Source organism: Pseudomonas fluorescens, from assembly GCF_902497775.2.
Lineage (GTDB): Bacteria > Pseudomonadota > Gammaproteobacteria > Pseudomonadales > Pseudomonadaceae > Aquipseudomonas > Aquipseudomonas putida_F.
The window spans coordinates 4,801,853-4,858,783 of the sequence record NZ_OZ024668.1 but is presented as its reverse complement, the minus strand read 5'-3'; the positions used below and the strand labels follow the sequence as shown (position 1 = coordinate 4,858,783).

Sequence of the window (56,931 nt, the reverse complement as noted above, 5' to 3'; positions counted from 1 at the left end):
GCGCCAACAGCCTGAAGACCGATGAGCTGAAAGTCGGCCAGCACCTGAACATCCCGACCACGGCATTGGCGGCCCAGCAATGAGTAGCAGTGCCCGGATCGAACTGCTCAGCCCGCGGCTGGCCAACCAGATTGCTGCGGGTGAGGTCGTCGAGCGCCCGGCCTCGGTGATCAAGGAACTGCTGGAAAACAGCCTGGACTCCGGCGCCAAACGCATTGACGTCGAAGTCGAGCAGGGCGGCGTCAAGTTGCTGCGCGTGCGCGACGACGGCGGTGGCATTGCCGCCGACGATCTGCCGCTGGCCTTGGCCCGCCACGCCACCAGCAAGATTCGCGACCTTGAAGACCTGGAGCGGGTCATGAGCCTGGGCTTTCGTGGTGAGGCCCTGGCCTCGATCAGCTCGGTTGCCCGCCTGACCCTGACCTCGCGCACCCGTGACGCCGAACAGGCTTGGCAGGTGGAAACCGAAGGCCGCGACATGGCCCCGCGAGTGCAGCCGGCGGCGCATCCGGTCGGCACTTCGGTGGAAGTGCGCGACCTGTTCTTCAATACCCCGGCCCGGCGCAAGTTCCTCAAGACCGAGAAAACCGAATTCGATCACCTGCAGGAAGTGATCCGCCGCCTGGCGCTGGCGCGCTTTGACGTGGGCTTTCACCTGCGTCACAACGGCAAAAGCATCCTCAGCCTGCACGAAGCCCATGACGATACCGCCCGTGCCCGCCGTGTCGCGTCGATCTGCGGCCCGGGCTTCCTCGAGCAGGCGCTGCCGATCGAGATCGAGCGCAACGGCCTGCACCTGTGGGGCTGGGTCGGTTTACCGACCTTCTCGCGCAGCCAGGCCGACCTGCAGTATTTCTTCGTCAACGGCCGCGCAGTGCGCGACAAGCTGGTCGCACATGCCGTGCGCCAGGCCTACCGTGACGTGCTGTTCAACGGTCGGCACCCGACCTTTGTGCTGTTTCTCGAGGTCGACCCGACGGGCGTCGACGTCAACGTGCACCCGACCAAGCACGAAGTGCGCTTTCGTGACGGGCGCATGGTCCATGACTTTTTGTACGGCACCCTGCACCGTGCCCTGGCCGATGTGCGCCCGGAAGACCAGTTGGCCGCGCCCGCCGCCACCAGCGAAATCATCCGCCCCAGCGGCATCCAGGCCGGTGAATTCGGCCCCCAGGGCGAGATGCGCCTGGCTGCCAACCTGCTTGAGCAGCCCTCCGCCGAGCCGGGTTTGCGTGCGTCCGTGGGCAGTAATGGCAGCGGCGCCGGCTATCAATACCAGTACACGCCAAGGCCGACCCAGGCATTGCCTGCGGCCGAGGCCCAGGGCGTGTACCGGGAGTTTTTTGCGCCGCTGGCCGAGACAGCACCGGTTGCCTTGCCCGAAGGCCAGGGCGATATCCCGCCGCTGGGCTACGCCCTGGCCCAGCTCAAGGGCATCTATATCCTGGCCGAAAACGCCGTCGGCCTGGTGCTGGTGGACATGCACGCCGCCCATGAGCGGATCATGTACGAGCGACTCAAGGTGGCCATGGCCAGCGAAGGTCTCAGCGGTCAGCCGCTGCTGGTACCGGAATCCCTGGCCTTGAGCCAGCGCGAAGCCGATTGCGCCGAAGAGCACGCCGAGTGGTTCCAGCGCCTGGGCTTCGAGTTGCAGCGTCTTGGCCCGGAAAGCCTGGCGATTCGGCAGATTCCGGCACTGCTCAAGCAGGCCGAGGCCAACCGCCTGGTCCAGGACGTACTGGCCGACCTGATGGAGTACGGCACCAGCGACCGCATTCAGGCGCACCTGAACGAACTGCTCGGAACCATGGCCTGCCACGGCGCCATCCGCGCCAACCGGCGCCTGGCCATCGCTGAAATGAACGGCCTGCTGCGCGACATGGAAAACACCGAGCGCAGCGGTCAATGCAACCATGGCCGACCGACCTGGACCCAGATGGGCCTGGACGATCTGGACAAACTGTTCTTGCGCGGTCGATGACATGAGCGGCAAACCTCCCGCGATATTCCTGATGGGCCCGACTGCGGCGGGCAAGACCGACCTTGCCATCGAGCTGACCAAGGTGTTGCCGTGCGAGCTGATCAGCGTCGACTCGGCGTTGGTCTACCGTGGCATGGACATCGGCACCGCCAAGCCGTCGAAAGACATCCTCGCAGCCCACCCGCACCGACTGATCGACATCCTCGATCCGGCCGAAAGTTATTCGGCCGCCGATTTTCGTCGCGACGCCCTGGAAGCCATGGCCGATATCACCGCGCGCGGCAAGATTCCGCTGCTGGTGGGTGGCACCATGCTTTATTACAAGGCTTTGCTTGAAGGCCTGGCGGACATGCCGGCGGCTGACCCGCAGGTGCGTGCCGAGCTTGAAGACGAGGTCCAGCGCCTGGGCTTGCACGCCTTGCACCAGCAGCTGGCGGCGGTTGACCCGGAATCGGCGGCGCGCATTCACCCCAATGACCCGCAGCGGCTGATCCGTGCGCTGGAGGTCTACCGGGTCAGCGGCCTGACGATGACCGAACATCGTCAGCGTCAATCCGCTGAAAGTAGCGCCGCAGGCGCGTCCGCAACAGGACAATTGCCCTATACTGTCGCCAGCCTGGCCATTGCGCCAACCGATCGGCACATACTGCATGAACGGATTGCGCTACGATTCGGGCAAATGCTGGAACAGGGCTTCGTTGACGAGGTCCGATTGCTGCGAGCCAGAAGTGACTTGCACGCGGGGCTGCCGTCTATACGGGCGGTTGGTTATCGCCAGGTCTGGGATCACCTTGATGGCAAGTTGACTTCAGTTGAAATGCAGGAGCGCGGCATTATTGCCACTCGCCAATTGGCGAAGCGGCAGTTCACCTGGTTGCGTAGTTGGGCTGACCTGCACTGGTTGGACAGCCTGGCCTGCGACAATCTGTCTCGCACCTTGAAATACCTTGGATCGGTCTCCATATTGAGCTGAGTCCTTGCAATTGCCGTCTATCCTTGGGGTGGGGCGGCTTGAGCCATCAGTTTTTCTTTGATTTTTTTACTATTGATCCTTACAGGAGTGCGGTATATGTCAAAAGGGCATTCGCTACAAGACCCTTACTTGAATACTTTGAGAAAAGAAAAAGTTGGGGTTTCGATCTATCTGGTTAACGGCATCAAGCTGCAAGGCACGATCGAATCCTTCGACCAGTTCGTGATTCTGCTGAAGAACACCGTCAGCCAGATGGTTTACAAACACGCCATCTCGACAGTTGTCCCTGTGCGTCCGATCCGTCTGCCTAGCGCAACCGAATCCGAGCAAGGCGACGCTGAGCCAGGTAACGCCTGATAGGAGTCTGCTTTGTTCTTTGAGCGCCACGGTGGTGGTGAACGGGCGGTCCTCGTTCACTTGGAAGGTCAGAACCCTGAGGCGCGCGAAGATCCGCAGGAGTTTCAGGAGCTGGCACTGTCGGCTGGGGCCGATATTGTCGCGTTCGCCAATGTGGCGCGACATCAGCCCACCGCCAAATACCTGATTGGCAGCGGCAAGGTCGAAGAGTTACGCGACCTGGTCAACGCCGAACAGGTAGATTTGGTGATTTTCAATCACACCCTCACTCCCAGTCAGGAACGTAACCTCGAACGAGTCTTCGAGTGTCGCGTGCTTGACCGCACCGGTCTGATCCTCGACATCTTCGCCCAGCGGGCGCGTACCCATGAAGGCAAGCTGCAGGTCGAATTGGCCCAGCTCGAGCACATGAGCACGCGGCTGGTGCGTGGCTGGACTCACCTTGAGCGGCAAAAAGGCGGTATCGGCCTGCGCGGCCCAGGTGAAACCCAGCTGGAAACCGACCGCCGCCTGCTGCGGGTACGCCTGCGCCAGATCAAGGCGCGTCTGGAGAAGGTCCGCAGCCAGCGTGAGCAGGCTCGCCGTGGCCGTAAACGGGCGGATATCCCCTCGGTTTCCCTGGTCGGCTACACCAACGCCGGCAAATCGACCCTGTTCAACGCCCTGACCCAGTCAGAGGTCTATGCCGCCGACCAGTTGTTCGCGACCCTCGACCCGACCCTGCGCCGGCTCGAGCTCGACGACATCGGGCCGATCGTGCTGGCCGACACCGTGGGCTTCATTCGTCACTTGCCGCACAAGCTGGTCGAGGCATTTCGGGCTACGCTCGAAGAGTCGAGCAACTCCGACCTGCTGCTGCACGTGATCGACGCCCATGAGCCTGAGCGCATGGCGCAGATCGAGCAGGTCATGGCGGTACTGGGAGAGATCGGTGCAGAAGGCTTGCCGATCCTTGAGGTCTATAACAAACTCGACCTGCTTGAAGGCGTCGAGCCGCAGATTCAGCGCGATGCCGATGGCAAGCCGCAACGGGTCTGGGTTTCGGCCCGCGATGGTCGGGGGCTGGAGCTGGTGGGGCAGGCGGTCGCCGAATTGCTGGGGGATGACCTGTTTGTCGGTACCTTGCGCCTTGAACAGCGTTTTGCCCGGTTGCGCGCGCAGTTCTTTGAACTGGGCGCGGTACAGAGCGAAGAGCATGACGATGAAGGCAGCAGCCTGCTGGCTGTGCGACTGCCGCGGGTGGAGTTGAATCGCCTGGTCAGCCGCGAAGGTTTGCAGCCGTTGGAATTCATCGAGCAACATACTTTGCAATAAATGCCCGGCGACGCGGTCGGGCAGCCGTGACAGGCATTCTGTAGCATTGGACGGCGCGCCGTGGGCGCGTCTTTGCTTTATCAGATGGAGAGCGCTATGGCTTGGAATGAGCCGGGTGGCAACTCGAACAATCAGGATCCGTGGGGCGGGCGCCGTGGTGGCGACAAGAAAGGGCCACCGGATCTCGACGAGGCCTTCCGCAAGCTGCAGGACAGCCTGAACGGCATGTTCGGCAGTGGCAAAAAACGCGGTGGTGATGGCGGCATCGGCAAGGGCGGTGGCTTCGGCCTGCTCGGCATCGGTCTCGCCGTGCTTGCAGCTATCTGGCTGTACAGCGCCGTGTACGTGGTCGACGAACAGGAGCAGGCAGTCGTGCTGCGCTTCGGCAAATACTACGAAACCGTAGGGCCGGGCCTGAACATCTACTTCCCGCCGATCGATCGCAAGTACATGGAGAACGTTACCCGCGAACGTGCCTATACCAAGCAGGGGCAGATGCTGACCGAAGACGAGAACATCGTCGAGGTGCCGCTGACCGTGCAGTACAAGATCACCAACCTGCAGGATTTCGTGCTGAACGTCGATCAGCCTGAAGTCAGCCTGCAGCACGCGACCGACAGTGCTTTGCGTCACGTGGTGGGTTCCACCGCGATGGACAAGGTGCTGACCGAAGGTCGTGAGCAGATGGCCGTGGAAATCAAGGAGCGCCTGCAGCGTTTCCTCGATACCTACCGTACCGGTATCACCGTCACCCAGGTCAACGTACAGAGCGCGGCAGCCCCGCGTGAAGTGCAGGAAGCCTTCGACGACGTGATCCGTGCCCGTGAAGACGAGCAGCGCGCCCGCAACCAGGCCGAGTCCTACGCCAATGGCGTGGTGCCGGAAGCCCGTGGTCAGGCCCAGCGGATCATCGAGGACGCCAACGGTTACCGCGACGAAGTCGTCTCGCGTGCCAAGGGTGAGGCCGACCGCTTCACCAAGCTGGTCACCGAGTACCGCAAGGCTCCCGAGGTGACCCGTCAGCGCCTGTACCTGGACACCATGCAGGAAGTCTACAGCAACACCAGCAAGGTCCTGGTTACCGGCAAGGACGGCCAGAACAACCTGCTGTACTTGCCGCTCGACAAGATGATCCAGAGCAGCGGTTCGCGTAACACTCCGGTCACCAGCACTGCGCCTTCGGCCAACGCTGATGCGGCTACCCGTGCGGCGGAACTGCAACAGCAGCAAACACAGTTGCGTACTAGGGAGAGCCGCTGATGAGCAATAAATCGCTGATCGCCCTGATCGTGGCCGTGGTGCTGGCGATCGTGGCCTGGAACAGCTTCTACATCGTGGCCCAGACCGAGCGTGCGGTACTCCTGCAATTTGGTCGTGTGGTCCAGGCTGATGTCCAGCCCGGCCTGCATGTGAAGGTTCCTTACGTCAACCAGGTGCGCAAGTTCGACGCCCGCCTGATGACCCTGGACGCCCCGACCCAGCGCTTCCTGACCCTGGAAAAGAAAGCGGTGATGGTCGATGCCTACGCCAAGTGGCGGGTCAAGGATGCCGAGCGCTTCTATACCGCGACCTCGGGCCTCAAGCAGATTGCCGACGAACGTTTGTCGCGCCGTCTGGAAAGCGGCCTGCGTGACCAGTTCGGTAAACGCACCCTGCACGAAGTGGTCTCCGGTGAACGTGACGCGCTGATGGCTGACATCACTGCCTCGCTGAACCGCATGGCCAGCAAGGAACTGGGTATCGAAGTGGTCGACGTTCGCGTCAAGGCCATCGACCTGCCCAAGGAAGTCAACCGCAGCGTGTTCGAGCGCATGAGCACCGAGCGTGAGCGTGAAGCCCGCGAGCACCGCGCCAAGGGTAACGAGCTGGCCGAAGGCATCCGTGCCGACGCCGATCGTCAGCGCCGGGTACTGCTGGCCGAAGCCTACCGGGAATCGGAAGAAACCCGCGGTGATGGCGATGCCCAGGCGGCGGCGATCTACGCCAAGGCCTACGGTCAGGACCAGGATTTCTACGCGTTCTATCGCAGCCTCAAGGCTTACCGCGAGAGCTTCTCCGACAAGAGCGACGTACTGGTACTTGATCCGAAGAGCGACTTCTTCAAGTTCATGGACAAGTCCAAGCCATAAGCATCTACCCCGCCGGGCGGCTAAAACGCCTGGCGGGGTGATCCCGCGAGAAAACGGGTGTATGATGCGGCAGCCGGGAAATTCCCGGCTTTTTTGCGTCTGCAAGATCGAACGGTTCAAACCCGGCTCGGGTCTACAGAGCAGCCCAAGGTATTCGAGGGTATAGGCACGGCGGTAGCGCTGGAATCGGTGCTGCGCGCCATTGTTTGCCGATACCTGCTTCACTCAAGGCTCGCCCGCGGGCAAGCCGCCCGGACCATAGGGGAAATGGCGTAATGGCAACGGTAGACCGCTGGCTGCTGCCAGATGGCATCGAAGAAGTACTGCCACCTGAGGCGGCGCGCATCGAGATCGCGCGTCGGCAGGTGTTGGATCTGTTCCAGAGCTGGGGTTATGACTTCGTCGTGACCCCGCATATCGAGTACCTGGAATCGCTGCTCACCGGTGCCGGCCAGGACCTGGACCTGCGGACCTTCAAGGTCATCGACCCGCAATCGGGCCGGCAGATGGGTTTCCGTGCCGACATCACCCCGCAGGTTGCGCGCATCGATGCGCACACCCTGCGTCGTGAAGGCCCGAGCCGCCTGTGCTACGCCGGTAGCGTGCTGCACGCCTTGCCACGGGCGCTGTCGACTTCGCGCAGCCCGATCCAGCTCGGTGCCGAGCTGTATGGCGACGCCAGCCCGGTCAGCGACGTCGAGGTGATCAGCCTGATGCTGGCCATGCTGCAACTGGCCGATGTGCCGGACGTGCACATGGACCTCGGCCATGTCGGTATCTACCGTGGCCTGGCCCGCGCTGCCGGCCTGTCCGGGGCGATCGAGCAACAGCTGTTCGATGCCCTGCAGCGCAAGGCCGTCGACGAAGTGATCGAGCTGACCGCCAAGCTGCCAGCGGACCTCGCCGGCATGCTGCGCTCGCTCACCGAGCTGTGCGGCGGCCGTGAAGTGCTGGCCGAGGCGCGTGTGCGTCTGGGCCGTGCACCGGCTGCGGTGCTGGCGGCACTGGATGACCTGATGGCGATCGCCGAGCGGCTGGCCACGCGTTATCCCGAGCTGCCGCTGTATTTTGACCTGGGCGAGTTGCGTGGCTACCACTACCACACCGGTGTGGTGTTTGCCGCGTTCGTCCCGGGTGTCGGTCAGTCGATCGCCCAAGGCGGTCGTTACGACGACATCGGAGCAGACTTTGGTCGGGCACGCCCGGCTACCGGTTTCTCCACGGATTTGAAGACCCTGGTCACACTGGGGCGAGCCGAGGTGGTATTGCCGTCTGGCGGGATCTGGATGCCCGACAGCAGCGATGCGGCACTCTGGCAGTTGGTCTGCCAATTGCGCAGTGAAGGTCAGCGGGTGGTTCAGGCCTTGCCTGGGCAGCCTTTGACTGCCGCCGTCGAGGCGGATTGCGATCGGCAATTGATTCAGCAAAACGGGCTTTGGCAGGTTCTGCCGCTGGCCATTTGAGATTCCCCGCCGGTACGAGCCGGCGCCAAGTTTGCGCGAATGAGGACAAGTGTTATGGGTAAGAATGTCGTAGTCCTGGGCACCCAGTGGGGTGATGAGGGCAAAGGCAAGATCGTTGATCTGCTGACCGAACATGCTGCCGCCGTAGTGCGCTACCAGGGTGGCCACAACGCAGGTCACACCCTGGTGATCGACGGTGAGAAGACCGTGCTGCACCTGATCCCGTCGGGCGTACTGCGCGAAGGCGTGCAGTGCCTGATCGGCAATGGCGTGGTGGTTGCACCTGACGCCCTGCTGCGTGAAATCAACAAGCTGGAAGAGAAAGGCGTACCGGTGCGCGAGCGCCTGCGCATCAGCCCTTCCTGCCCGCTGATCCTGTCTTATCACGTGGCCCTCGACCAGGCTCGCGAAAAAGCCCGTGGCGAGCAGAAGATCGGCACCACCGGTCGCGGCATCGGCCCAGCCTACGAAGACAAGGTTGCCCGTCGCGGCCTGCGCATCGGTGACCTGTTCCACCGCGAGCGTTTCGCGGCCAAGCTCGGCGAGCTGCTGGACTACCACAACTTCGTGCTGGTCAATTACTACAAAGAGCCTGCCATCGACTTCCAGAAGACCCTGGACGAGTGCATGGAATACGCTGAGCTGCTCAAGCCGATGATGCTCGACGTCACCGCCGAGCTGCACAACCTGCGTCGCGCAGGCAAGGACATCATGTTCGAAGGCGCCCAGGGCTCGCTGCTGGACATCGACCACGGTACCTACCCGTTCGTGACCAGTTCCAACACCACCGCTGGCGGTATCGCTACCGGTTCGGGCGTTGGCCCTATGTACCTGGACTACATTCTGGGTATCACCAAGGCCTACACCACCCGCGTTGGCTCGGGCCCGTTCCCGACCGAACTGTTCGATGACGTCGGTGCCTTCCTGGCCAAGCGTGGTCACGAGTTCGGCGCGACTACCGGGCGTGCCCGTCGTTGCGGCTGGTTCGATGCCGTGATCCTGCGTCGCGCCATCGACGTCAACAGCATCTCCGGCCTGTGCCTGACCAAGCTGGACGTGCTCGACGGCCTGGAAACCATCCGTATCTGCGTTGGCTACAAGAACGAGAACGGTGCCGTTATCGATGCCCCGACCGACGCCGACAGCTACATCGGCCTGGAGCCGGTGTACGAAGAAATGCCGGGCTGGAGCGAGTCGACCCTGGGTGCCAAGACCCTGGAAGAACTGCCGGCTAACGCCCGTGCCTACATCAAGCGTGTGGAAGAGCTGGTCGGCGCGCCGATCGACATCATCTCCACCGGCCCGGACCGCAACGAGACCATCGTGCTGCGTCATCCGTTCGCCTGATCCGCGAGTGATGTAAAAGCAAAGGCCCCTTTTTAGGGGCCTTTGTCGTTTCTGTCGGCTGATCGGCACAACCTTTGCTGTAAGAATCGCTCCAGCGGTGCCATCACTGTAATGGCACCAGAAGTAGAGGGTTCTTTCGTGTCCGCCGTTCTCTCACTGTTACGAAGCCGCCTGTTGCGGCCTGTCTTTGTTGCCCTCGGTATCGCTCTTTTGGTGCAGGTGCTGGTCGCGGTGGCGCTGACCCGGAGCACAGTCACTGCCCTGGAGGCCGATCTGGGCAAGCGTCTGGCCGCCGACAGCCAGAAACTCTCCAGCGAGCTTGAACAGGCCGGTCGGGAGGTCAGCTCCGGGCTCGACAGCCTCTCCGCCAGTACCCGTCAGCGCCTGACCGCAGGCCTGTCCGCGCGTTTGCAGGATGAGCAGGCGCAGTTGCGTGCGACCCTGGAGAAGAATCTCAAGGATTCGGCCAACGACATGGCCGAGCTGCTGGCCTCGGTAGCGCCACGGGCCATGTGGGATAACGACGTGCCGACCCTGTCGGAGTTCTCCCGTCGCGCCCAGCGCAATCCCAACGTACTGTTCGTGGTCTACGACGATGCCCAGGGCCAGCATCTGACCCGCTACCTGAACCGGCAGAACCCGATCAACCAGGCATTGCTCGAGAAAGGCCAGGGCGAAAGGGCGCTGGACAAGGTGCTGGACGCCGCGCGCAACGACCCGTCGGTGTACTTTGTCGAAGCCTCGATCAACCCCAACGGTGTCCAGATCGGCAAAGTACTGATGGGCGTTTCCACCGCCGTGGTCGACCACGAGCTGGTGGCGCTGGACAAGCGCTTCTCGGCGTTGATCGCCAGTGGTGATCAACTGGTCGGCGACAGCCTGGTGGGCGCCGCTGCAGACAGCAACAAGGCCCTGCGTGCGCGTCTGCAGGCAGCTCAGGCCAGTGCTGCCGGCATGCAGGCCAATACCTCGCAAAGCGTCCAGGGTGCCGCAGCAACACTGCGCTGGAACATTGGCCTGGGCCTGGCCTTGGTTGGCCTGGGCGTGCTGCTGGTGGTGGCCGTGGTGCTTGGCCGGCGCGTGGTCAACAAGCTGCGCCTGCTGATCGCGGCGTTGAACGACCTGGCGGCGGGTGAGGGTGACCTGACCAAGCGCGTCTCCATCGACAGTCGCGACGAGATCGGTGACATGGCGGCGGCGGTCAACCAGTTCGTAGCCAAGCTGCAGCCCATCGTGCGCGAAGCCGGAGAAGTGGCCCAGCGTACCGGCATCGAGATTGGTGTCATGGCCCAGCGCAACGCCGGTGCCGATGCCGCTGCCGAGCTGCAGCGTGACGAAGTCGCCGCCAGCTTGCGTGACCTGTCGAGCATGGCCGATGAGGCCCAGGCTGAAAGCCAGGCGATGCAGTCGGCCTTGCAGCAGGTGGTGGACATTCGCCAGGCCACCGACGAGAACAGCCGGACGTCCACCCAGGTGGCCAAGCTTATCGAGGACCTGGCCAGGCAGGTCGAGACCGGCTCCAAGGTCATCGAGCGCCTGGCCCAGCAAAGCGAGCAGATCGAGGTGGTGCTGACGGTGATCCACGGCATTGCCGAGCAGACCAACCTGTTGGCGCTCAATGCGGCTATCGAGGCGGCGCGCGCCGGAGAAACCGGCCGTGGCTTTGCCGTGGTGGCTGACGAGGTCAGGGCGCTGGCGAGCAAGACCCAGAGTTCGACGGGGGATATCCAGGCGCACATCGGCGCGTTGCAGCAGGGCGCCAAAGAGGCGGTGGCGGCGATCAGCCAGGCCGGGCGTCAGGCCAGCGAGGGCTTGCTGGTGCTGCGCGACAACGCGCGCTTGCAGCAGTCGGTGCAGGCTTCGGTGGAGCAGGTGCATGCGGCCATCGGCTTGGCTACGCGTGCCGCTGAGCAGCAGGCGCATGGGGCGCAGGCGGTACGAGGCCGAGTGCAGACCATTCACGCCCAGGCCGAGCGGGCTGCCGAGGTGGTGATGCAGACCACCGCCAGCAGCAAGGTGCTCGATGACCTGGCGGCCCAGCTCAAGGCGAGCCTGGGGCAGTTCCGCGCTTGAGAGTAATCGCGGGGCAAGCCCGCTCCTACAGTGGGGGCGGGCTTGCCCCGCGATGCTCAGGCGCGGTTCAGGTACATCCGCGTAGTCAGCAAATACACCGGTAACCCCGACACCAGAATCAGCAGCGCCGCATAAGGCGCCGCCGCTGCGAACTCGACGTTGGCGGTATGCGCCCACACCTCGGTGGCCAGGGTGGTCATGCCGGTCGGGCTGAGCAGCAGGGTTGCCGTCAGTTCCTTCATGGCATCCAGGAACACCAGTGCGAACGCCGCCGCCAAGGCCGGGAAGATGATCGGCAGGGTGACTCGGCAAAACGCCGTGAACTGCGTAGCACCCAGGGTGCGGGCGGCTTCTTCAAGCTGCGGCGCGGCCTTGTTCAAGGCCGTGCGCACCGGCGCCTGGGCCAGTGGCAGGAACAACAGCGCATAGGCCAGCAGCAACAGCCCGGTGGTCTGGTACAGCGCCGGCACATAGTGCAGGGCGAAGTACACCAGGGTCAGGGCAATCACCAGGCCGGGCAGGGCGTGCAGCAGGTACGGCAGGCGCTCGGCCCAGATCGCCAGGCGGCCTTTGTAGCGCACCACCAGAAAGCTGACCGGCAGCGCCAGCAGCAGGCTCAAGCCGGCGCCCCCCAACGACAGCGACAACGACGAGAACAACGCGCGGCTGATATCGGCGACCGGAAAGGCTGCCGATGAACCAACGCTCAGCCAGTAGCCGAGCATACCCAGCGGAATCCCGCTGCCGAGCAGGGCCAGGACCAGGCAGTACAACTGCCCCAGCGGCATCCATCCGCGCAGGCGAATCGGCGCGCCACGCCGGGCTACGCCCTGGCCGATCCGCACATGCCGGGCCTTGCCGCGCACGCGCAGTTCCAGCCAGAGCATCAGCAGGCACATGAACAACAGCACCGCCGAGAGCATGGCAGCGTTGGCATTGCTGAACTCCAGCTCGAACTGCTGGTAGATCGCCGTGGTGAACGTCTGCAGGCCGAGGATCGACAAGGCGCCGAACTCCACCAGCATGTGCAGGGCAATCAACAGGCTGCCGCCGATGATCGACGGCCACAGCAGCGGCAGGGTGATGCGAAAGAACACGCCCCAGCGCGTCTGCCCCAGGGTGCGCGCCGATTCTTCCAGCGAGGTATCGAGGTTGCGCAGGGTTGCCGCCACCGGCAGGAACACCAGCGGATACTTGGACAAGCTCATCACCAGAATGGCGCCGCCCAGGCCTTCGAAGCGCGGGCTCAGCGACACCCAGGTAAAGCCGCTGACAAAGGCCGGCACGGCAAACGGCAGGCACAGGATCACGCCCCACAAGCGCCGCCCGGGCAGGTCACTGCGCTCCAGCAGCCAGGCCAGGGACACGCCCAGCGCCATGCAGGCCAGGGTGACCCCGGCCATCAGCATCAGGGTGTTGCGCATCAGTCCCCAGACGAAAGGGCGCCAGAGCAGGTGCAAGGCTTCACGCCAGCCGGCTTCCCAGGTTTTCAGGGCCACATACAGCAGTGGTAACAGGCTCAGCCCGACCAGCAGCAACACCGGCAGCACCACCCAGATCGAAGGGCGCTTGCGCTTGGGGACATAACGGCTGGCCAGTGCGGCCGCGGGCAGGACTGCGCTCATTACAGCAGGCCAACTTCGCGTTCGAGCTCCAGGGCTTCTTCGGCATTACCCAGGTCGGCCGGGGTGATTTTCGGCGGGCGCAGGTCTTCGAAGGGTTTCAGGCCCTGATCCGAGACCATGCCTTTATGCAGCGGATACTCGGCAGTGGTCTGGGTGATCACCCGCTGGCCTTCTTCGCTGGCCATCCAGGCCAGCAGGGCCTGGGCTTCTTTCGGGTGCTTGCTGGCTTTTACCGCGGCGGCGCTAGAGATGGTCACCAGGCCACCGACGTCGCCGTTGGCCAGGTAGTAGAGTTTCGAATCCAGCTGGCCGCGCTCTTTCTTCAGGGCGTACCAGTAGTAGTTGTTCACCAGTACGGCAGCCACCTCGCCATTTTCGACGGCTTTGAGGGCAACCATGTTGTTGGTGTAGGTCTTGCCAAACGCCTTGAGGCCGGTCAGCCATTCTTCGGCGGCGTCACGGCCGTGCAGTTTGAGGATGGCCACGGCCTGTTCCTGGAACGCACCGCTGGTCGGCACAAAGCCGATCTTGCCGTCCCACTCGGGGTCGGCGAAATCCATGACCGAGGGCGGCAGGTCTTTCTCGTCGATCACCTTGGGGTTGTAGGCGACCACGCGGGTGCGCGCGGTGACGCCCATCCAGCTGCCGTTGGCGGCGATGTATTCCTTGGGCAGGACCTGCAGGGTCGAGTCATCGATCTTGGCCAGCAGGCCCAGTTCGCCGAGGTTGTTCAGTGGTGGCGATTCTTCTGTGTAGATGACATCGGCGGGGGAGCGATCACCTTCTTCGATGATCTGGCTAGCCAGCTGGTTGCTGCTACCCTTGCGGATATTGATGTGGATGCCGGTCTTGGCCTCGTAGGCCTTGGCGATAGCTTCACCGATTTCCTTGTGCTGACCGTTGTACAGGGTCAGCGACAGCGGGTCGGCGGCCATGGCGGCTGGCGTGCCCAGCACCATGGCAAAAACAGAAACGGCCAGGCCGCGCAACAGGGGGTTATTGCGGAACGTCATGCGGGTACTTCCTCGCTTGCGGCTACATATCTGGAAACAATGATAATCGATATCGCTTCTCAAATGCCCTTGTGAGGGAAAATTCATGAGCAGGCTATCGGTCGTTTCGGGATTGCAGGCGAGGAAAAGGGTGGGGCAGAAACGAAAAAACCCGCTTTCGCGGGTTTGATCTGAATTGGTGCCCAGAAGAAGACTCGAACTTCCACGACCGTAAGGTCACCAGCACCTGAAGCTGGCGTGTCTACCAATTTCACCATCTGGGCAAAATGAAGCGGTGTAGCTTGTAACGAAAACAGTGTAGCGTGTTGCAGTAAATCTCAGAAGCCAGAGGCAGTTCTAAGATCTGAAATTGGTGCCCAGAAGAAGACTCGAACTTCCACGACCGTAAGGTCACCAGCACCTGAAGCTGGCGTGTCTACCAATTTCACCATCTGGGCATTTCGCTGAGGAACATGATGCTTCACATCGTGTTGCATCTCAACTATAACGACGGTGTCCGTCGTTGTGGTGCGCACTATACGGATGCGTCTGAGAGCTGTAAAGCCCCGTTCAGAAAAAATCTTAAAAAATTCAAGTCGTTGTTCCTTATGATGGTTTTGGCAGCATCCAGGGGGCTCTGACAGGGCTGTCCAAGCCTGAAATTTCCGGTTTCAATACGCCTATGCCAAACTAACCCTTATATAGACAAGGTGAACCCCTCCTAATGGCCGATTGGCAGACCCTCGATCCCGAGGCCGCTCGTGAAGCGGAAAAATACGAAAACCCTATTCCTAGCCGTGAGCTGATCCTCCAGCGTCTGGACGAGCGCGGCTCGCCGGCAGCCCGTGAGCAGCTGGTCGAAGAGTTCGGCCTTACCACCGAAGACCAGATCGAAGCCCTGCGCCGCCGCCTGCGCGCGATGGAGCGTGACGGCCAGCTGATCTATACCCGGCGCGGCACTTATGCCCCGGTAGACAAGCTCGACCTGATCCTCGGCCGCATCGCCGGCCACCGCGACGGCTTCGGCTTCCTGATCCCGGATGACGGCAGCGACGACCTGTTCCTGAGCCCCGCGCAAATGCGCCTGGTGTTCGATGGCGACCGCGCCCTGGCCCGGGTTTCCGGCCTGGATCGTCGTGGCCGCCGCGAAGGCGTGGTGGTCGAAGTGATCTCCCGCGCCCACGAAAGCATCGTTGGCCGCTACTTCGAAGAAGGCGGTATCGGTTTTGTCACCCCAGACAACCCCAAGGTCCAGCAAGAAGTGCTGATTACCCCGGGGCGTAATGGCGGTGCCAAGGTCGGTCAGTTCGTCGAGGTCAAGATCACCCACTGGCCAACCCCGCGCTTCCAGCCTCAGGGCGATGTCACCGAAGTGATCGGCAACTACATGGCCCCGGGCATGGAAATCGACGTTGCCTTGCGCAGCTACGATATTCCGCACGTCTGGCCAGAAGCCGTGATCAAGGAAGCACGCAAGCTCAAGCCGGAAGTCGAAGATAAAGACAAAGAGCACCGCGTCGACCTGCGCCATCTGCCGTTCGTCACCATCGACGGCGAAGATGCCCGCGACTTCGACGATGCGGTGTACTGCGAGAGCCTGGGCAAATTGCGTCTGTTCTCCGGTGGCTGGCGCCTGTACGTGGCCATTGCCGACGTGTCCAGCTACGTGCGCCTGGGCTCTGCCCTGGATGCCGAAGCCCAGGTGCGCGGCAACTCGGTGTACTTCCCCGAGCGCGTGGTGCCGATGCTGCCTGAAGAGCTGTCCAACGGCCTGTGCTCGCTGAACCCGCATGTCGACCGCTTGGCGATGGTCTGTGAAATGACCATCAACAAGTCCGGGCAGATGGTCGATTACCAGTTCTACGAAGCGGTGATCCACTCTCACGCACGCCTGACCTACAATAAGGTCAGCAGCATGCTCGAACACGCCCGTACCCGCGAAGGCAAGGCCCTGCGCGAGCAGTACAGCGACGTGGTGCCGGACCTCAAGCAGCTCTATGCGCTGTACAAGGTGCTGCTGGCGGCCCGTCATACCCGTGGTGCGATCGACTTCGAAACCCAGGAAACCCGGATCATCTTCGGCTCTGAGCGCAAGATCGCCGAAATCCGGCCGACCGTGCGCAACGACGCCCACAAGCTGATCGAGGAATGCATGCTGGCGGCCAACGTGGCCACCGCCGAGTTCCTCAAGAAGCACGAGATCCCGGCCCTGTATCGTGTTCACGACGGACCGCCACCAGAGCGTCTGGAAAAACTGCGCGCCTTCCTCGGCGAGCTGGGCCTGTCCCTGCACAAAGGCAAGGATGGTCCGTCGCCGAAGGATTACCAGGCACTGCTGGCGAGTATCGCCGACCGTCCGGATTTCCACCTGATCCAGACCGTGATGCTGCGCTCCCTGAGCCAGGCGGTGTACAGCGCCGACAACAACGGCCACTTCGGCCTGAACTACGAGGCGTACACCCACTTCACCTCGCCGATCCGTCGTTACCCGGACCTGCTGACCCACCGGGCCATCCGCAGCGTGATCCGTTCGCGTCAGGAAACCCCGCACGTCAAGCGTGCCGGTGCCATGAGCATCCCCAAGGCACGCATCTATCCGTACGACGAGGCGACCCTGGAGCAGCTCGGCGAGCAGTGCTCGATGAGCGAGCGGCGTGCCGACGAGGCCACCCGCGACGTGGTCAACTGGCTCAAGTGCGAGTACATGAAAGATCGCGTCGGCGAGAGCTTCCCGGGTGTGATCACCGCGGTGACCGGTTTTGGTCTGTTCGTCGAGCTGACCGACATCTACGTCGAAGGCATGGTTCACGTCAGCGCCTTGCCGGGTGACTACTACCACTTCGACCCTGTGCACCACCGCCTGGCCGGTGAGCGTACCGGGCGCAGCTTCCGCCTGGGCGATACCGTCGAAGTGCGGGTTATGCGTGTTGATCTCGAGCAGCGCAAGATCGACTTCGAGATGGCCGAAAACACCCTCAAGGCGCCGATTGGCCGCAAGCAGCGTGGTGAAGGCGTGCGTCCGCAAGACGGCAAGCCGGTGCCGGTGCTGGACAAGGCTGAAGCGACCAAGGCCGCTGAGCCTGCACGCCGCAGCAAGAAGAACGAAACCGCCGAAGCCTATTTCCCCTCCCATGCCGCGGCGAAAAACGCCGAAGTGCGCAAGAGCCGGGAGATGAAGAAGGCCCTGATGTCCGATGCCAAGCACGCAGGCAGCAAGCCGGCGGCCAAGTCGGGCAAGTCGGAGAAACCGAGCAAGCACCGTAAAGGGCCGCCGAAAGCCGGCTCCGCGTCACGTAAACCCAAGGCCAAGTCATGAGTCAGTTGGAAAAGATCTACGGCGTCCATGCCGTGGAAGCCCTGTTGCGTCATCACCCCAAGCGGGTCAAGCAGATCTGGCTGTCCGAAGGGCGCAGCGAGCCGCGTTTGCAGCCGCTGCTCGAACTTGCCGCGCAGAACCGCGTGGCGGTCGGCCAGGCCGAGCGCCGCGAGATGGATGCCTGGGTTGAAGGCGTGCACCAGGGCGTGGTGGCTGAAGTCAGCCCGAGCCAGGTCTGGGGTGAAGCAATGCTCGAAGAGCTGCTTGACCGCACCGAAGGCGCGCCGCTGATCCTGGTGCTTGACGGCGTCACCGACCCGCACAACCTCGGCGCCTGCCTGCGCACCGCCGATGCTGCGGGTGCCCTGGCGGTGGTGGTGCCCAAGGACAAGTCGGCGACCCTGACCCCTGCGGTGCGTAAAGTGGCCTGCGGTGCAGCCGAGGTCATCCCGCTGGTGGCGGTCACCAACCTGGCGCGGACCCTGGAGAAACTCCAGCAACGCGGCCTGTGGGTGGTCGGTACCGCAGGCGAGGCCGAGCAGGAGCTGTATCAGCAGGACCTGACGGGTCCGACCATCCTGATCATGGGCGCCGAGGGCAAGGGCATGCGCCGCTTGACCCGCGAGCACTGTGATTTCCTGGTCAAGCTGCCGATGGCCGGTAGCGTCAGCAGCCTCAACGTGTCGGTGGCGACAGGCGTGTGCCTGTTCGAGGCCGTTCGTCAGCGCCAGGCCAAAGCCAAGTCTTGATGTCTTCGCGGGTCAAGCCCGCTCCCACAGGGATTGTGTTCACTGTGGGAGCGGGCTTGACCCGCGATGCTTTTCTAGCTGCTCAATAATTCACCAATTACCTTGCTTGTCCCCCGGGGCTTCTCTACAATTGCGCCCCTTGCCATGTTGGCAGGCGTTCACGCGCCTTTTCCCAGGGCAAGACATACAAGTGTCCTTCACTCCTTGTCTGACCACTCTGGTGGCAGACTACAACCCGTAAGGAGCATTCATGCGTCATTACGAAATCATCTTTCTGGTCCACCCTGACCAGAGCGAGCAAGTCGGCGGCATGGTTGAGCGTTACACCAAGCTGATCGAAGAAGACGGCGGCAAAATCCACCGTCTGGAAGACTGGGGCCGTCGTCAACTGGCCTACGCAATCAACAATGTTCACAAGGCTCACTACGTGATGCTGAACGTTGAGTGCACTGGCAAGGCCCTGGCCGAGCTGGAAGACAACTTCCGCTACAACGATGCCGTGATCCGTAACCTGGTCATCCGTCGCGACGAAGCCGTTACCGGCCAGTCCGAGATGCTCAAGGCTGAAGAGAACCGCAGTGAGCGCCGTGAGCGTCGCGACCGTCCTGAGCATGCTGACAGCGCCGATGGCGACGACAGCAATGACAGCGACAACAGCGATAACGCTGACGAGTAATCCACGGACCTTTTGAGGAGCCTATTACATGGCACGTTTCTTCCGTCGTCGTAAATTCTGCCGCTTCACTGCTGAAGACGTGAAAGAGATCGATTACAAAGATCTCAACACCCTGAAAGCTTACGTATCCGAAACCGGCAAAATCGTTCCAAGCCGTATCACCGGTACCAAAGCTCGTTATCAGCGTCAGCTGGCTACCGCTATCAAGCGCGCCCGCTTCCTGGCCCTGCTGCCCTACACCGACAGCCACGGCCGCTGAGACCGGGTCGTCGACAAGTAGCAAAGGATTAAGTGCATGCGAGCGCTAGCTGATTACATCATGCGCGGACGTGTGCAGGCCACGCTGGTCGTGGCCGGATCGGCGGCATTGCCGCTGTTGTTCTGGTTGAGTGCCGCTGCGGGATGCCTTGTGCTCCTGCGGCGCGGTTCGGACGCATTGAGCGTCCTTGGACTGGGATTGCTGGCGACGTTGTTGAGCTGGCACTTCCTGAAGGACCCGACAGCGTTGCTGGTGCTGGTGGGATCTTGCAGCCTTGCGTTGGTTTTGCGCGCAGGCCATTCCTGGAACCGCGTGCTGCTGGTCAGCGTGGTAGTGGGGTTGTTGTTTGCGGTGAGCCTGGGGACCTTGCTGGGTCCTTACATCGATTCACTCGCCAAAGCGTCGCAAGATGCCTTGCCGTTAGTGATGGGTGAAGCCTACGAGAAACTCTCGGCGGACCAGAAGGCAATGCTCGTCTCATCGATGCCCCCGATCTTGATCGCTTCAATAGCGATAACGCTGCAGGTCTTTAGCGTGTCATGTCTGATTCTTGGGCGTTATTGGCAGGCGTTGTTGTACAACCCAGGTGGTTTCGGTCGCGAATTTCGCGCGATCCGTTTCCCCAAGGGCGTGATGCTGGCATTGCTGGCCGTCATGTTTGTAGCACCGTTCATGGGGCTGCACGCATTGATTTTGTTGCCGCTGTGCAGTGTTGCGTTCATGTTCGCCGGGCTGGCCTTGATTCACGGGCTGGTCGCGCAGAAACGCCTGGCCAATTTCTGGCTGGTGGGGTTATACGTCACGCTGCTGCCTTTCATGCACTTGATCGGTCCATTGCTCGTGGTTCTGGCCATTGTCGACAGCCTGATTGATTTTCGTGGTCGTTCAGCATCCAAGAATGCCGATGACGCGAACGGTGAAGGTTAAAAGTTAAGAGGTTAATACCAAATGGAACTGATCCTGCTGGAAAAAGTCGCCAACCTGGGCAACCTGGGCGACAAGGTAAATGTTAAGGCCGGTTACGGTCGTAACTTCCTGCTGCCATTCGGCAAAGCCACCGCTGCGACCGCTGCCAACCTGGCTGCGTTCGAAGAGCGTCGTGCTGAGCTGGAAAAAATCGCTGCAGAGAAAAAAGCTTCGGCCGAAACTCGCGCTGCCCAACTGGCTGAGCTGGAAGTGACCATCACTGCCACCGCTGGTGACGAAGGCAAGCTGTTCGGTTCGATCGGCACCCACGACATCGCTGATGCCCTGACCGCCTCCGGCGTTGAAGTGGCTAAAGCTGAAGTTCGTCTGCCGAACGGCACCATCCGTAACGTCGGCGAATACGACGTTGCCGTGCACCTGCACAGCGACGTTGAAGCCACCGTTCGCGTGGTTGTTGTCGCAGCCTAAGCTGTACCGATCGGCTGGCACCTTGGGTGTCAGCCGGTTAACATCGGGCACGATCCTGCTTTGCAGGTCGTGCCCTTTGTCTTTTTCATCACCCTGATTCCTGCGTGGCCATGAACGAGATAACCGCCCCCGAGCAATATGATCTGCAAACCGCTGCCCTGAAGGTGCCGCCACATTCCATCGAGGCCGAACAGGCCGTGCTCGGTGGCTTGATGCTGGACAACAACGCCTGGGAGCGGGTGCTCGATCAAGTCTCCGATGGCGACTTCTATCGGCATGACCACCGCCTGATCTTTCGCGCCATCCACAAGCTCGCCGACCAGAACGCCCCGTTCGACGTGGTGACCCTGCACGAGCAGTTGGACAAGGAAGGTCTCAGTTCGCAAGTCGGCGGCCTGGGTTATCTGGGCGAGCTGGCCAAGAACACCCCGTCGGTAGCCAACATCAAGGCCTATGCGGGGATCATCCGCGAGCGGGCGACCCTGCGCCAGCTGATCAGCATCAGCAACGAGATCGCCGACAGCGCGTTCAACCCGCAAGGGCGCAACGCTGCCGAGATCCTCGACGAAGCCGAGCGGCAAATCTTCCAGATCGCCGAAGCGCGGCCGAAGACCGGTGGCCCGGTAGGCGTCAACGACCTGTTGACCAAAGCCATCGACCGCATCGACACGCTGTTCAACACCGACAGCGCGATCACCGGCCTGTCCACCGGCTACACCGACCTCGACGAGAAGACCAGCGGCCTGCAGCCAGCCGACCTGATCATCGTCGCCGGCCGTCCGTCGATGGGTAAGACCACCTTCGCCATGAACCTGGTGGAGAACGCCGTACTGCGCAGCGACAAGGCGGTGCTGGTGTACTCCCTGGAGATGCCAGGCGAATCGCTGATCATGCGTATGCTCTCCTCGCTCGGTCGTATCGACCAGACCAAGGTGCGTTCCGGTCAGCTCGAAGACGACGACTGGCCGCGCCTGACCTCGGCGGTCAACCTGCTCAACGACCGCAAGCTGTTCATCGACGATACCGCCGGCATCAGCCCGTCGGAAATGCGCGCGCGTACCCGCCGCCTGGTGCGTGAGCACGGCGACATCGGTCTGATCATGATCGACTACCTGCAGCTGATGCAGATCCCGGGCTCCAGCGGCGACAACCGTACCAACGAGATTTCCGAGATCTCCCGCTCGCTCAAGGCCCTGGCCAAAGAGTTCAACTGCCCGGTAGTTGCCCTGTCGCAGCTCAACCGCTCCCTCGAGCAACGCCCGAACAAGCGCCCGGTGAACTCCGACTTGCGTGAATCCGGTGCAATCGAGCAGGACGCCGACGTGATCATGTTCGTTTACCGGGACGAGGTGTACCACCCGGAGACCGAGCACAAGGGCATCGCCGAGATCATCATCGGCAAGCAGCGGAACGGCCCGATCGGCTTTATCCGCCTGGCCTTCATCGGCAAGTACACACGCTTCGAAAACCTCGCGCCGGGCAGTTACAACTTCGACGACGACGAGTAAGGCCAATTTGGACAATTCCGACCTTGAGCGTCGGAATTGGTCAATTTTTGTGCTATATTCCGCGCCCGCGATTTTTCATCGATTAGCCACCGGTCACTGACATGCAAGCAGCCAAACCACTTTTCGACTATCCCAAGTACTGGGCCGAATGCTTCGGGCCAGCACCGTTCCTGCCGATGAGCAGGGAGGAGATGGATCAGCTCGGCTGGGATTCCTGCGACATCATCATCGTGACCGGTGACGCCTACGTCGACCACCCGTCGTTCGGCATGGCCATTATCGGCCGCCTGCTGGAAGCCCAGGGTTTTCGCGTGGGCATCATTGCCCAGCCGAACTGGCAGTCCAAAGACGACTTCATGAAGCTCGGCGAGCCGAACCTGTTCTTCGGCGTCGCGGCCGGCAACATGGACTCGATGATCAACCGCTACACCGCCGACAAAAAGATCCGCTCCGACGACGCCTATACCCCGGGCGGTATGGCCGGCAAGCGTCCGGACCGCGCCAGCCTGGTCTACAGCCAGCGCTGCAAGGAAGCCTACAAGCACGTGCCGATCGTCCTTGGCGGCATTGAAGCCTCCCTGCGCCGCATCGCCCACTACGATTACTGGCAGGACAAGGTCCGTCATTCGATCCTGATCGATGCCTGCGCTGATATCCTGCTGTACGGCAACGCCGAGAGGGCCATTGTCGAGGTGGCCCAGCGCCTGTCTTTTGGCCAGAAGATTGAAGACATTACCGACATCCGCGGTACTGCTTTTATTCGCCGTGACACGCCGCAAGGCTGGTACGAGGTCGATTCGACCCGTATCGACCGTCCGGGCAAGATCGACAAGATCATCAACCCGTACGTCAACACCCAGGACACCCAGGCCTGCGCTATCGAGCAGGAAAAGGGCGAGGTCGAAGACCCGAACGAAGCCAAGGTTGTGCAGATTCTCGCCAGCCCGCGCATGACCCGTGACAAGACGGTCATCCGCCTACCATCGTTCGAGAAGGTCCGTGGTGATGCCGTGCTCTATGCCCACGCCAACCGCGTGCTTCACCTGGAGACCAACCCGGGCAACGCCCGTGCCCTGGTGCAGAGGCATGGCGAAGTGGACGTGTGGTTCAACCCACCACCCATTCCGATGACCACCGAAGAAATGGACTACGTGTTCGGTATGCCCTACGCGCGCATTCCGCACCCGGCGTATGGCAAGGAAAAAATTCCCGCCTACGACATGATCCGTTTCTCGGTGAACATCATGCGCGGCTGCTTCGGCGGCTGCACCTTCTGCTCGATCACCGAGCACGAAGGGCGCATCATCCAGAACCGCTCGCACGAGTCGATCATTCGCGAGATCGAAGAGATTCGCGACAAGGTGCCCGGTTTTACCGGGGTCATCTCCGACCTCGGCGGCCCGACCGCGAACATGTACCGCATCGCCTGCAAGAGCCCCGAGATCGAATCGGCGTGCCGCAAGCCATCGTGCGTGTTCCCCGGCATCTGTCCGAACCTCAATACCGACCACTCGGCGCTGATCAAGCTGTACCGCAGCGCCCGTGACCTGCCGGGGGTGAAGAAGATCCTCATCGCCTCGGGCCTGCGTTACGACCTGGCGGTGGAATCGCCGGAGTACGTCAAGGAACTGGTGACCCACCACGTCGGCGGCTACCTGAAGATTGCCCCGGAGCACACCGAGGAAGGCCCGCTGAATCAGATGATGAAGCCGGGCATCGGTAGCTACGACCGCTTCAAGCGCATGTTCGAGAAGTACTCGAAAGAGGCGGGTAAAGAGCAGTACCTGATCCCGTACTTCATCGCCGCGCACCCGGGCACCACCGACGAAGACATGATGAACCTGGCCTTGTGGCTCAAGGGCAACGGCTTCCGTGCCGACCAGGTGCAGGCGTTCTATCCGTCGCCAATGGCCTCGGCCACGGCCATGTACCACTCGGGCAAGAACCCGCTGCGCAAGGTCACCTACAAGAGCGACCCGGTGACCATCGTCAAGAGCGAGCAGCAGCGCCGCCTGCACAAGGCCTTCTTGCGCTACCACGATCCGAAGGGCTGGCCGATGCTGCGCGAAGCCCTGGAGCGTATGGGCCGCGCCGACCTGATCGGCCCGGGCAAGCACCAGCTGATCCCGCTGCACCAGCCGGCAACCGACAGCTACCAGAGTGCCCGGCGCAAGAACTCGACCCCTGCCGGCAGCCACAAGGTGGCCAAAGAGCAGAAGATCCTGACCCAGCACAACGGCTTGCCGCCGCGTGCCAGCGATGGCTCCAAGCCCTGGGACAAGCGCGAACAGGCCAAGGCTGCGGCGTTTGCCCGCAACCAGGAAGCGGCCAAGGCGCGCAAGGATGCCGCCAAGGGCGGCAAGGGCAAGAAAAAGCCCGCCCGCCAGCCGGCGCTGCCGCGCTAACTGAAACGCCAGCCTTCGGGCTGGCGTTTTTGTTTGCATCGCTGGCAAAGCCTCAAATCTGTGCAAGGCTTGCACGGCGGCCTCGCTACGGTGCGCTTTTGCTGCGAGCGTAGCGGCTGCATGCAGGGAATCGCAGGCCTGAGCCCATGGCACAAGTCTTGCGCGGTTCCACTACCGCCCAGGCTCGCAGGAGGCCCGCCGTGTCGATTCATGTCGCCTTGCACCATGTCACCGAGTATCGCTACGACCGTGCAGTTGAACTGGGCCCGCAAATCGTTCGCCTGCGCCCGGCCGCCCACAGCCGTACCCGGATCCTCTCCTACGCGCTGAAGGTGCAGCCGGGTGGGCATTTCATCAATTGGCAGCAGGACCCGCAGGGCAACTACCTGGCACGCCTGGTGTTCCCGGAGAAAACCGACAGCCTGCGCGTGGAAGTCGACCTGGTCGCCGAGATGGCGGTGTTCAACCCGTTCGACTTCTTCCTCGAACCCTACGCCGAACAGATCCCCTTCAGTTATGGTCGTGACGAACGCCACGAACTGCTGCCCTACCTGGAACAGCTGCCGCTGACGCCGAAGTTCGCCGCCTACCTGCACAGCATCGAGCGAACGCCGCAGGCCAGCGTCGATTTCCTGGTCGCGCTCAACCAGCGCCTGAGCGAAGACATCAGCTACCTGATCCGACTCGAACCCGGTGTGCAAGCCCCGGAGCAAACCCTGGAGCTGGGCTCCGGCTCCTGTCGCGATTCGGCCTGGCTGCTGGTGCAGCTGCTGCGTCACCTGGGCCTGGCGGCGCGGTTTGTTTCTGGCTATCTGATCCAGCTGACCGCCGACATCAAGTCGCTGGACGGCCCGTCCGGCACTGAAGAAGACTTCACGGACCTGCATGCCTGGTGCGAGGTGTACCTGCCCGGCGCTGGCTGGATCGGCCTGGACGCCACCTCCGGGCTGTTTGCCGGTGAAGGGCATATCCCATTGGCCTGTAGTCCCGATCCAACTTCAGCTGCGCCGATCAGCGGCTTGGTCGAGCCCTGCGAGTGCACCTTTGCCCATGAAATGAGCGTTGAGCGCCTGTGGGAGTCGCCACGGGTGACACTGCCCTACAGTGATGAGCAATGGCAGGCTATCGTCGCGCTCGGGCGCCAGGTGGACAGCGACCTGAAGGCGGCGGATGTGCGCCTGACCATGGGCGGCGAACCGACCTTCGTGGCCATCGACGACCCTGACGGCGCCGAATGGAATACCGCAGCGTTGGGCGCCAACAAGCGCCGCCTGGCCGGCGAGCTGTTCCAGCGCCTGTACAAGCATTACGCGCCCAGCGCCCTGGTGCATTTCGGTCAGGGCAAGTGGTACCCGGGCGAGCAACTGCCGCGCTGGTCGCTCAACTGCTTCTGGCGGCGCGATGGCGTACCGCTGTGGAACAACCCGGCGTTGATTGCCGACGAACACGAGGACCTCGGCGCCGACAGCGACCTGGCCGGGCGCTTCCTGGCCAGTGTTGCCGAACGGCTGAAGCTGCCCCCGCGCTATGTCTTCGCCGCTTGTGAAGACCCGCTCTATTACCTGTGGCGTGAAGGCGGCCTGCCGTCCAATGTGCGCGTCGACGATGCACGGCTGAAGGATGAGATGGAGCGTGCGCGGCTGCGCAAGGTGTTCAGCCAGGGCCTGGACAAGGTCATCGGCCAGGTGCTGCCGCTGGCCCGCAGCGCCGACCAACAGCGCTGGCAGAGCGGGCGCTGGTACCTGCGTGACGAGCATTGCCGTCTGGTACCTGGCGACTCGCCGCTGGGCTATCGCTTGCCGCTGGCGGCGCAGCCCTGGGTCAAGGCCGCCGAATACCCCTACGTGCATCCGACCGATCCCAATCAGGCCCTTGGCGACTTGCCGGGTCGTGACCAGTTGCTCAAGGCCAGCAGCGGGCACGCGGTCGATGAGCAGGAGCGCGCCGCCCCCGAGGTCGATGCCTCGGCCGACTGGCTGACCCGTACTGCGCTGTGCGCCGAGCCGCGTGAGGGGCGCTTGTACCTGTTCATGCCGCCACTGTCGCGTCTGGAGGACTACCTTGAACTGGTCGCGGTGATCGAAGCCACTGCGGCCGAGCTGCATTGCCCGGTCATCTTCGAAGGCTACGAGCCGCCGGCCGACCCGCGCCTGGCCAACTTCAAGGTCACGCCCGACCCCGGCGTCATCGAGGTCAACGTGCAGCCTTCGGCCAGTTGGGACGAGCTGGTGGAGCGCACCGAGTTCCTCTACGAGCAGGCGCGCCTGACGCGCTTGAGCAGCGAAAAATTCATGATCGACGGCCGTCACACCGGCACTGGAGGCGGCAACCATTTCGTTCTCGGTGGCGCCACTGCGGCCGACTCGCCGTTCCTGCGCCGCCCGGACCTGCTGCGCAGCCTGATCAGCTACTGGCACAACCATCCGTCGTTGTCCTACCTGTTTTCCGGCCTGTTCATCGGCCCGACGTCTCAAGCGCCACGGGTGGATGAAGCACGTAACGATGCGTTGTATGAACTGGAGATCGCCTTCGCCCAGATGCCCACCCCTGACGAGGAGTGCCCGCCGTGGCTGGTCGACCGGCTGCTGCGTAACCTGTTGATCGACGTCACCGGCAATACCCACCGCGCCGAGTTCTGCATCGATAAGCTGTATTCCCCGGACGGTCCGGCCGGGCGCCTGGGGTTGCTGGAGCTGCGTGCTTTCGAGATGCCGCCGCATGCGCGCATGAGCCTGGTCCAGCAGCTGTTGCTGCGTGCCCTGATCGCGCGTTTCTGGCGGGAACCCTACGCACCCAAGCGTCTGGCGCGCTGGGGGACCGAGCTGCATGACCGTTTCATGCTGCCGCACTTTATCGAGCAGGATTTTGCCGATGTGCTAGTCGAGCTCAACGCCGCAGGTTACCCGCTGCGCGCCGAGTGGTTCGCCGCGCACCTGGAGTTTCGTTTTCCCAAAGTCGGCGACTATGCCGTCAATGGCATCGAGTTGGAGCTGCGCCAGGCCCTGGAACCCTGGCATGTACTGGGCGAGGAGGGCGGTGGCGGTGCCACCGTGCGTTATGTCGACTCATCGCTTGAACGTCTGCAGGTCAAGGTCAGCGGCCTGCCACCGGAACGCTATCAACTGACCTGTAATGGTCGGGCGCTACCCTTGCAACCCACCGGGCGGGTCGGTGAGTTCGTCGCCGCCGTGCGCTATCGCGCCTGGCAGCCGGCCAATTGTTTGCAGCCGACCATCGCGGTGCATGCGCCGTTGGTGTTCGACCTGCTCGATACCTGGATGGGCCGCTCGCTGGGCGGCTGCCAGTACCATGTCGCGCATCCGGGCGGGCGCAATTACGAAACCCTGCCGGTCAATGCCAATGAGGCCCAGAGCCGGCGCCAGGCGCGCTTCTTCCGCCTCGGGCATAGCCCGGGTGTACAGGAACTGCCGGTGCTGCAGGGGAACCCGGAACTACCCTTTACCCTGGATTTGCGCCGCAGCTGAGCGCTACTCTGAACTGACCTGTGGCCTTCGAGCATTGCCATGCCTGACCTGTTTGATGCCTACCCGCTAAGTGCGGGGACCTATCACGAGATGCTCGAAGGCCAGGGCGCGGTGCGCCCGCACTGGCAGCCGCTGTGCGCCTACCTGCAGCGCAGCGGGCCGGCGCAACTGGCCCAGCGCCAGGCCTCGTTGACCCGCCAGTTGCGCGAGAACGGCGTTACCTACAACGTCTACGCCGACCCCAAGGGCGCCGACCGTCCCTGGGAGCTGGACCTGTTGCCGCACCTGCTGCCCGCCGCCGAATGGCAGCAACTGGCGGCCGGTGTTGAACAGCGCGCGCGTTTGCTCAATGCGGTACTGGCCGATATCTACGGGCCGCAGCAGTTGATCAGTGAGGGCCTGCTGCCGGCCGAGCTGGTCTATGGCCATAACAATTTTCTCTGGCCTTGCCAGGGTATCGCCGCGCCTGAAGGGACCTATCTGCATGTCTACGCGGTGGACCTCGCCCGCGCCCCGGACGGTCGCTGGTGGGTCACGGCCGACCGGACCCAGGCGCCGTCGGGCGCAGGTTACGCGCTGGAGAACCGCACCATTGTCTCGCGGGCGCTGCCTGAGCTGTACCGTGACCTGCAGGTGCAGCACCTGGCCGGTTTCTTCCGTACCCTGCAACAGACCCTGGCGCGGCTGGCGCCCAGTGACAAGGAGGCACCGCTGGTGGTGCTGCTGACCCCTGGGCGCTTCAACGAGAGTTATTTCGAGCACCTGTACCTGGCCCGGCAGCTGGGTTATCCGCTGGTCGAGGGCAGCGACCTGACCGTGCGCGATGCCACTGTGTACCTCAAGACCTTGAGCGGTCTGCGTCGGGTCCACGCGATCATGCGGCGTCTGGACGATGATTTCTGCGACCCGCTGGAGCTGCGCACCGATTCGGCACTGGGCGTGCCAGGCTTGCTCGATGCGGTGCGCCAGGGACGGGTGCTGGTGGCCAATGCGCTGGGCAGCGGGGTGCTCGAGTCGCCGGGCCTGCTCGGGTTTTTACCGGCGATCAGCCAGCGCCTGTTCGCGCAAGAACTGAGCCTGCCGTCCATTGCCACTTGGTGGTGCGGTGAGCCACCGGTGATGGCGCAGGCGCTGGAGCAGTTGTCCACGCTGCTGGTCAAGCCGGCATTCCCTTCCCAGAGCTTCAGCCCGGTATTCGGTCGTGATCTCGACCCGGCCCAACGCCAGGCCCTGGCCGAACGCATCCAGGCCCGGCCTTACGCCTACGTGGCCCAGGAGCTGGCGCAACTGTCCCAGGCGCCGGTGTGGCAGGCTGACAAGGGCCAGTTGCAGCCGCGGGCCATCGGCATGCGTGTGTACGCCGTGGCCTCGGCCGAAGGCTATCGGGTGCTGCCCGGTGGCCTGACCCGGGTGGCGGCCCAGGCCGATGCCGAGGTGGTGTCGATGCAGCGTGGTGGCGCCAGCAAGGACACCTGGGTGCTCGGCGAGGCGGCGCCAGCGGGTGAGCAATGGCGGGCCCAGCGCAGCATCGGTGTCGCCGAGCTGATCCGCCAGGACCCTTACCTGCCCTCGCGGGTGGTGGAGAACCTGTTCTGGTTCGGGCGCTATTGCGAGCGCTGCGATGCCAGCGCGCGCTTGCTGCGGATCATCCTCACCCGTTACCTGGACGGCGACGATCCGCTGGCCTTGCAGGCGGCGGTGGAACTGGCCGATGAATTGTCGTTGTTGCCGGAGGAGGGCGACTTGCCCGAGCGCCTGCGCGCAGCGCTGGACGATGCCGACTGGGCCTTCAGCCTGCGCGCCAATTTGCAGCGTTTGCACTGGGCGGCGTCGCAGGTGCGCGGCAAGCTCTCGCGGGAGAACTGGCAGGCGCTGGTCGAGTTGCAACGGGAAGCGCAATGCCTGGAGGATGCCGAGGCGGATTTCGGCGAGCGGGTGGATTTTCTCAACCGCCTGGTGATGTCGCTGGCGGCACTGTCGGGTTTTGCCCTCGACGACATGACCCGCGACGAGGGCTGGCGGTTCTTGATGATTGGCCGGCGCATCGAGCGTTTGCAGTCGCTGTGCAGCAGCCTGGCGGCGTTTCTGCGCGGGCCGGCGGTGTACGATCAGGCCGGGCTTGAGTGGTTGCTGGAGCTGGGCAACAGCAGCATCACCTACCGCTCGCGCTATCTGGCCGTCGCGCAGTTGATCCCGGTGCTCGATTTGCTTCTGCTCGATGAACAGAACCCCCATGCCGTGCTGTTCCAGCTCAAGCTGCTGGTGCGCGCCAACCAGCGCTTGAGCGAGGAGTTCGACAGCCCTCGGGAACCGAGCCTGGCGCTGCTGGCCGAGCAGTTGCGGCACTTCAACCTGCGCAGCCTGGAAGACCCTCTGTTCGGCAGCGCCAGCGTACAAGCGGTGCTGTCCGGGCTGGCTGATCTGCTCCAAGGGGTTGCCCTGGCCAGTGGCGAGATTTCCGAGCGCCTGGCCCTGCGCCATTTCGCTCACGTCGACGATGTCAGCCAACAGACGGTGTCGCTGTGATGAGTGCGCGCTATCAGATCATTCACGACACCCATTACCGCTACGACAGCCCGGTGTCCCTGGCCCAGCAGCTGGCGCATCTGTGGCCACGGCCTTGCGCCTGGCAACGCTGCACGGCCCAGGCCCTGCAGGTCAGCCCGCCACCGACCCAGCGCCGCGATGAGTGGGATGTGTTCGGCAACCCGCTGACCCGCCTGGCGTTCGAGCGCCAGCATGAGCAGTTGCGGGTAGTGGCGCGCTTGCAGGTTGAAGTGTTCGAGCGGGCAGCGCCGGACTTTGCCGCCTCGCCCGCCTGGGAGCAGGTGCGTGAGGCCCTGACCTATGCCAGCCAGCCACTGGCGGCAGCGTTTTTGGACGCGTGTCGGTATCGTTTCGAGTCGCCTTATGTGCGCCTCAAGCAGCGCTTCGTGGCCTTCAGCGAATCCGCTTTCGAGCCTGGGCGGGCACTGCTCGAGGGCGTCCAGGCGCTGATGGAGAAAATCTTCAGCGAGTTCACCTTCGACGCCGACGCCACCCAGGTCGCCACGCCGCTGGTGGAAGTGCTCGAGCGCCGCCGTGGCGTGTGCCAGGACTTTGCCCACCTGATGCTCGCCTGCCTGCGTTCGCGGGGGCTGGCGGCGCGTTATGTCAGTGGCTACCTGCTGACCCGGCCGCCGCCCGGCCAGCCACGGCTGATCGGTGCCGATGCCTCGCATGCGTGGGTTTCGGTGTTTTGCCCCGGGCAAGGCTGGATCGATTTCGACCCCACCAACAACCTGCGCCCGGCGCTGGAACACATCACCCTGGCCTGGGGCCGGGACTTTTCCGATGTGTCGCCGTTGCGCGGGGTGATCCTTGGTGGCGGCAGCCATGACCCAGAGGTGCAGGTCACGGTGATGCCGCGGGATGAGGCTACTGCCTTGTAGGCGCGGGCTTGCCCCACGATGAGGCGGGTTAATCAGGCTTCTTGTCGACCCACTTGGGCAGCACCGGGGCTTCGAAGTTGTCCATGGCGTCGAGCAACTCGGCCGGCGAGTCGGCCAGTTGCAGCATGGCGCGGTGTTGCGGGCGTACGAAGCCTTCTTCCACTACATGGTCAAGGAAGCTGCCCAGCTTGCTGTAGAAACCGTTGACGTCGAGCAGGCCCAGGGGCTTTGCGTGGTAGCCCAGCTGACCCCAGGTCCAGACTTCAAACAACTCTTCCAGGGTACCCAGGCCACCCGGCAGGGCGACGAAGGCGTCGCTCAGTTCGGCCATGCGGGCTTTGCGCGCGTGCATGCCGTCCACCACTTCCAGGCGGGTCAGGCCGGTGTGACCAATTTCGGCGTTTTTCAGCGCCTCAGGGATGATGCCGATCACTTCGCCACCGGCGGCCATGGCCGCATCGGCAACGATCCCCATCAGGCCCACGGCGCCACCGCCGTATACCAGGGTCAGGCCGCGCGCAGCGATGGTCTGGCCGAGGGCGATGGCCGCCTCGCGGTAGGCCGGGTTGACGCCGGTGCTGGCGCCACAGAACACACAAACGGAACGTACGGGCATTGCTTCTCTCCGGTTACAGGCGCACACAGAGTAAGGCGCTGGCCGCTCGCTTCCAAGCCCGACGGGTTCATTCCGGGCGGGCAAACTCGCACGAGGCGCCCGCGGCACCGCAGGCATAGGCGGCCAGGAGGCCGTTGAGGAAAGTACCAAAGGACATGATCGTTTACTCCTAAATGAGAGGTTGTCTCATCCTCTCTCAAAGGTGCATGATGGGCACTTAGATTTCCTGTATACAATCCATAGAACAAATTCACTGCCTGGCTCATCGGCCAGCGCTTGACCCACATCATGGGCCGGCCTTGCGGTTTCAGGCAGTCTGCAAACTGATAAAAAACCCCTGCCATGGAGATTCACGATGTTTGCCAAAGTTGTCGCAGTATCCTTGCTGACCCTCGCCAGCACTCAGGTATTTGCCGCTGAATGCAAGACGACGATCGACTCCACCGACCAGATGTCCTTCAACACCAAGGCCATCGAAATCGACAAGAGCTGCAAGACCTTCACCGTCGAACTGACCCACTCCGGTTCGTTGCCGAAGAACGTCATGGGCCACAACCTGGTCATCAGCAAAGAAGCTGACATGCAGCCGATCGCCACCGACGGCCTGGCTGCCGGCATCGACAAAAACTATCTGAAAGACGGTGACGACCGCGTGATCGCCCACACCAAGATCATTGGCGCTAAGGAAACTGATTCGGTGACCTTCGACGTGTCCAAGCTGAAAGCTGACGAGAAGTACGGCTTCTTCTGCTCGTTCCCTGGCCACATCTCGATGATGAAAGGCACTGTTACTCTGAAGTAATTGCCTTGGGGCTGCTTTGCAGCCCATCGCCGGCAACGCCGGCTCCCACACCGATTACCGCGGGAGCCGGTGATTCATGCAGCACTTCAAGGCGCGAACGGCATCTCGCGTTTGTGCTGGGTCTTGCGGTAGGTGGCGCTGATGATGTCGAACGCTTCCTGGCTGACCGGCTCGCCATGCAAGAACGCATCGATCTGCGCGTAGGTCACGCCGTGGGACGCTTCGTCCGGCTTGCCTGGCGCCAGGTCCTCCAGGTCCGCAGTCGGGACCTTCTCCACCAGTGATTCCGGCGCGCCAAAGCTGCGCGCGATGGCCCGTACCTGGTTTTTCACCAAGCCACTGAGCGGCGCCAGGTCGCAGGAACCATCACCAAATTTGGTAAAGAAGCCCATCACCGCTTCAGCGGCATGGTCGGTGCCGATCACCAGACCCTGGCGGGCGCCGGCGATGGTGTATTGGGCGACCATGCGCATGCGCGCCTTGGTGTTGCCGACGACAAAGTCGATCAGCGCCGGCGAGCCGTTCTCCAGAGCCTTGACCTCGGTCGCCAGGGCGCGCACGGCCGGGGCGATGTCGACGGTGTGCACCTCGTCGGCCTTGATCACCTCCAGGCAGGCCTGGGCGTCGTGTTCGTCGTGCTGCACCTGGTAAGGCAGGCGCACGGCAATGAAGCGGTAGTGCGCGTCGTCGGTTTCACTGCGCAGTTCGTTGATCGCCCGTTGCGCCATCAGCGCGGCGGTCAGCGAGTCGACGCCGCCACTGATGCCCAGCACCAGGGTCTTGAGCCGTGCATTGTTCAGGCAGGTCTTGATGAAGGTCACGCGCCGGGCCACTTCGGCTTCGAGCGCGGCGTTGTCGGCGAACGGCGGCTGGACCTTGAGCGCTTGCGCAATCTCTTGCTGGACGGCTTGCATGAATTACTCCTTGGACACTTTGAAGACGTGGCGCAGGTAGGCGACGAAGTTCTCGTCGCGGCATTGGGTCTTGGCCGCCTCATCGGAAATCTTGGCGACGGGCTGGCCGTTACAGTCGGTCATTTTAAGCACGATGCTCATCGGCGCCACCCCGGGCAGGTCGCAGGTGAGGTTGGTGCCGATGCCGAAGCTGACGTTGATCCGCCCGCGCAGGGCACGGAAGATCTCCAGTGACTTGGTCAGGTTCAGGCCGTCGGAGAACACCAGGGTCTTGGTCATCGGATCGATCCCCAGCTTGCGGTAGTGGGCGATGGCCTTCTCCGCCCACTGCACCGGGTCGCCCGAGTCGTGGCGCAGGCCGTCGAACAGTTTGGCGAAGTACAGGTCGAAATCGGTCAGGAAGGCGTCCATGGTGATGCAATCGGTCAGGGCGATGCCGAGCAGCCCGCGGTATTCGCGCACCCAGCAATCGAGTGCGGCAATCTGGCTGTCGATCAGCCGCGGCCCCAGTTGCTGGTGGGCCATGATCCATTCATGGGCCATGGTTCCCAACGGCTTGATATCCAGTTTCCGTGCCAGGTGCACGTTGCTGGTGCCGACGAAACGCGCCGGGAAATCGTCCTTGAGCACCCGTACCACTTCTTCCTGGACTTTGTAGGAGAAGCGCCGGCGGGTGCCGAAGTCGGCGACCTGCAGCTCGGCCAGTTCCTCGCTGCTGGCATTGGCCTTGAGCCAGTCGAACTTGCGGTACAGCTGGTCGCGGGCATCGCTGAGTTTGGCCTGGGGATGGCGATGGCGGTTGCGCACTTCGCTGATGATCGCCAGCAAAGGTACTTCAAACAGGATCACATGCAGCCAGGGCCCGCGCAGGCGCAGGTACAGTTGATCGTTTTCGACCCCCAGTTGCAGGTAGCGCAGGTTGAAGCGGAACAGCCCGAGAAAGCGCAAGAAGTCCGGCTTCATGAAGCTGATCTGCTCAAGAAAGCCCAACTGGCCATTACCCAGGCTCAGTTCGCACAACTGCTCGATCTGCTCGCGAATCTGCGCCAGATAAGGGCGCAGGTCTTCTCCATTGCGGCAGCGGAACTCCCATTCAACGTCGACGTTGGGGTAGTTGTGCAGCACGGCCTGCATCATGGTCAGCTTGTAGAAATCGGTGTCGAGCAGGTTCTGCACGATGCGATCGGCAAATGCACTCTCGCTCATAGGGGGCTCCAAAGGGGGCGCGCGCCATCACCGCCAGCGACGGCGCACAGACCTGCGCATTGTGCCAGCCTTTGCCGCCATGCGGGCAGGCCGGGGCCGGGGTAATTCGGTAGCAGGCTACAGGTAGCGGCGCTTTTAGCGGTGAGCGGCTAGCCTGTAATGGTGCCCGCTGTAGCAGTCGCGCACCAAGGATGTGCAGTTCGGTTACGCATCCTGTTACAGCCTGGTTGCACGTAACCACAACCCAGGGTTGCAATGATGGCACTTCACGGTTGCTCTTTTTCGTTCGGTCGGGTGGCGCTTGTCGTGAGGCAGACGGTTGCACGACCAATAAAAAAAGGCTGTGAATCCGTGCTGCGCAACTTGTTCACGAGTTTTTCCAGAATAAAAAACCAATGGCACGGCCCTTGCTCAGAGCAATTGCTGAAAGTTGTAGTGCCAACCAAAAAAAACTCCAGGAGCACCACCTCATGTCGCAGACGTTTTACAAGAAAGGCTTTCTGGCCCTCGCCGTAGCTACGGCGCTGGGCGTTTCTTCGTATGTTCAGGCCGACATCAAGATCGGCGTAGCAGGCCCGATGACCGGTGCCAACGCAGCGTTTGGCGAGCAGTACATGAAAGGTGCACAGGCGGCAGCCGACAAGGTCAATGCCGCGGGCGGGGTCAACGGCGAGAAGATCGTGCTGGTCAAGGGTGACGATGCCTGCGAGCCGAAACAGGCCGTGGCCGTGGCCAACCGCCTGGTTGACCAGGACAAGGTCATCGGTGTGGTCGGGCACTTCTGCTCGTCCAACACCATTCCAGCCTCGGAGGTGTATGACGAGGCCGGTGTCATCGCAATCACCCCGGGCTCGACCAACCCGGCAGTTACCGAACGCGGCCTGACCGGCATGTTCCGTATGTGCGGGCGTGACGATCAGCAGGGCATCGTTGCCGGCGACTACATCGTCGACGTGCTCAAAGGCAAGAAGGTCGTGGTGCTGCACGACAAGGACACCTACGGCCAGGGCCTGGCGGATGCCACCAAGGCGCAGCTTGAAAAACGTGGGGTGAAGCCTGTTATGTATGAAGGCCTGACCCGTGGTGAGAAAGACTTCAGTGCCGTGGTCACCAAGATCCGCGGCGCTGGTGCCGACGTCGTCTACTTCGGTGGCCTGCATCCGGAAGCGGGTCCACTGGTGCGACAACTACGTGAGGCGGGTCTGAAAGACGTCAAGTTCATGTCCGATGACGGCATCGTAACCGACGAACTGGTCTCCACCGCTGGTGGCCCACAGTACGTCGATGGCGTGTACATGACCTTCGGCGCCGACCCGCGCCTGCTGCCAGACAGCAAGGCGGTGGTAGAGGACTTCCGCAAGGCCGGTACCGAACCTGAAGGCTACACCCTGTACGCCTACGCCTCGGTCCAGGCCCTGGCTGCAGCGTTCAACGGCGCCAAGTCGAACAAGGGCGAAGACGCTGCCAAGTGGCTCAAGGCCAACCCGGTGCAAACCGTGATGGGCGAGAAGAAGTGGGACAGCAAGGGCGACCTGACGGTCTCCGACTACGTGGTCTACCAGTGGGACAAGGACGGCAAGTATCACCAACTGGAAAAACAAAAATAACAACGCTACGAGACCCGGGCTTGTGCCCGGGTCGCTACCCGGTTTTGCGCCGTACCTGTCTTTTCTCGTAGATCTGCACAACCCTGCGCTGCGAGGGCCGCTTCATCCGGGGCTCACCGTAGTCGGCGCTTGTGCAATCTCAAATACGTGAGATTGCGTTATGGATGGTATTTTCCTGCAGCAACTGGTCAACGGGCTGACTCTCGGGTCTGTCTATGGCCTGATCGCCATCGGCTACACAATGGTCTATGGCATTATCGGCATGATCAACTTCGCGCACGGCGAGGTGTATATGATTTCCGCGTACCTCGCGGCAATCAGCCTGGCATTGCTGGCGTATTTCGGTATCGAATCCTTCCCCTTGCTGATGCTCGGGACGCTGATCTTCACGGTGGTGGTCACCGGTGTCTACGGCTGGACCATCGAACGCATCGCCTACAAACCCCTGCGTAACTCCACCCGCCTGGCGCCGCTGATCAGTGCCATCGGTATTTCACTGATCCTGCAGAACTACGCGCAGATCAGCCAGGGTGCACGCCAGCAGGGCGTACCGACCCTGCTCGAAGGCGCCTGGCGCCTGGAAGTGGGCACCGGTTTCGTCCAACTGACCTACACCAAGATCTTCATCCTGGTCGCCGCCTTCGTCGGCATGGCTGCGCTCACCTACATCATCAAGTTCACCAAGCTTGGGCGCATGTGCCGGGCCACCCAGCAGGATCGCAAGATGGCCTCGATCCTCGGTATCAACACCGACCGGGTGATCTCCTATGTGTTCGTTATCGGTGCCGTCATGGCGGCCCTGGCCGGCGTACTGATCACCATGAACTACGGCACCTTCGACTTCTATGCAGGCTTCATCATCGGCATCAAGGCCTTCACCGCCGCGGTCCTCGGTGGCATCGGCTCGCTGCCGGGCGCCATGCTCGGCGGGATCATCCTCGGGATTTCCGAGTCGCTGTTCTCCGGGCTGATCAACTCCGACTACAAAGACGTGTTCAGTTTCTCGCTGCTGGTGCTGATTCTGATCTTCCGTCCCCAAGGCCTGCTGGGTCGCCCACTCGTGGCGAAGGTGTAAGTATGTCTGCTGCCAAAACAACTACATTCGATATCAAGCGCAGCCTGATCGATGCGATTCTCGCCGGGCTGATTTCCCTGATCGTCTTCGGGCCCATCGTCGGCGTGGTGCTCGACGGCTACAGTTTCAACCTCGAACCCACTCGCGTCGCCTGGCTGGTGGCCGGGGTGATGGTCGGGCGTTTTTTCCTCAGCCTGTTCCTGCAGACACCCAAGGGCCAGTCGATCCTCCAGGGCTTCGAGGGCAGCGGCTCCGGCGTGCACGTGCTGGCGCCGAACTACAAATCGCGGCTGCGCTGGATCATCCCGGCTTTGATCGTGATTGCCATCGTTTTCCCGTTCTTCGCCAACAAGTACCTGCTGACCGTGGTCATTCTCGGCCTGATCTACGTGCTGCTGGGCCTGGGCCTGAACATCGTGGTGGGCCTGGCGGGGCTGCTCGACCTGGGTTACGTGGCCTTCTACGCCATCGGCGCCTACGGCCTGGCACTGGGTTACCAGTACCTGGGCCTGGGCTTCTGGACCGTGTTGCCACTGGCGGCGATCGCGGCGGCGCTGGCCGGGTGCATATTGGGTTTCCCGGTGTTGCGGATGCATGGCGACTACCTGGCCATCGTTACCCTGGGTTTTGGTGAAATCATCCGCCTGGTGCTCAACAACTGGTTGTCGTTCACCGGCGGGCCTAACGGTATGCCGGTGCCTTCGCCAACCTTCATGGGCCTGGAGTTCGGCCGCCGGGCCAAGGACGGCGGGGTACCGTTCCACGAGTTCTTCGGCATCGCCTACAACCCCAACGTGAAATTCCTGTTCATCTACATCGTGTTGTTCCTGGTGGTGCTGGCGGTGCTTTATATCAAGCACCGGCTGACCCGCATGCCGGTCGGCCGCGCCTGGGAAGCGCTGCGCGAAGACGAGATCGCCTGCCGCTCCATGGGCCTGAACCATGTGCTGGTGAAACTCTCGGCCTTCACCCTTGGCGCCTCCACTGCCGGCCTTGCCGGGGTGTTCTTCGCCAGCTACCAGGGCTTCGTCAACCCGTCGTCGTTCACTTTCTTCGAGTCGGCGCTGATCCTCGCCATCGTCGTGCTCGGCGGCATGGGCTCGACCGTCGGCGTGGTGATCGCCGCGTTCGTGCTGACGGTGGCGCCGGAACTGCTGCGCAGCTTCTCCGAATACCGGGTGCTGCTGTTCGGCGTGCTGATGGTGTTGATGATGATCTGGAGACCGCGCGGCCTGATTCGCATCAGCCGTACCGGTGTAGTTCCGCGTAAAGGAGTGGCGCCATGAGCGATGACGTGATTCTCTCGGTTGAAAACCTGATGATGCAGTTCGGCGGCATCAAGGCGCTCAGCGATGTCAGCCTCAAGGTCAGACGCAACCAGATCTTCGCCCTGATCGGCCCCAACGGTGCGGGCAAGACCACGGTGTTCAACTGCCTGACCGGCTTCTACAAGGCCAGTGGCGGCAAGATCGAACTGAACCTGCGCGGCACCCGCACCAACGTCATCCAGCTGTTGGGCGAACGCTTCCAGCTGGGCGATTTCGTCTCGCCCAAGCGCTTCATCAACCGTCTGCACTACAAGATGTTCGGCGGTACCCACCTGGTCAACCGCGCCGGGCTGGCGCGGACCTTCCAGAACATCCGCCTGTTCCGGGAAATGTCGGTGGTCGAGAACCTGCTGGTGGCCCAGCACATGTGGGTCAACCGCAACCTGCTGGCCGGCGTGCTCAACACCAAGGGCTACCGCAAGGCCGAAAGCGATGCCCTGGACCATGCCTTCTACTGGCTGGAAGTGGTCGACCTGGTCGACTGTGCCAACCGTCTGGCCGGTGAGCTGTCGTACGGGCAGCAACGGCGCTTGGAGATTGCCCGGGCCATGTGTACGCGGCCGCAGATCATCTGCCTCGACGAACCGGCTGCCGGTCTCAACCCGCAGGAAACCGAAGCGTTGAGCAAGATGATCCGTGTGCTGCGCGACGAGCATGACCTGACCGTGGTGCTGATCGAGCACGACATGGGCATGGTCATGAGCATTTCCGACCATATCGTGGTGCTCGACCACGGCAACGTGATCGCCGAAGGCGCGCCACAGGACATCCGTCACAACCCGACGGTGATTGCCGCCTACCTGGGCGCCGATGAAGAGGAACTGGTATGAGTACACCGATCCTCGAACTGAAAGAGATCGACGTGTTCTACGGGCCGATCCAGGCCCTGAAGAAAGTCTCGCTGCACATTGATGAAGGGGAAACAGTGAGCCTGATCGGCTCCAACGGCGCCGGCAAGTCGACCCTGCTGATGTCGATCTTCGGCCAGCCGCGGGCGGCAGCCGGGCAGATCATCTACCGCGGCACCGACATTACCCACAAGTCGTCGCACTACATCGCCTCCAACGGTATTGCCCAGTCGCCGGAAGGCCGCCGGGTGTTCCCCGACATGTCGGTGGAAGAGAACCTGATGATGGGCACCATCCCCATTGGCGACAAGTTCGCCAGCGAGGACATGCAGCGCATGTTCGAGCTGTTCCCGCGCCTCAAGGAGCGGCGCAACCAGCGCGCCATGACCATGTCCGGCGGTGAGCAGCAAATGCTCGCCATCGCCCGGGCGCTGATGAGCCGGCCCAAGCTGCTGCTGCTCGATGAGCCGTCGCTGGGCCTGGCGCCGATCGTGGTCAAGCAGATCTTCGCCACCTTGCGTGAGCTGGCGCAGACCGGCATGACCATCTTCCTGGTGGAGCAGAACGCCAACCATGCGCTGAAGCTCTCGGACCGCGCCTATGTGATGGTCAACGGACATATCCGCATGACCGGCACCGGCCAGGAACTGCTGGTCAACGAGGAGGTGCGCAACGCTTATCTGGGCGGGCACTGATCGGTAGCTGAAAAAACGCCCCGCCTGACGGGGCGTTTTTTTGCCCACAGTTTTGTGGAAAACCTTGCGGCAACTTTCTTTTGGGCGCGACAGAAAGTCGCTTTAACTGGCTGTTTCAACCGCTTTTAAGTTGTCCACCATTGGTGTGGAAGCGACTGTGGGTAACTTGGGTGCAGCTTGCTGGAGGCCTTTATCTAAAAGGCTTACAGGCTTGTGGTTGTTTTTTGATCAGGTTTTTTTACGTCGTTCGCATCCGTGTTTGTCAAGTGTTTTGTCCTTAGCGCAAATGGCGATTAAAGCGCCCCAACTGCCTGTGGATAACTCTGTGGGCAAGCCTTGGAAAGATCGATGTAGGCTGCGTGATTACAGGCCTGGAGCCATCATGGAAATTCACGCCTGCTTCAGCCATTACTGCCCTGAGGTCAAGGCCAGCGTCCAAGGTCAAGGAAAATACTTGCGCAAGGCCCGGATTACGCGGCTTGCAGGGTTTTCAAGTTGCCCCCGGATTTTGTGGAAGGGCTTGTGGATAAGATGAGCAAAGCTTGCCACAGGCCGTCTATTACGGGGCTTTCACAGGTTTGATCGTTTTTTGTACAGTGATGTGAATGGCTTGCTGCCAAACGCGGCGGCGGGCATGCTGCAAACCCTGTGATCAGCCTCATCAAGGAGACCCGCATGACCTCTACCGTATTCATCACTGGTGCAACTTCCGGCTTCGGCGAAGCCTGTGCCCGTCGTTTTGCTGAAGCCGGCTGGTCGCTGGTGCTGACCGGTCGCCGTCAGGAGCGCCTGGAAGCGCTGTGTACCGAGCTGTCGCAACAAACCCAAGTGCACGGCCTGGTGCTCGATGTGCGTGACCGCAAGGCCATGGAAGCAGCCATCGCCAACCTGCCACCAGCGTTCGCCAAGCTGCGCGGGCTGATCAACAACGCAGGCCTGGCCCTGGGCGCTGACCCGGCGCCCAAGTGCGACCTCGATGACTGGGAAACCATGGTCGACACCAACATCAAGGGCCTGATGTACAGCACCCGCCTGCTGCTGCCACGCCTGATTGCCCATGGCCGTGGCGCGACCATCCTCAACGTCGGCTCGGTGGCCGGTAACTATCCGTATCCGGGTAGCCACGTGTATGGCGGTACCAAGGCGTTCGTCGGGCAGTTCTCGCTGAGCCTGCGCTGCGACCTGCAGGGTACTGGTGTGCGGGTGAGCAATATTGAGCCGGGCCTGTGCGAGAGCGAGTTCTCGCTGGTGCGTTTCGGTGGTGACCAGGCGCGTTACGACGCTACCTATGCCGGTGCCGAAGCGATCCAGCCGCAGGATATTGCCGAGACGATCTTCTGGATCATGAACCAGCCGGCGCACATCAATATCAACAGCCTCGAGCTGATGCCGGTGAGCCAGGCGTGGGCGGGGTTCTCGATCGATCGTTCAGGCAAGGCGTGAGGGCCCGCTCCCACAGTAGGAGCGGGCTTGCCCTGCGATAGCGTCAGACCTGACGCTGCAACCCTTCCAGGCAAGTCGCCAGATGGTAAGGCGTAGTCGACGGCATGTCCGCGCGGCTGACCTTGCCACTGGCATCGCGGCACTCATACCAGCCATCGGCATGCAGGAAGTTCTGCTGCAGCGCCTTGAGCTGGGCCAGCACCGTGGCGGCGCTGGCCGGGCGCAAGGTCAGGGCGCGCAGGTATTCCGCCTGGGCCCAGATGCGCTGGGTCGCGTCACGCACCTGGCCATCGGCGCTGAGCATGGCCAGTACCGCGGTGTCTTTCACCCCGCAGCGTTCGGCATAGGTGAACGCGCGACTGAGCGAGGCGTGCAACTCGCCACCGCGTAGCAGCGGCGAAGACTCCAGCAAGTAGAACCATTCGAACTGGTGTCCCGGTTCAAACCAGTTATCCACAGCCCCGCGCGGTCTTTCCAGCATCACCCCGTGTTCGGGGTCGATGAAGTGCGCTTGCATGGCCGCTGCCAGGGTTTGCAGCGCTTGCTCGACGGCTTCATCGTCACGCACCGACAAGGTGGCGAGGAAGGCTTCGGCCAGGTGCATCAGCGGGTTCTGCAGCGGGCCGCTGGCCAAGTCCGACCAGTCTTCGCCAAGGCTCGCTTCGTACAGGCCGTCATCCCGGGCGAACTGCACGGCCACCACTTCCAGCGCGGCATTGAGGGTCGACTCGACCAGTGGCTCGCGTACCTTGCCCCAGTAATGCGCGCAGGCGAAGACGATGAAGGCGTGGGTGTAGAGGTCCTTGCGCCGGTCCAGCGGCTTGCCCTGGGCGTCGATGCTGTAGAACCAGCCGCCGTGCTCGGCATCGTGGAAGTGGCGCTGCAACGAGCGGAACAGCGCGGCGGCGCGTTCGCTGGCGCCGGGCTGCTCGATGCGGCTGCTGAACAGGTACAGCTGGCGCGCGCAGGCCATGGCCCGGTAGCGCTGCACTGGCATGGGTTGCTGCTGCGGGTCGAGGGCTTCGAAGGGCAGGGCCATGTCTGCATTCCAGCCCGGGCCTTGCCACAGCGGCACGATGCGCAGGTCAAAGTGTGCCTGGACCTCGGCGAGCAGGGCGGGCAGTTCAGGCTGGGCAGTACGAAGGTCGGGCATGGAAAATTTCGTCGCGGTCGGTGCGTTTGCGCGCAATGGTAGCAGGAAACGCCGGCGACTTTGCCGGCCTCATCGCTGGCTGTAGGAGCGGGCTTGCCCCGCGATGAGGCCAGCGCAGCAAACGGCCTACAGTGTACTGAGCCCCTGCCAGTGCTTGGCACCGACGAAGATGAAGCGCAACTGCTGGGTGATTTTCTCCTGGGCGCTGATCGGTTCGCCGGCAGGCTCGCTCGGTTCGTCGATCAGTTCTGGCAGGGTAGCGAACACGGTTTTCACCACCAGGTCGGCCATCACCGCCAGGGCGGCGGCGTCCAGGTGTTGCCAGCGCGGCATGCGCGCAAGGTCGGTGGCCAGGTCCGAGCTGATGCCCTGGCGCAGGGTGCCGATGGCCTGGCGCACCGGCTGCGAACCGCCATATTGCTCGCGGGCCAGGAACAGGAACTGGGCACGGTTGGCCGCCACCACGTCGAGAAAGATCCGCACCGAGGCATCGGTAATGCCGCCAAGCTCGAATTCGTTCTGGCGCACCAGGCGGATGGTCTGGCGGAAGGTTTCGCCGACTTCGTTGACCAGGGCCAGGCCCAGTTGGTCCATGTCGGAAAAGTGCCGGTAAAAACCGGTAGGGACGATGCCTGCGGTTTTTGCCACTTCGCGCAGGCTGATGCTGCCGAAGCCTCGACCGCTTTCCATCAGGTGGCGGGCAGCATCCAGCAGGGCGTGGCGGGTCTGTTGCTTTTGTTCGGCGCGCGGCAGCATGGCAAGTATCGGCAGGCAGTGAAACAGCCCTGCACTCTAATAGCCTGGCGCCGGAAAAACAAAGCCCGGTCAATGGACCGGGCTGGGAGGGGAGCTGCTACAGCGCTGGTGTCTATTGTTGTCTGGCATAGACTTCAGCTCGCGCGTTGGTTTTCGATCAGGCGATCAGAGCCACCTTCTGCGACCTCGAAGCGTGCTTTCAGACGGTCAGAACCACCTTCGGCTACTTTGTAATACTGTTTCAGGCGATCAGAACCACCCTCGGCAACTTTGACCCGGTCATTCAGGCGATCGGCACCACCTTCGGCAACACGGTTGTTACGCTCCAGCAGGCGATCGGAACCACCTTCAGCCAGCGGGTTCAGCGGTTGTGAGATCACCGTCGAGCTGGAACGCGATTCGGCGCTCAGGGCTTGCTCGGTGGCGGGAACGGCAAAGGCGTTGGCGGCCAGGATGGACAGGGACAGGCTCAGCAGTAATTGGCGTTTCATGATTCGGTGCTCCTCGGCGGGGCTGGAAAGTGGGTACGGAGCCAATGCTACGCCGGGAAACGCCAGATAAAAGTTCATAAAGATAATGGTAACAATCAACGCAATTGATGTTTTGCAGCGGCCGCTCTAGGCCGCGGCTTATGGCGCTATGAACCGCTGCGTTGGGACCGTTACCACAGCCGAAGGAAGCGGTAACGATCGACAAAAGTTGAGAAAAAGGTCAGAAAAAACCTCGTTATCATGGCTGATCAATTAAACCCCTCGGCGTTTCATCAGTCCGAAGAGATAAGTGCCATCAATACGCCCGCTTTTTGCCATGCAGTCATCAGGAGAATCGTGCAATGACGCGCCCCGCTAAAATCATCACCTGGACCCTCGCCAGCCTGCTGCTGGTGCTGGCTGTACTGGTGATCGTCATCGCCACCTTCGACTGGAACCGGGTCAAGCCCACCCTCAATGCCAAGGTCTCCGAAGCGTTGCACCGGCCCTTCGCCATCAATGGCAACCTGACGGTGCGCTGGCAGCGCGAACCGGAGCAGGGTGGCTGGCGCGCCTGGCTGCCGTGGCCGCACTTCATTGCCGAAGACCTGACCCTGGGCAACCCCGACTGGCTCAAGGAGCCGCAGATGGTCGGCCTCAAGCGCGTCGAGTTCCGCCTGGCGCCGCTGCCGTTGCTGTTGCAACAAATCGTCATTCCGCGCATCGATCTCAACCAGCCGACCGCCAGCCTCAAGCGCCTGGCCGATGGCCGCGCCAACTGGACCTTCGACTTCGGCCCCAAGGATGAGCAGGCCGAGCCGTCGAAATGGGTGCTGGACATCGGCGCCATCGGCTTTGACAAGGGCCAGGTCAGCCTCGATGACCAGACCCTGAAAACCCGCATGGACATGCTGATCGACCCGCTGGGCAAGCCGATCCCGTTCAGCGACATCGTCGGCAAGGCCTCGGCGCAAAAGGTGGGTGCCGCCCAGGACTACGCCTTCGGCCTCAAGGTCAAGGGGCGCTACAAAGGCCAGGCGCTGGCCGGTACCGGCAAGATCGGCGGCTTGCTGGCCCTGCAGGACGCCTCCCAGCCGTTCCCGCTGCAGGCCGACATGGCCATTGGCGATACCCGCATCGCCGTCGCCGGCACCCTGACCGACCCGCGCAACCTCGGCGCCCTCGACCTGCGCCTGCGTCTGTCGGGAGCGAGCCTGGGCAACCTGTATCCGCTGACCGGCGTGACCCTGCCCGATTCGCCGCCCTATGCCACCGATGGTCATCTCAGCGCCAAGCTGCATGAACCTGGCGGCGCGGTGTTTCGCTATGAAGGCTTCAACGGCAAGATCGGCGACAGTGATATCCATGGCGACCTGGCGTTCGTCGCCAGTCAGCCAAGGCCGAAGCTGACCGGCAAACTGGTGTCCAACCAGTTGCTGTTCAAAGACCTGGCACCGCTGATCGGCGCCGACTCCAATGCGCAGCAGAAAGCCCGTGGCGGTGCCAGCAAGCAACCGGCTGGCAAGGTGTTGCCGGTCGAGGCGTTTCGCACCGAACGCTGGCGGACCATGGACGCTGACGTGACCTTCAGCGGCAAGCGCATCGTGCACAGCGCCGAGCTGCCGTTCACCGATCTTTCCAGCCACTTCGTCCTTGACGACGGTGTGCTGCGCCTGGAGCCACTGCGCTTTGGCATCGCTGGCGGCAAGCTCGACGCCCAGGTGCGCCTCGATGGCCGAAGCGTGCCGCTGCAGGGCAGGGCGCAATTGAGTGCGCGCAACTTCAAGCTCAAGCAGCTGTTCCCGACTTTCGAGCCGATGAAGACCAGCTTCGGCGAACTCAACGGTGACGCCGACCTGAGCGGGCGCGGTAACTCGGTAGCGGCTTTGCTGGCTACCGCCAATGGCGACCTGAAGATGCTGATCAATGACGGTGCGATCAGCCGTGGCTTGATGGAGATCGCCGGGCTTAACGTCGGCAACTATGTGGTCGGCAAGCTGTTTGGCGACAAGGAAGTGAAGATCAACTGCGCGGCGGCCGATTTCGGCATCAAGGACGGCCTGGCCACCACCCGGGTGTTTGTCTTCGATACCGAGAACGCGATCATTTACATCGACGGCACGGCCAACTTTGCCAGCGAGCAGTTGGACCTGAAGATCAACCCCGAGTCCAAGGGTGTGCGCCTGTTCTCGTTACGCTCGCCGCTGTACGTGCGCGGGCCGTTTGCCAAGCCAAGTGCTGGCGTGCAGGCATTGCCGCTGGCGCTGCGTGGCGCCGGGATGGTGGCGTTGGGTGTGGTTGCAGGGCCGGCGGCGGGGTTGCTGGCGCTGATCGCGCCGAGTGGTGATGTGCCGAACCAGTGCACGCCGCTGCTGGAACAGATGAAGGCTGGCAAGGCGCCGCGGGCGGTGAAGGCAGGTTGAGCAAAGCAATCGCGGGGCAAGCCCGCTCCCACATGTACCTGTGGGAGCGGCGGTGCGGCGACCCGACATGACCCGCGATAAGGTTTACAGGCCTTGCAGCAAGTCCGCCATATCGTCGGCGTGCTCTTCTTCCTGGGCCAGGATATCTTCGAAGATGCGGCGGGTGGTCGGGTCGCTCTCGCCGATGTACTGGATGATCTCGCGGTAGCTGTCGATGGCGATCCGCTCAGCGATCAGGTCTTCAAGGACCATCTCCTTGAGGTTCTTGCCGGCCACGTACTGGGCGTGGGAATTCTTGCTCAGGTTGTCCGGGTTCAGGTCCGGCTCGCCGCCCAGCTGGACGATGCGTTCGGCCAGCTTGTCGGCATGTTCCAGCTCTTGGGTGGCGTGCTCGAGGAACTCCTCAGCGGCGACACTGGCCTTGATCCCGCTGGCCATGTAGTAGTGGCGCTTGTAGCGCAGGGCGCAGACCCACTCGGTGGCCAGCGACTCGTTGAGCAGGCGCAGGATCTTCTCCCGGTCGGCACTGTAACCTTCGGTCACGGCGCCCTGCTCGACATGCTGGCGGGCGCGTTCACGCAAGGTTTTAACATCGGTCAGTTCAACGTTGCTCATCATCATCTCCAGGCTGAAAACGGATAGATCTTCACGCTCTGTCGGCGCGCTGGTCACTTAAGCTGTGAGTCCCCCGCGCGCGGAAAAGTTTTATAGCTTGGCCTTGGCCTTTTCGACGGCCTCGTCATCGACCTGGCGCTGTTCGCAGGTCTTGAAGCCCTTGGCGTCGACATGGCCGGTGGCGTCGAAACGTACGTAGTAGGCCTGCTGCTTGCCGTCACGGTTGAGGATGTAGTTGTTGCAGGTACCGCCATGGGGCAGGTCGATCACCGTCGACGGGCTGCCGCCAATGGCGATCACCCGCTGCATGGTCATGCCGTTCTCGACCTGCTTGACCAGCGGCTCTTCGTGATAGGTGACGTAGTCCACCGGGTTTTCCGGGCGGCTGCCGCAGGCGGCCAGGGTAGCGGTGGTCAGGAGGATGGCCAGGGTCTGTTTGTACATGGTTGAGCTCCTTGCTGAGGGTCTATTGGCTTGGAACCCCAGTGAGCGGCGGGAGTTCGATTGCGATTGCCATCGAGTTGCCTGTAGGGTTGGGCGACTGTCCACGGAACGGGGAATGCAGCCATGGCCCAAGGGCTTGCCACGCGTTATCCACTGGTGCTGGTGCCGGGCATGCTCGGGTTTGTCCGCCTGCTGCTGTATCCCTACTGGTTCGGGATCGTTTCGGCATTGCGCCGTGGTGGGGCGACGGTATTTGCCGTGCAGGTGTCGCCGCTCAACTCCTGCGAGGTGCGCGGCGAGCAGTTGTTGCTGATCATCGAGGACCTTCGGCGGCGCACCGGCGCCGACAAGGTCAACCTGCTCGGCCACAGCCAGGGTGCCCTGACCGCGCGTTACGCCGCAGCCAAACGACCGGAATGGGTGGCGTCGGTCACCTCGATTGCCGGGCCCAATCATGGCTCGGAGCTGGCCGATCACCTGCATGAGTATTACCCCGCCGACTCCGCGCGCGGCCGTCTGCTCAAGGCGCTGCTGCATGGCCTAGGGGTGTTGATGGGCTGGCTGGAAACCGGCTGGCGCGGGCCGAAACTGCCGATTGACGTACACGCCTCGCACCAATCGCTCACCAGCGCCGGCGTGGCGCGGTTCAACCAGGCTTATCCACAGGGCCTGCCGACCACCTGGGGCGGCGAGGGCCCGGCCGAGGTCAATGGCGTGCGTTACTACTCCTGGTCCGGCACCCTGCAACCGGGCCGCACCGATCGCGGTCTCAACCGCCTGGACGGCAGCAACCGCTTCTGCCGCCTGTTCGCCCGTACCTTCGTGCGGGAAAAGGGCCAGTGCGATGGCATGGTCGGGCGCTTCAGTTCGCACCTGGGCCAGGTGATCGGCGATGACTATCCGCTCGATCACCTGGACATCGTCAACCAGTCGCTAGGTGCGGTGGGCAAAGGCGCGGAACCGGTGCGGCTGTTCACCGAACATGCCGCCAGGCTCAAGGCTGCGGGGCTGTAGCGCTGCGGCGCAAGGGTGTTTTCCAGCGTTCGGCAAGTATTACCCCAACCAGGGTCAGCACCCCGCCCACCAGGTGATAGAGGGCCAGTTGCTCGCCCAGCACCATCGCGGCGATTACTGCCGTTACTGCCGGCAGCAGGTTGAAGAACAGCGTCGTGCGGCTCGGCCCCAGGCGGCTGACTGCCTGCATCCAGGCCAGTGGCGCGATCATCGAGGCCAGCACGCAGGCATAGATCACCAGGCCGATATTGCCCGCGCCCAGGCCAGTCTTTTGCGAGAACAGGAACAACGGAAACAGCACGATGATCGCCACCAGCACCTGCAGATACAGCAGTTGCAATGGCGGGATACGCAGCTGCCACTTTTTCAGCAGGGTGCTGTACACCGCGTAGGCGAGGGTGGCGATCAGCATCAGCGCATCGCCGCCGTTGACCCCATGCTGCACCAGCACTGCCAGATCGCCCGCCGAGACCACCACCAGCACACCGATGAACGACACCAAGGCGCCGATCAGCGCGCCGATGGTCAGCCGCTGGCCTAGGCTGATGATTGCCAAGGCCAGGGACATCAATGGCATCAGTGAAAGGATGATGCCCATGTTGGTGGCGCTGGTGATGGCCGCGGCGAAGTAGGCCAGGCTCTGGTACACCGCCATGCCCAGCACGCCGAGGATGAAGATCTTGCCCAGGTGCGGGCCGATGGCTGCCCAGTTGCGCAAGACCGGGCGCAACAGGAACGGAGTGAACAGCAGGCCGGCCAGCAGCCAGCGATAGAAACCGATCTCGGCGGGGAAGATCGCCCCGGCAGACATCTTGGTGACCACGGTATTGCCGGCCCAGATGAAGATTGCCAGCAACGGAAACGCATAATTCATGAAACGGGAACTCTTGAGGGTACAGGCGACTATTATCCGCTTGTCTGTCCTGTTGCTTATACTTGTATCCAGACAACCTGCGCATAGATCCAGACAGCATGTCGATAAAGTACGTAAACATCCCGCAATTCGAGGCCTTGCCCGCCCCGGTGTATTTTCGCTACGACGAATTCGGTGCCGACACCCACAGCGCCGCCCACCGTCACGCCTGGGGCCAGCTCAACTATGCGGCTCACGGCATCATGCACCTGGAGATCGACGGCCAGCGCTTGATCTCGCCGCCGCACTATGCGGTGTGGGTCCCGCCCGACACCGAGCACAGCTGCTACAACCCGCAGGCCATCGTCTATCGCTCGGTGTACCTGGACCGCACCCTGTGCCAGGGGCTGCCGGCCGAGCCCTGTACCCTGGTGATCAGCGACATTCTAAAGGCTATCCTTGGCGATTTTGCTGCTCGCGATGTCAAGGTTGCGCAAGATGAAGCCGATCAGCGCCTGGCTCAGGTGCTGGTCGATCAGTTGCGCCGCGCACCGACCCAGACCTGCTACCTGCCCTACGCGCGCAGCGCCGGCCTGGGCGAGGTGCTGCAAGCCCTGCATGCCGAGCCCGGCGACAATCGCCCGCTCGGCGATTGGGCCGCCAGCGTGCATGTCAGCGAACGCACCCTGGCCCGGCAGTTTATCCGCGAACTGGGCATGAGCTTTGGCGAGTGGCGCCTGCGTTTGCGCTTTCTGCGTGCCATCGAGGCGCTGGAGCAGAACCTGCCGATCCAGCAGATTGCCTTCGACCTGGGCTACAGTAGCGCCTCGGCGTTCATCGCCATGTTCCAGCGCCAGGCCCACTGCACTCCCGAACAGTACCGGCGGCAAGCGCGGGCTGAAGCGCCTCGTGCTGGTGGTTTGTAAGAATATTTGTCTAAACTCTCGCGCAAGGCTGCGCGCTTGGCGCGGCGACCAGGAGAAAACGCCATGAAGATTGTGCGTGTGCCGTTGATGTTGCTCGGTTTGCTGATGTGTTCCCAAGGATTTGCCGCCACCGCGCAACAGGAGAAAATGAAAACCTGTAACGCCGATGCCACCACCAAGGCGCTCAAGGGCGACGAGCGCAAGGCGTTCATGAGCACCTGCCTGAAAGCCAAGCCTGCGACTCAGCAGGAAAAAATGAAAACCTGCAACGCCGACGCCACCACCAAGGCGCTCAAGGGCGATGAGCGCAAGGCGTTCATGAGCGACTGCCTGAAGAAAAAGTAACCTTCGTCAGTTGGCGTAGGTCACCGACTCGAGCCGGTCCAGGCCTTGGCCCATAAACAGCGAGAACGGCCGGCCGGCGCGGTTGGCCAGCTCCCGGCAGTCGCTCTGCAGCAGGCCGACACGCAGGTCCTTGCCCGGGGTCAGGTTCAGGCTCTGCTTGCCCAGCGAGCCGATCTCGAAGGCCATCTCGAAGGGGCGCCACGGGCTGCGCTGCGGCGTATTTTCGGCTTGCCAGGCTTTGACCTGGCCGTTGTGGATTCTCTCTTTCAGGACCGGGTCCTTGAAATCGAAGCGTGCTGGCAGTTGGGCGAACTGCAGGTACGCGTACTCGATGATGACCTGCGCACGCTCCGGAGGGCCATCGTCGAGCTGCACGATCGACTTGAACTTGAACGGCCCATCGGACACTTCGGCCAGCGCGTGACAGGTGATGATGCTCGACACTTGGCTGTCGGTTTCGGCAGCAAGTTTGCGCTCTTGCGCCGTGGCGCTGGACAGCACTTCTATCCGGTCGTCGAGCTTGAGCTGCAGGGTCACTGGCCCCTTTATGCGTTCGACCGACTCCCGCCACTGATCGTACTTGGCGTCTGGGGCGTCCGTTTCCAGGGTGACATCGACTTCCCAGGAGCTGGCCGCGCGGGCCCGGGGAATTTCATCGAGCAATTCGCGCAGGGCCTGGCGTTTGCTGGCTTCGAGTGAGCGTGAGACGCTGATGAGGATGACCCGACTGTCGTTCGAGTCGAGCTCGACCTCGATGTCTTCGGGGTCGATTTTGAGTGCCAGGATGGCCTGGTACAAGTCATCGCCGTAGCGCGTGGCGAGGCCGCCGTAGAAGGAACTGACCGACTGCTGAAAGTGCAGGGTGGCGAAATCTTCCGAACAGCCGCCAAGCAGCATCAGTGGAAGCAGGACAAGCAGTTTGCGCATGGTCTGGAGCTCTTTGCCTTGAAGGTGGAAAGGCACAGAGGACTCCTGTCTCGCTTACCTGCGAAAGCGCCAGCGTCGGCGCCACCCTTCCATGGGGGCGGCAATGATAGAAACATCGTGGCGGCATTGCCAGCCGCAACGCTGCAGCGTGCCACTATGCCTGCCCGGCGAAGGCTGGCAGACTGCCGGTTTTCCATGCGTCGCCTTTCGAGGTTGTATGACCTTTACTCAGCGCCAGATCACCCTGGCCAGTTGGATCATCGTCTTCACCGGATTGTTGCTGGTGTTGCCGCTCAAGTTGTTGCCGAGCCTGCTGGCCGGCCTGCTGGTGTTCGAACTGGTCAACATGCTCACCCCCAAGCTGCAGCACCTGATTTCCGGCCAACGTGCGCGCTGGTTGGCGGTGGCGTTGCTCGGCACCCTGGTGGTCAGTACCCTGACCCTTTTGTTTGCCGGCGCCATCAGTTTTCTGCTGCACGAAGCGGAAAACCCCGGGGCGTCACTGGACAAGTTCATGCTGCTGGTCGATCAGGCGCGCGGCCAACTGCCGCCGTTCATCGACGCCTACCTGCCGGCCAGCGCCTCGGAGTTCAAGGTGGCCATCGGCGAATGGCTCAAGACCCACCTGGGTGAGCTGCAACTGGTGGGCAAGGGTGCGGCGCACATGTTCGTCACCTTGCTGATCGGCATGATCCTCGGCGCCATCGTCGCCCTGCAGCGCATCCCCGACATCTCCAAGCGCAAGCCCCTGGCGGCGGCGCTGTTCAATCGCCTGGCGCTGCTGGTGCAGGCGTTTCGCAACATCGTCTTCGCGCAGATCAAGATTTCCCTGCTCAACACCTTCTTCACCGGCATCTTTCTCGCCGTGGTACTGCCGCTGTTCGGCGTGCACCTGCCGCTGACCAAGACCCTGATCGTGCTGACCTTCCTGCTGGGCTTGCTGCCGGTGATCGGCAACCTGATGTCCAACACCCTGATCACTATCGTTGGCCTGTCGTTGTCGATCTGGGTGGCGATGGCGGCACTGGGCTATCTGATCGTTATCCACAAGGTCGAGTACTTCCTCAACGCGCGGATCGTCGGCGGGCAGATCAGTGCCAAGTCGTGGGAATTGCTGCTGGCGATGTTGGTATGCGAGGCGGCGTTCGGACTGCCGGGGGTGGTCGCGGGGCCGATTTACTACGCCTATCTGAAGAGTGAGTTGCGCCAGCAAGAGCTGGTGTGAATTTTATCGCGGGTCAAGTCGGACCGCCGCTCCCACTGTAGGAGCGGCGGTCCGACTTGACCCGCGATGCTGTCAGCCGTAACGCTTGCGCGCCTCGATCGCCAGACCGCTGCCAATGCTGCCGAAGATGTTGCCTTCGACGTGCCGGGCATTGGGCAGCATCGCCGCCACGCTCTGGCGCAATGCCGGGATGCCGCTGGAACCGCCGGTGAAGAACACCGTATCCACCTGTGCCACACCCACGCCGGCCTTGGTCAGCAGCTCGCTGACACTGCCGCGTACGCGTTCGAGCAGGTTGTCGATCGACTCTTCGAACAGCGCCCGGGTCAGTTCGACGCTGAGCTCCGGCTGGACCCGCTTGAGGTCGACCAGGCGGCGGTCGTTTTGGGTCAGTTCGATCTTGGTCTCTTCCACTTCCATCGCCAGCCAGTGCCCGGCGCGCTGTTCGATCAGCTTGAACAGGCGGTCGATGCCATCGGTGTCTTCGATGTCGTAGCGCATGCTGCCCAGGGCCAGCTGGGATTTTTGCGAGTACACCGAGTTGATGGTGTGCCAGGTGGCCAGGTTCATGTGGTGGCTGGTGGGCATGAAGGCGCCGCTTTTCATCCGGCTGCCGTAGCCGAACAGCGGCATCACGCCCTGCAGGCTCAGTTGCTTGTCGAAGTCGGTACCGCCGATGTGCACGCCGCCGGTGGCGAGGATGTCCTGTTGGCGATCATCGAGCATGTGCCGCTCAGGGGCCAGGCGCACCAGGGAGAAGTCCGAGGTACCACCGCCGATGTCGACGATCAGCACCAGCTCTTCGCCCTGGATGTTCGACTCGTAGTCGAATGCGGCGGCAATCGGTTCGTACTGGAACGACACTTCCTTGAAACCGATCTTCCTGGCAACTTGCGCCAGGGTGTCTTCGGCTTCCTGGTCGGCGGCCTGGTCGTCATCGACGAAATGCACTGGACGGCCCAGTACCACCTCGTCGAAGGCCCGGCCGGCGTTGGCCTCGGCGCGCTTTTTCAGCTCACCGATGAACATGCCCAGCAAGTCCTTGAACGGCAGTGCGGTGCCCAGCACGCTGGTGTCGTGCTTGATCAGCTTGGAACCCAGCAGGCTCTTGAGCGAGCGCATCAGGCGGCCTTCATAGCCTTCGAGGTATTCGTGCAGGGCCAGGCGGCCGTACACCGGGCGGCGCTCCTCGATGTTGAAGAACACCACCGACGGCAGGGTGATCTTGCCGTCTTCCAGGGCGATCAACGACTCCACGCCCGGGCGGTGCCAGCCGACGGTGGAGTTGGAGGTGCCAAAGTCGATACCGCAGGCACGGGCCGGGGATGCGTCACTCATGGGTTGTACTTCCGGGGGAAAAACGGCCGCGCAGTTTATGCCAGTCGTCAGCAGAATCAAGACCGATTATCTGCTTTGCGGCAAACCCATGAGCACCTTGAAAGGCTATGCTTGACCCCAATCTACACAAGCATTCGATTAACCCATGGTGATTCCTTAGATGGACTTCAAAGACTATTACAAGATTCTTGGCGTTGAGCCCACTGCGGATGACAAGGCGATCAAGACCGCCTACCGCAAGCTCGCGCGCAAGTATCACCCCGACGTCAGCAAAGAGCGTGACGCCGAGGAGAAATTCAAGGAGGCCAACGAGGCCTATGAAGCCCTGAGCAGCCCGGAAAAACGCGCCGAGTACGACGAACTGCGCAAGTACGGTCAGCATGGCCGGCCGTTCCAGGGCCCGCCGGGCTGGCAAAGTCGCGGTTCGACGGGGGCCGAGGGTTTCGGCGACGGTGGCGATTTTTCCGATTTCTTCAGCTCGATCTTCGGTTCGCGCGGTGGCAACGGCAATCCTTTTGGCCGCGGCCAGCAACGCAGTGCCGGACGGCGGGGGCAGGACGTGGAAATGGAACTGGCGATTTTCCTTGAGGAAACCTTGTCCAGCGAATCCAAGCAGATCAGCTTCCAGGTGCCGCAGCACAACGCCAGCGGCCAGCGCACCGGCTTCACCACCAAGACCCTGAACGTGAAGATCCCGGCCGGTGTCAGCGACGGCGAGAAGATCCGCCTCAAGGGCCAGGGCGCGCCGGGCGTCGGTGGCGGCGCCAATGGCGACCTGTTCCTGACCATTCGCATGGCACCGCATCCGTTGTTCGATGTCGAAGGTCATGACCTGATCATCACCGTGCCACTGGCACCGTGGGAAGCCGCGCTGGGCACCAAGGTGGCGATGCCGACCCTGACCGGCAAGGTCAACCTGACCATCCGTCCGGACAGCCAGAACGGCCAGCGCCTGCGGATCAAGGGCATGGGCCTGAGCAACAAGCAGGGTCAGCGTGGCGACCTGTATGCGCAATTGAAAGTGGTGATGCCGAGCCAGTCCGATGCCGCCGCTCGCGAGCTGTGGACCAAGCTGTCGGAGAAGGCTGCGTTCAACCCGAGGACACAATGGAGTAGCTGATCATGAGCAGTACCCTGATCGTTCAACTGGACATGCAGACCCTCTGTCAGGAAGCCGATCTGCCGGCGGCCTACGTGATCGAAATCGTCGAACACGGCATTGTCGAGCCTTCCGGGCGAACGCCGGAAGACTGGCTGTTTGACGATCAGGCGCCGGTGCTGGCCAAGCGCGCGGCCAAGCTGCATCACGATCTGGAGCTGGAGTGGGAAGGGGTGGCGCTGGCGCTGGAGCTGTTGGAGGAAGTGCAGCAGCTACGCAGCGAGAACAGCATGCTCAGGCAGCGCCTGGGGCGGTTTGTGCAGGGCTGAGTGGGTTGCGGCCGCTGCGCGGCCGATCACCGGTAAGGCCGGCTCCCACAGGGGACTGCATGCACCGGGCGATTGGCCCCAAAAGAGCTACAGCAACTTGAAGTACAACGCCGTCGCCCGATAAACCCCGTCCGGCCCACAGGCGTAATCCGGAATCTCGCCGGCCTTGCTGTACCCCAGCGACCGATAGAAAACCTCGGCCGCCGAGCCGGCCTCGGTATCCAGGTACAGCATGCCGCGCTGCTTCTGCCGCGCCGCCAGTTCCAGTGCCTGCATCAGTTGCTGGCCCAGCCCGCGCCGGCGCGCCGCGCTGTGCACCAGCAGCTTCTGCACTTCTGCGCGGTTCGAGCCGTTGGGCTTCAGGCACAGGCCCAGCTGAACGCTGCCCAGCACTTCCTTGTCCTTGCCCACCACCCACAGCAACAGCTCGCCGCTGACCAGGCGCTGCCTTACTTCTTCAAAATAGCGCTCGGCCTGCTGCCCATCGATATCCGCCAGAAAGCCTACCGAGGCGCCCTGTTGCACGGCATCCAGCAGCAACGCCACCAGGCCGTCGCGGTAATACGTAAAGCTTTCATGGGTTACACGATTGAGCTGCGCAGCATTCACAGGCGTCACTCCATTGTCGGGGGCGGGGCATCGGGGTTGAGGATCAACTGCATGAAGGTCAGGTCCAGCCAGCGGCCAAACTTCACTCCGACCTGGGGCATCTGCCCGTTGAGGGTGAAGCCCAGGCGCTGGTGCAGGCGAATCGAGGCGGCGTTGGCGCTTTCGATGGCGGCGACCATCACGTGTTTGTTGCAGGCGCGGGCCCGTTCGATCAGCGCCTGCATCAGCTTGGGGCCCAGGCCATTGCCGCGCTGGTCGTTGCGGATGTACACCGAGTGTTCGACGGTATGGCGAAAACCTTCGAACGGCCGCCAGTCGCCAAACGAAGCATAGCCCAGTACCTGCTCGGCAGCGTCCACCGCCACCAGGATCGGATACCCCTGGGCCTGGCGG

The 56,931-nt window shown here is 62.5% G+C and carries 50 protein-coding genes and 2 tRNA genes (2 of these 52 only partly in view); 35 read left to right on the top strand and 17 right to left on the bottom strand.

All coding sequences use genetic code 11. The features are described from left to right. The 10 genes from F8N82_RS22415 to F8N82_RS22370 form a co-directional block, all read left to right on the top strand. Window positions 1-83, top strand: the 3' end of a protein-coding gene (locus F8N82_RS22415) for an N-acetylmuramoyl-L-alanine amidase (protein WP_200889125.1). It extends 1,342 nt beyond the left edge of the window; the window shows 83 of its 1,425 coding nt (coding positions 1,343-1,425); its start codon lies off the left edge, out of view; its stop codon occupies window positions 81-83. After that, a complete protein-coding gene (mutL, locus tag F8N82_RS22410; protein WP_038997449.1) occupies window positions 80-1,981 on the top strand; it encodes a DNA mismatch repair endonuclease MutL in 1,902 nt (633 codons plus the stop codon). The genes F8N82_RS22415 and mutL overlap by 4 nt, the downstream gene beginning before the upstream one ends. Before the next feature lies 1 nt (window position 1,982). Then, window positions 1,983-2,954, top strand: coding sequence for a tRNA (adenosine(37)-N6)-dimethylallyltransferase MiaA (gene miaA / locus F8N82_RS22405; protein WP_038997448.1), 972 nt, complete (start codon window positions 1,983-1,985; stop codon window positions 2,952-2,954). Window positions 2,955-3,050: 96 nt separating this feature from the next. Beyond that, window positions 3,051-3,311, top strand: a complete 261-nt coding sequence (gene hfq, locus F8N82_RS22400) for an RNA chaperone Hfq (protein WP_010221594.1) — start codon at window positions 3,051-3,053, stop codon at window positions 3,309-3,311. 12 nt (window positions 3,312-3,323) lie between these two features. Further along, window positions 3,324-4,625 (top strand): ribosome rescue GTPase HflX, encoded by a 1,302-nt coding sequence (hflX, locus tag F8N82_RS22395; protein WP_038997447.1) that lies wholly within the window; start codon window positions 3,324-3,326, stop codon window positions 4,623-4,625. 96 nt (window positions 4,626-4,721) lie between these two features. Further along, entirely contained in the window at window positions 4,722-5,885 is a 1,164-nt protein-coding gene (hflK, locus tag F8N82_RS22390) for an FtsH protease activity modulator HflK (RefSeq protein ID WP_038997446.1), read from the top strand. Continuing rightward, entirely contained in the window at window positions 5,885-6,754 is an 870-nt protein-coding gene (gene hflC / locus F8N82_RS22385; RefSeq protein ID WP_038997445.1) for a protease modulator HflC, read from the top strand. The genes hflK and hflC overlap by 1 nt, the downstream gene beginning before the upstream one ends. A gap of 275 nt (window positions 6,755-7,029) precedes the next feature. Beyond that, window positions 7,030-8,217 carry an ATP phosphoribosyltransferase regulatory subunit gene (locus F8N82_RS22380; protein ID WP_038997444.1) on the top strand — a complete coding sequence of 396 codons (1,188 nt, stop codon included), beginning with the start codon at window positions 7,030-7,032 and terminating at the stop codon, window positions 8,215-8,217. Window positions 8,218-8,271: 54 nt separating this feature from the next. Continuing rightward, the gene (locus F8N82_RS22375) at window positions 8,272-9,564 is read left to right on the top strand and encodes an adenylosuccinate synthase (protein ID WP_010221599.1); all 1,293 of its coding nucleotides are present in this window, start codon (window positions 8,272-8,274) and stop codon (window positions 9,562-9,564) included. 138 nt (window positions 9,565-9,702) lie between these two features. Further along, entirely contained in the window at window positions 9,703-11,637 is a 1,935-nt protein-coding gene (locus tag F8N82_RS22370; protein WP_038997443.1) for a methyl-accepting chemotaxis protein, read from the top strand. Window positions 11,638-11,693: 56 nt separating this feature from the next. Here the strand turns inward: F8N82_RS22370 and F8N82_RS22365 are convergent, their stop codons facing one another. The 4 genes from F8N82_RS22365 to F8N82_RS22350 all read right to left on the bottom strand — a co-directional run bounded on the left by F8N82_RS22365 (window position 11,694) and on the right by F8N82_RS22350 (window position 14,712). After that, a complete protein-coding gene (locus F8N82_RS22365) occupies window positions 11,694-13,262 on the bottom strand; it encodes an ABC transporter permease (RefSeq protein WP_038997442.1) in 1,569 nt (522 codons plus the stop codon). Further along, complete coding sequence (locus tag F8N82_RS22360; RefSeq protein ID WP_150776736.1) at window positions 13,262-14,275, bottom strand: extracellular solute-binding protein; 1,014 nt, start codon at window positions 14,273-14,275, stop codon at window positions 13,262-13,264. Before F8N82_RS22360 ends, F8N82_RS22365 begins: the two co-directional genes overlap by 1 nt. Window positions 14,276-14,451: 176 nt before the next feature. Then, a tRNA-Leu gene (locus F8N82_RS22355) sits at window positions 14,452-14,538 on the bottom strand. An 87-nt stretch (window positions 14,539-14,625) separates the two neighbouring features. After that, a tRNA-Leu gene (locus F8N82_RS22350) sits at window positions 14,626-14,712 on the bottom strand. A gap of 266 nt (window positions 14,713-14,978) precedes the next feature. Between F8N82_RS22350 and rnr the strand changes: the two genes are divergently transcribed. The 11 genes from rnr (at window position 14,979) to F8N82_RS22295 (ending at window position 31,478) form a co-directional block, all read left to right on the top strand. Beyond that, window positions 14,979-17,570, top strand: a complete 2,592-nt coding sequence (gene rnr / locus F8N82_RS22345) for a ribonuclease R (RefSeq protein WP_038997440.1) — start codon at window positions 14,979-14,981, stop codon at window positions 17,568-17,570. Beyond that, entirely contained in the window at window positions 17,567-18,319 is a 753-nt protein-coding gene (rlmB, locus tag F8N82_RS22340; protein ID WP_095162071.1) for a 23S rRNA (guanosine(2251)-2'-O)-methyltransferase RlmB, read from the top strand. Before rnr ends, rlmB begins: the two co-directional genes overlap by 4 nt. Window positions 18,320-18,569: 250 nt before the next feature. Further along, entirely contained in the window at window positions 18,570-18,995 is a 426-nt protein-coding gene (rpsF, locus tag F8N82_RS22335) for a 30S ribosomal protein S6 (protein WP_010221605.1), read from the top strand. 28 nt (window positions 18,996-19,023) lie between these two features. After that, window positions 19,024-19,254, top strand: coding sequence for a 30S ribosomal protein S18 (rpsR, locus tag F8N82_RS22330; protein WP_009403887.1), 231 nt, complete (start codon window positions 19,024-19,026; stop codon window positions 19,252-19,254). Window positions 19,255-19,290: 36 nt separating this feature from the next. Next, a complete protein-coding gene (locus F8N82_RS22325) occupies window positions 19,291-20,181 on the top strand; it encodes a hypothetical protein (RefSeq protein ID WP_038997439.1) in 891 nt (296 codons plus the stop codon). A 21-nt stretch (window positions 20,182-20,202) separates the two neighbouring features. Then, window positions 20,203-20,649, top strand: coding sequence for a 50S ribosomal protein L9 (rplI, locus tag F8N82_RS22320; protein WP_010221607.1), 447 nt, complete (start codon window positions 20,203-20,205; stop codon window positions 20,647-20,649). Between the two features lie 110 nt (window positions 20,650-20,759). Then, window positions 20,760-22,157, top strand: coding sequence for a replicative DNA helicase (dnaB, locus tag F8N82_RS22315; RefSeq protein ID WP_038997438.1), 1,398 nt, complete (start codon window positions 20,760-20,762; stop codon window positions 22,155-22,157). Between the two features lie 101 nt (window positions 22,158-22,258). Then, the gene (locus F8N82_RS22310; protein WP_038997437.1) at window positions 22,259-24,562 is read left to right on the top strand and encodes a YgiQ family radical SAM protein; all 2,304 of its coding nucleotides are present in this window, start codon (window positions 22,259-22,261) and stop codon (window positions 24,560-24,562) included. Window positions 24,563-24,762: 200 nt separating this feature from the next. Then, window positions 24,763-28,047, top strand: a complete 3,285-nt coding sequence (locus tag F8N82_RS22305; RefSeq protein WP_038997436.1) for a DUF2126 domain-containing protein — start codon at window positions 24,763-24,765, stop codon at window positions 28,045-28,047. 39 nt (window positions 28,048-28,086) lie between these two features. Then, entirely contained in the window at window positions 28,087-30,573 is a 2,487-nt protein-coding gene (locus F8N82_RS22300; protein WP_038997435.1) for a circularly permuted type 2 ATP-grasp protein, read from the top strand. Then, the gene (locus F8N82_RS22295) at window positions 30,573-31,478 is read left to right on the top strand and encodes a transglutaminase family protein (protein WP_038997434.1); all 906 of its coding nucleotides are present in this window, start codon (window positions 30,573-30,575) and stop codon (window positions 31,476-31,478) included. The genes F8N82_RS22300 and F8N82_RS22295 overlap by 1 nt, the downstream gene beginning before the upstream one ends. Before the next feature lie 28 nt (window positions 31,479-31,506). Here the strand turns inward: F8N82_RS22295 and F8N82_RS22290 are convergent, their stop codons facing one another. Next, window positions 31,507-32,094 (bottom strand): TIGR00730 family Rossman fold protein, encoded by a 588-nt coding sequence (locus F8N82_RS22290; protein WP_038997433.1) that lies wholly within the window; start codon window positions 32,092-32,094, stop codon window positions 31,507-31,509. A gap of 355 nt (window positions 32,095-32,449) precedes the next feature. Here F8N82_RS22290 and azu point away from each other — a divergent pair, with 355 nt between their 5' ends. Further along, window positions 32,450-32,896 carry an azurin gene (gene azu / locus F8N82_RS22285; RefSeq protein ID WP_038997432.1) on the top strand — a complete coding sequence of 149 codons (447 nt, stop codon included), beginning with the start codon at window positions 32,450-32,452 and terminating at the stop codon, window positions 32,894-32,896. Window positions 32,897-32,982: 86 nt separating this feature from the next. On the opposite strand, the gene nadE is transcribed toward azu, so the two are convergent. Together nadE and pncB are read right to left on the bottom strand one after the other, a co-directional pair. Continuing rightward, complete coding sequence (gene nadE / locus F8N82_RS22280; RefSeq protein ID WP_038997431.1) at window positions 32,983-33,810, bottom strand: ammonia-dependent NAD(+) synthetase; 828 nt, start codon at window positions 33,808-33,810, stop codon at window positions 32,983-32,985. A gap of 3 nt (window positions 33,811-33,813) precedes the next feature. Next, window positions 33,814-35,016 carry a nicotinate phosphoribosyltransferase gene (gene pncB, locus F8N82_RS22275; protein WP_038997430.1) on the bottom strand — a complete coding sequence of 401 codons (1,203 nt, stop codon included), beginning with the start codon at window positions 35,014-35,016 and terminating at the stop codon, window positions 33,814-33,816. A gap of 470 nt (window positions 35,017-35,486) precedes the next feature. On the opposite strand from pncB, the gene F8N82_RS22270 reads away from it, so the two are divergent. The 6 genes from F8N82_RS22270 (at window position 35,487) to F8N82_RS22245 (ending at window position 42,012) form a co-directional block, all read left to right on the top strand. Then, window positions 35,487-36,623 (top strand): branched-chain amino acid ABC transporter substrate-binding protein, encoded by a 1,137-nt coding sequence (locus F8N82_RS22270; protein WP_038997429.1) that lies wholly within the window; start codon window positions 35,487-35,489, stop codon window positions 36,621-36,623. 160 nt (window positions 36,624-36,783) lie between these two features. Beyond that, complete coding sequence (locus F8N82_RS22265; protein ID WP_038997428.1) at window positions 36,784-37,698, top strand: ABC transporter permease subunit; 915 nt, start codon at window positions 36,784-36,786, stop codon at window positions 37,696-37,698. Window positions 37,699-37,700: 2 nt separating this feature from the next. Further along, window positions 37,701-38,984 (top strand): high-affinity branched-chain amino acid ABC transporter permease LivM, encoded by a 1,284-nt coding sequence (livM, locus tag F8N82_RS22260; RefSeq protein WP_038997427.1) that lies wholly within the window; start codon window positions 37,701-37,703, stop codon window positions 38,982-38,984. Beyond that, window positions 38,981-39,856, top strand: a complete 876-nt coding sequence (locus F8N82_RS22255; protein ID WP_038997426.1) for an ABC transporter ATP-binding protein — start codon at window positions 38,981-38,983, stop codon at window positions 39,854-39,856. Before livM ends, F8N82_RS22255 begins: the two co-directional genes overlap by 4 nt. Further along, window positions 39,853-40,569 (top strand): ABC transporter ATP-binding protein, encoded by a 717-nt coding sequence (locus F8N82_RS22250; RefSeq protein WP_038997425.1) that lies wholly within the window; start codon window positions 39,853-39,855, stop codon window positions 40,567-40,569. The genes F8N82_RS22255 and F8N82_RS22250 overlap by 4 nt, the downstream gene beginning before the upstream one ends. Before the next feature lie 675 nt (window positions 40,570-41,244). Further along, the gene (locus F8N82_RS22245; RefSeq protein WP_038997424.1) at window positions 41,245-42,012 is read left to right on the top strand and encodes an SDR family oxidoreductase; all 768 of its coding nucleotides are present in this window, start codon (window positions 41,245-41,247) and stop codon (window positions 42,010-42,012) included. Between the two features lie 43 nt (window positions 42,013-42,055). Here F8N82_RS22245 and F8N82_RS22240 read toward each other — a convergent pair whose 3' ends face one another. The 3 genes from F8N82_RS22240 to F8N82_RS22230 form a co-directional block, all read right to left on the bottom strand. Further along, entirely contained in the window at window positions 42,056-43,165 is a 1,110-nt protein-coding gene (locus F8N82_RS22240) for an AGE family epimerase/isomerase (RefSeq protein ID WP_038997423.1), read from the bottom strand. Between the two features lie 126 nt (window positions 43,166-43,291). Further along, the gene (locus F8N82_RS22235) at window positions 43,292-43,921 is read right to left on the bottom strand and encodes a TetR family transcriptional regulator (protein ID WP_038997422.1); all 630 of its coding nucleotides are present in this window, start codon (window positions 43,919-43,921) and stop codon (window positions 43,292-43,294) included. Between the two features lie 134 nt (window positions 43,922-44,055). After that, a complete protein-coding gene (locus tag F8N82_RS22230; protein WP_038997421.1) occupies window positions 44,056-44,412 on the bottom strand; it encodes a hypothetical protein in 357 nt (118 codons plus the stop codon). Between the two features lie 341 nt (window positions 44,413-44,753). On the opposite strand from F8N82_RS22230, the gene F8N82_RS22225 reads away from it, so the two are divergent. Next, window positions 44,754-46,814 (top strand): AsmA family protein, encoded by a 2,061-nt coding sequence (locus F8N82_RS22225; RefSeq protein ID WP_038997420.1) that lies wholly within the window; start codon window positions 44,754-44,756, stop codon window positions 46,812-46,814. Between the two features lie 84 nt (window positions 46,815-46,898). Here the strand turns inward: F8N82_RS22225 and F8N82_RS22220 are convergent, their stop codons facing one another. Next, the gene (locus F8N82_RS22220; RefSeq protein WP_038997419.1) at window positions 46,899-47,429 is read right to left on the bottom strand and encodes a ferritin-like domain-containing protein; all 531 of its coding nucleotides are present in this window, start codon (window positions 47,427-47,429) and stop codon (window positions 46,899-46,901) included. 90 nt (window positions 47,430-47,519) lie between these two features. After that, window positions 47,520-47,873: an osmotically-inducible lipoprotein OsmE gene (gene osmE / locus F8N82_RS22215; protein WP_038997418.1), complete on the bottom strand. Its 354-nt coding sequence runs from the start codon at window positions 47,871-47,873 to the stop codon at window positions 47,520-47,522. 123 nt (window positions 47,874-47,996) lie between these two features. Between osmE and F8N82_RS22210 the strand changes: the two genes are divergently transcribed. Next, a complete protein-coding gene (locus F8N82_RS22210) occupies window positions 47,997-48,887 on the top strand; it encodes a lipase family alpha/beta hydrolase (protein ID WP_038997417.1) in 891 nt (296 codons plus the stop codon). On the opposite strand, the gene F8N82_RS22205 is transcribed toward F8N82_RS22210, so the two are convergent. Further along, a complete protein-coding gene (locus F8N82_RS22205; protein WP_038997416.1) occupies window positions 48,868-49,761 on the bottom strand; it encodes a DMT family transporter in 894 nt (297 codons plus the stop codon). The genes F8N82_RS22210 and F8N82_RS22205 overlap by 20 nt on opposite strands. Before the next feature lie 98 nt (window positions 49,762-49,859). Between F8N82_RS22205 and F8N82_RS22200 the strand changes: the two genes are divergently transcribed. After that, window positions 49,860-50,666, top strand: a complete 807-nt coding sequence (locus tag F8N82_RS22200; RefSeq protein ID WP_038997415.1) for an AraC family transcriptional regulator — start codon at window positions 49,860-49,862, stop codon at window positions 50,664-50,666. Window positions 50,667-50,729: 63 nt separating this feature from the next. Beyond that, window positions 50,730-51,011, top strand: a complete 282-nt coding sequence (locus F8N82_RS22195; RefSeq protein WP_038997414.1) for a PsiF family protein — start codon at window positions 50,730-50,732, stop codon at window positions 51,009-51,011. A 6-nt stretch (window positions 51,012-51,017) separates the two neighbouring features. On the opposite strand, the gene F8N82_RS22190 is transcribed toward F8N82_RS22195, so the two are convergent. Next, entirely contained in the window at window positions 51,018-51,938 is a 921-nt protein-coding gene (locus F8N82_RS22190) for a hypothetical protein (RefSeq protein WP_141231045.1), read from the bottom strand. 217 nt (window positions 51,939-52,155) lie between these two features. Here F8N82_RS22190 and F8N82_RS22185 point away from each other — a divergent pair, with 217 nt between their 5' ends. After that, window positions 52,156-53,163: an AI-2E family transporter gene (locus F8N82_RS22185; protein ID WP_038997412.1), complete on the top strand. Its 1,008-nt coding sequence runs from the start codon at window positions 52,156-52,158 to the stop codon at window positions 53,161-53,163. A gap of 72 nt (window positions 53,164-53,235) precedes the next feature. On the opposite strand, the gene F8N82_RS22180 is transcribed toward F8N82_RS22185, so the two are convergent. Then, window positions 53,236-54,501: an Hsp70 family protein gene (locus F8N82_RS22180; protein WP_038997411.1), complete on the bottom strand. Its 1,266-nt coding sequence runs from the start codon at window positions 54,499-54,501 to the stop codon at window positions 53,236-53,238. Between the two features lie 160 nt (window positions 54,502-54,661). Here F8N82_RS22180 and cbpA point away from each other — a divergent pair, with 160 nt between their 5' ends. Both cbpA and F8N82_RS22170 read left to right on the top strand, forming a co-directional pair. Further along, window positions 54,662-55,621 (top strand): curved DNA-binding protein, encoded by a 960-nt coding sequence (cbpA, locus tag F8N82_RS22175; protein WP_038997410.1) that lies wholly within the window; start codon window positions 54,662-54,664, stop codon window positions 55,619-55,621. 2 nt (window positions 55,622-55,623) lie between these two features. Next, window positions 55,624-55,929: a chaperone modulator CbpM gene (locus tag F8N82_RS22170; RefSeq protein WP_038997409.1), complete on the top strand. Its 306-nt coding sequence runs from the start codon at window positions 55,624-55,626 to the stop codon at window positions 55,927-55,929. 87 nt (window positions 55,930-56,016) lie between these two features. On the opposite strand, the gene F8N82_RS22165 is transcribed toward F8N82_RS22170, so the two are convergent. Next, a complete protein-coding gene (locus F8N82_RS22165; RefSeq protein WP_038997408.1) occupies window positions 56,017-56,538 on the bottom strand; it encodes a GNAT family N-acetyltransferase in 522 nt (173 codons plus the stop codon). A gap of 5 nt (window positions 56,539-56,543) precedes the next feature. Beyond that, a protein-coding gene (locus tag F8N82_RS22160; protein ID WP_038997407.1) for a GNAT family N-acetyltransferase crosses the window boundary here: on the bottom strand, window positions 56,544-56,931 show its 3' portion. 140 nt of this gene lie beyond the right edge of the window; the window shows 388 of its 528 coding nt (coding positions 141-528); its start codon lies beyond the right edge, outside the window — the gene reads right to left on this strand; its stop codon occupies window positions 56,544-56,546.

Excerpts from the sequence above, each read along its gene's own strand:
- F8N82_RS22180 (WP_038997411.1), bottom strand. The coding sequence starts at position 54,501 with ATGAGTGACGCATCCCCGGCCCGTGCCTGCGGTATCGACTTTGGCACC.
- F8N82_RS22360 (WP_150776736.1), bottom strand. The coding sequence starts at position 14,275 with ATGACGTTCCGCAATAACCCCCTGTTGCGCGGCCTGGCCGTTTCTGTT.
- F8N82_RS22325 (WP_038997439.1), top strand. The coding sequence starts at position 19,291 with ATGCGAGCGCTAGCTGATTACATCATGCGCGGACGTGTGCAGGCCACG.
- F8N82_RS22250 (WP_038997425.1), top strand. The coding sequence starts at position 39,853 with ATGAGTACACCGATCCTCGAACTGAAAGAGATCGACGTGTTCTACGGG.
- F8N82_RS22230 (WP_038997421.1), bottom strand. The coding sequence starts at position 44,412 with ATGAAACGCCAATTACTGCTGAGCCTGTCCCTGTCCATCCTGGCCGCC.
- F8N82_RS22200 (WP_038997415.1), top strand. The coding sequence starts at position 49,860 with ATGTCGATAAAGTACGTAAACATCCCGCAATTCGAGGCCTTGCCCGCC.
- F8N82_RS22190 (WP_141231045.1), bottom strand. The coding sequence starts at position 51,938 with ATGCGCAAACTGCTTGTCCTGCTTCCACTGATGCTGCTTGGCGGCTGT.
- F8N82_RS22240 (WP_038997423.1), bottom strand. The coding sequence starts at position 43,165 with ATGCCCGACCTTCGTACTGCCCAGCCTGAACTGCCCGCCCTGCTCGCC.
- mutL (WP_038997449.1), top strand. The coding sequence starts at position 80 with ATGAGTAGCAGTGCCCGGATCGAACTGCTCAGCCCGCGGCTGGCCAAC.
- dnaB (WP_038997438.1), top strand. The coding sequence starts at position 20,760 with ATGAACGAGATAACCGCCCCCGAGCAATATGATCTGCAAACCGCTGCC.
- F8N82_RS22225 (WP_038997420.1), top strand. The coding sequence starts at position 44,754 with ATGACGCGCCCCGCTAAAATCATCACCTGGACCCTCGCCAGCCTGCTG.
- F8N82_RS22380 (WP_038997444.1), top strand. The coding sequence starts at position 7,030 with ATGGCAACGGTAGACCGCTGGCTGCTGCCAGATGGCATCGAAGAAGTA.
- F8N82_RS22295 (WP_038997434.1), top strand. The coding sequence starts at position 30,573 with ATGAGTGCGCGCTATCAGATCATTCACGACACCCATTACCGCTACGAC.
- F8N82_RS22170 (WP_038997409.1), top strand. The coding sequence starts at position 55,624 with ATGAGCAGTACCCTGATCGTTCAACTGGACATGCAGACCCTCTGTCAG.
- F8N82_RS22210 (WP_038997417.1), top strand. The coding sequence starts at position 47,997 with ATGGCCCAAGGGCTTGCCACGCGTTATCCACTGGTGCTGGTGCCGGGC.
- F8N82_RS22290 (WP_038997433.1), bottom strand. The coding sequence starts at position 32,094 with ATGCCCGTACGTTCCGTTTGTGTGTTCTGTGGCGCCAGCACCGGCGTC.
- hflC (WP_038997445.1), top strand. The coding sequence starts at position 5,885 with ATGAGCAATAAATCGCTGATCGCCCTGATCGTGGCCGTGGTGCTGGCG.
- F8N82_RS22310 (WP_038997437.1), top strand. The coding sequence starts at position 22,259 with ATGCAAGCAGCCAAACCACTTTTCGACTATCCCAAGTACTGGGCCGAA.
- rnr (WP_038997440.1), top strand. The coding sequence starts at position 14,979 with ATGGCCGATTGGCAGACCCTCGATCCCGAGGCCGCTCGTGAAGCGGAA.
- F8N82_RS22245 (WP_038997424.1), top strand. The coding sequence starts at position 41,245 with ATGACCTCTACCGTATTCATCACTGGTGCAACTTCCGGCTTCGGCGAA.
- F8N82_RS22255 (WP_038997426.1), top strand. The coding sequence starts at position 38,981 with ATGAGCGATGACGTGATTCTCTCGGTTGAAAACCTGATGATGCAGTTC.
- hfq (WP_010221594.1), top strand. The coding sequence starts at position 3,051 with ATGTCAAAAGGGCATTCGCTACAAGACCCTTACTTGAATACTTTGAGA.
- F8N82_RS22185 (WP_038997412.1), top strand. The coding sequence starts at position 52,156 with ATGACCTTTACTCAGCGCCAGATCACCCTGGCCAGTTGGATCATCGTC.
- F8N82_RS22195 (WP_038997414.1), top strand. The coding sequence starts at position 50,730 with ATGAAGATTGTGCGTGTGCCGTTGATGTTGCTCGGTTTGCTGATGTGT.
- nadE (WP_038997431.1), bottom strand. The coding sequence starts at position 33,810 with ATGCAAGCCGTCCAGCAAGAGATTGCGCAAGCGCTCAAGGTCCAGCCG.
- F8N82_RS22270 (WP_038997429.1), top strand. The coding sequence starts at position 35,487 with ATGTCGCAGACGTTTTACAAGAAAGGCTTTCTGGCCCTCGCCGTAGCT.
- F8N82_RS22265 (WP_038997428.1), top strand. The coding sequence starts at position 36,784 with ATGGATGGTATTTTCCTGCAGCAACTGGTCAACGGGCTGACTCTCGGG.
- F8N82_RS22300 (WP_038997435.1), top strand. The coding sequence starts at position 28,087 with ATGCCTGACCTGTTTGATGCCTACCCGCTAAGTGCGGGGACCTATCAC.
- miaA (WP_038997448.1), top strand. The coding sequence starts at position 1,983 with ATGAGCGGCAAACCTCCCGCGATATTCCTGATGGGCCCGACTGCGGCG.
- cbpA (WP_038997410.1), top strand. The coding sequence starts at position 54,662 with ATGGACTTCAAAGACTATTACAAGATTCTTGGCGTTGAGCCCACTGCG.
- livM (WP_038997427.1), top strand. The coding sequence starts at position 37,701 with ATGTCTGCTGCCAAAACAACTACATTCGATATCAAGCGCAGCCTGATC.
- F8N82_RS22205 (WP_038997416.1), bottom strand. The coding sequence starts at position 49,761 with ATGAATTATGCGTTTCCGTTGCTGGCAATCTTCATCTGGGCCGGCAAT.
- F8N82_RS22235 (WP_038997422.1), bottom strand. The coding sequence starts at position 43,921 with ATGCTGCCGCGCGCCGAACAAAAGCAACAGACCCGCCACGCCCTGCTG.
- rpsF (WP_010221605.1), top strand. The coding sequence starts at position 18,570 with ATGCGTCATTACGAAATCATCTTTCTGGTCCACCCTGACCAGAGCGAG.
- rlmB (WP_095162071.1), top strand. The coding sequence starts at position 17,567 with ATGAGTCAGTTGGAAAAGATCTACGGCGTCCATGCCGTGGAAGCCCTG.
- hflK (WP_038997446.1), top strand. The coding sequence starts at position 4,722 with ATGGCTTGGAATGAGCCGGGTGGCAACTCGAACAATCAGGATCCGTGG.
- rpsR (WP_009403887.1), top strand. The coding sequence starts at position 19,024 with ATGGCACGTTTCTTCCGTCGTCGTAAATTCTGCCGCTTCACTGCTGAA.
- F8N82_RS22365 (WP_038997442.1), bottom strand. The coding sequence starts at position 13,262 with ATGAGCGCAGTCCTGCCCGCGGCCGCACTGGCCAGCCGTTATGTCCCC.
- F8N82_RS22375 (WP_010221599.1), top strand. The coding sequence starts at position 8,272 with ATGGGTAAGAATGTCGTAGTCCTGGGCACCCAGTGGGGTGATGAGGGC.
- azu (WP_038997432.1), top strand. The coding sequence starts at position 32,450 with ATGTTTGCCAAAGTTGTCGCAGTATCCTTGCTGACCCTCGCCAGCACT.
- osmE (WP_038997418.1), bottom strand. The coding sequence starts at position 47,873 with ATGTACAAACAGACCCTGGCCATCCTCCTGACCACCGCTACCCTGGCC.
- rplI (WP_010221607.1), top strand. The coding sequence starts at position 20,203 with ATGGAACTGATCCTGCTGGAAAAAGTCGCCAACCTGGGCAACCTGGGC.
- F8N82_RS22220 (WP_038997419.1), bottom strand. The coding sequence starts at position 47,429 with ATGAGCAACGTTGAACTGACCGATGTTAAAACCTTGCGTGAACGCGCC.
- pncB (WP_038997430.1), bottom strand. The coding sequence starts at position 35,016 with ATGAGCGAGAGTGCATTTGCCGATCGCATCGTGCAGAACCTGCTCGAC.